Source organism: Shewanella sp. SM71 (genome assembly GCF_025653905.1).
Lineage (GTDB): Bacteria > Pseudomonadota > Gammaproteobacteria > Enterobacterales > Shewanellaceae > Shewanella > Shewanella oncorhynchi.
In genome coordinates this window covers 1-57,671 of record NZ_JAKKRW010000012.1, presented here as the reverse complement: position 1 = coordinate 57,671, position 57,671 = coordinate 1, and the positions used below count along the sequence as shown (strand labels likewise).

Here is a 57,671-nt window from a genome sequence, read left to right as displayed (position 1 = left end):
AAATCAACAGCTTTTTGCTTTTTTGCGCAGAAAATTACGCACTAAAGTTATTTTAGTGCGCAAAAGATTGATGTAGTTTCGGTTGGATATTCAGTAAACCATTACTTATTCGGTAGTTTTTAAGTAATAACTATTGCTCTCTTGAGCGTTAAATAGATTTTGGTTCGAGGAAAATAATGAAGTCGGAAGCCTTACATTCAGATCCAACTTTAGATCCGACTTCCACAACTGAAGTCGGCACTCTTGCTGACCGTATTTCGGAAGCAATTGGGAAAAACAGTATTAGAGAGTTCGCCATTAAAATTGGCGTATCTGAAGGTACTCTACGTAATCTAATCAAAGGTGGAGAACCTAAGTTAGATACAGCAATACGTATAGCAGAAGAGGCTGGCGTGAGCATTCGTTGGCTTGCAACTGGCAATGGCCCTAAATACCCGAATCGCCAACGCGATGAAATTTCCCAGGAAGGTATTGTTTACGTCCACCAAGACCAATTCAATGAAGAGTATTTCTTGATTGAAGGCTATGACGTGGTGGTAAGCACTGGGCATGGTGCGTTTAATGATGAAACAGGTGTACGCAGACGGCTGCCGTTTAGAAAGAACTGGCTTAAATACCGTAGTTTAAAACCCGAGAATCTTAAAGTCGTCTATGCCAAAGGCAATTCGATGGAGCCCGCCATACACAGCGGGGATAGCCTACTGGTTGATATCAGCAAAACGACGCTAGAAGACGGCTGTATCTTCGTATTACGCCTGGGCGACGATCTTTACGCCAAGCGCTTACAGAAACTGTTTGATGGCGGCATAGAGATACTCAGTGACAACAAGGAGTATAAATCTCAGATTGTCTCTGCGGGTGAACTGCCAATGCTGCAAATTATTGGCAAAGTCGTTTGGATGGGTAAAAACCTCGATTAAATCTTTAAAAGTTCCGAGTTTATCAATCTTGATGAACTGTGATTATTTTTCAAAGCTGGCGAACCATTTTGGCGTCAGCTTTGTTTTTATCAATCCTAGTGAATCACTTCCGACTTAACTCACCACTCGCACAACTCTTGTACACCAAGGCCTCCCGCCTAGTTTCAACTAATCTCGGCTGTTCTCACTTATTGTCAATCCATTTGACTGGTTACAACTTGTATCAATTTCACTAACTGTAATTAACACGCGCTGTGGTAGCGCATCTAGTGCCACAACTAATAGTGAAGTGCATCACTTCATTTGAAAAACAGCTCACGCTAATTCGATAAAGCCTCAATTAACACCTCCATCAACAACAGCAAACTTGTTAAAACAGAAAAACGGACTTTAACGGCGAAAAGATAACCCACGTTTTCTATCGGTATAAAGAACTGAGTAAATTCACATTACCCCACCTGAGATCCTTTTTTGAGCGGTTTGAGTCTTAAGTACTCGACCAAGTACCGAAAACGGTGTCGATTATTTAGCGAATGATTTCAATTTCATAGAATCACCGCTTAAAAACGATGGACTCAATTATGGCTATATTGCGAATTGTTAAGTGGTTTTTCACGAAAAATGTCGAATTCTGCACCACGATGCACATTAGATGAGCACTTAACAGCATAATTACACTTTTTTTAGTAACTCGAGTTGACTCATCCAACAGAGCGTTTTACTATGCGCTCCGTTCTCAACGAGTCGCTACGATTGTGTGAAACGATTCCCCTGTAGTTCAGTCGGTAGAACGGCGGACTGTTAATCCGTATGTCACTGGTTCAAGTCCAGTCAGGGGAGCCACTTTAAGCACATGATAAAAATGAGTTAGAACAAGCAGTAAGATAAGTTGTAAACAATTCCCCTGTAGTTCAGTCGGTAGAACGGCGGACTGTTAATCCGTATGTCACTGGTTCAAGTCCAGTCAGGGGAGCCAATTACATTATCAAGCTGAAGCATTAAAATGATTCCCCTGTAGTTCAGTCGGTAGAACGGCGGACTGTTAATCCGTATGTCACTGGTTCAAGTCCAGTCAGGGGAGCCAATTTAAGCAAGCTAAAAAGTCGATAGTAATATCGCACCTCGATTCCCCTGTAGTTCAGTCGGTAGAACGGCGGACTGTTAATCCGTATGTCACTGGTTCAAGTCCAGTCAGGGGAGCCATTTAAAAAGTGTTATTTCTGTAAAGTCGATAGCAATATCGCACCCTCTACTCCCCTGTAGTTCAGTCGGTAGAACGGCGGACTGTTAATCCGTATGTCACTGGTTCAAGTCCAGTCAGGGGAGCCAATTTATTCTTCGTTTTGTTCCAGTGTCTTTGCCTCTTCTGGCTTCTAGTTACCCTATTCTTTTCCGTTTTGTTTTTAAGCAAATGCAGTTACACTGTTATCAGCTTATTAATAAAAATTTATGAGTGTCATCACACAGATAGCTGCAGTTAAGTATTCTTGACTTAAACTTATCCTGTTTGAGCTCACACAAAAAAATAGAGCGGATTTTTATGGCCATGTCAAAATCATATCCAATTTTTTTACTGCTTATTTTCTTAGGTCTTTTTGCTTGGGTATATCAAAGCGAAAATAGCCAATTACAAATCCAACAACAGCAAGAACTGGATAGCTTTAAAACCAGTTTAACCCGCTACCAGCAATGGCAAGGTGATGGCGCCGAACTCTTCAAAAAGCTTTCTGAAAATTACCCATTCCAATTTTTCCAATATATTGATGATACCGATGGCCAACGGAGTCATACCGAAGGTCGTTTAGACAGCCAACATCCTCATCCTTTAGCCCGTTTATTTTCTATCGAGCTCAGTCATACACAAAAATTGGCAACCGGTCGTTTACAAGTCAAACTCAGTGCAAACCAAGCGATTGAAACTTCGATTAGTCATACTCAAAAGCTCGGTGTCATGTTACTGGTGGCTTACCTTATCTTGCTGTTAGTGTTTATTCTGTTAATGTCAAAACATAGGGCGGCGATACGTTATGCTGCTGATTATATTTCAAAAATACCTGAGTTAGGGTTTTCTGCTGTCGCATCATCAAAACTCACAGGTGAGCTCAACCCCATTGGAATATCCCTTGAAGAGTGTCGTCTTCAACTTAAAGCCCAAATCGATAAACTCAATCAAGAGAATGAAAAGCTGCATAAAGCGGCCTATCAAGACACAGTGACAGGTTTTGGTAGTCGCCAGCGCTTTACCCAAAAATTAGAAACCATAAGCAATCCCGATATTCCTCAATTGGGGCTGATGGCAATGGTTAAGGCCACGGAGCTTGCGCAAATCAATCAAAAACAAGGGCGAACTGCGGGGGATGATTATCTTTCAAGGGTGGCAAATTGTATCCGCAAAGCCTGTAGTAAGTATTCAGATGCAGAATGTTTCAGGGTATCGAGCGCTGATTTTGCCATCTTTATTCCTGATGTCATGCTGAAGGATGCGCCAAAATTTTTAGACCAATTAAAAATTTATCTCGATGAATATTTGCAGATGACAAAAGCGGAATCTGTTGCCCATATCGGTTTAGTTCCCTATCACCAAGGTACCGATGCGGTTAATTTACTGACAATTGCGGATACCGCAGTCAGCATAGCGCAGACCCTTGGGCCTAATAGTTATCATATCCAAGAAAAACTCAATGGTGACGAGCAGTTTGGTGATGATCGCTGGAAAATGGCGATCAATGATTTAGTCACTCGTCAAGCATTAAAATTCTACCAACAGCCAATTCAGCCGTGTCGTACCGATGTAGAGGTTTACCGTGAGTTGTTGGCGCGCTTTTACAATAGCGAAGGCAAGTTCTTACCCACCACCACAGTGATCGCTATGGCAGAACGTCACGGTATGAGTTCTGAATTAGATAAACTGGTGGTGATCAGTGCATTAAGAATGCTTAAGGAAAACCCGACCATTTCGGGTAACTTTGGCATCAATATCAGCGCATTTTCTGCGCATCAAGATATGTTTGTCGCTTGGCTAAAGGACATTTTAGGCAAGCAAAAATACATCGCCTCGCGCTTAGTATTTGAGATCAATGAGTCCGGTATGCAGTCTAACTTAGGGGCAAGCTATAAGTTCGTTCGCGAAATACATAGCGTTGGATCACGGGTGTCGATAGAGCGTTTTGGCATGAGCTTTACGTCCTTCAAATTCTTCAGTGAAGTGCGCCCAGACTACATAAAGCTTGATGGCAGCTACACATCGAACATTGATGAAGACAGCAATAATAAGTTCTTCGTCCGTATGATGGTGGATGTTGCAAGACGGATAGGCATTCGGGTTATTGCGACCAGCGTCGAACGCCAAGAAGAAAAACTCACCCTCGAAAAACTCTTAGTTGATGGATTGCAAGGCTATTACATAGCACAGCCCCAAGCCATGGCGATTACAGATCAAATTTAATACTTTAACGGGTTAATTCGTCGCCAAAATTTACAGTAAAGATGGTTAACCCTGCATTCTATATGTTGTTTATGCAAACGGAAAAGTCGATAATACGGCCAAGATCCGTTTAGAAAAGTATTGAGATGACTGAATATCTCCTCTTGTTGATCAGTACAGTACTGGTCAACAATTTCGTTTTAGTGAAATTCTTAGGCTTGTGTCCTTTCATGGGGGTATCCAGTAAACTGGAATCCGCTATTGGCATGTCTATGGCGACCACTTTTGTGCTGACGTTAGCCTCGATTCTCAGTTACCTCGTCAACCAGTATCTACTATTGCCCTTTGATCTGAGCTACCTGCGAACCATGAGCTTCATTTTAGTGATTGCGGTTGTGGTGCAATTTACTGAAATGGTGGTGCAAAAAACCAGTGCTGCACTGCATCGCGCTTTAGGGATTTACCTGCCGCTGATCACAACTAACTGTGCGGTGTTGGGTGTTGCCCTATTGAACGTTAACGAGAAGCACGATTTTATCCAATCGGCTATCTATGGCTTTGGTGCTGCATTAGGCTTCTCATTAGTGTTAATTCTCTTCTCGGCGATGCGCGAACGTTTAGCAGCCGCAGATGTCCCCTTACCTTTCAAAGGCGGCGCCATAGCGATGATCACCGCAGGTCTTATGTCCCTCGCCTTTATGGGATTCACAGGATTGGTTAAGTAAGATGTCCGGAATTTTAATTGCAGTCATATTGTTGACCCTATTGGCATTAGTTTTTGGGCTATTACTCGGTTTTGCCGCCGTTAAATTTAAGGTTGAAGGCAATCCGATTGTCGATGAACTCGAAGCGATTCTGCCACAAACACAATGTGGTCAATGTGGTTACCCTGGCTGTCGCCCTTATGCTGAAGCGATTGCCAACGGTGATAAAGTCAACAAATGCCCTCCCGGCGGCACTGCCACCATGGAAAAACTGGCGACCCTGATGGGCGTCGAGCCCGAGCCGCTGAATGCCGAAGCACAATCTCAAGTGAAAAAGGTCGCCTACATACGTGAAGACGAATGTATTGGTTGCACTAAGTGTATTCAAGCCTGCCCCGTGGATGCGATTATCGGTGCAGGTAAGCTTATGCATACTGTGCTGACAACCGATTGCACGGGTTGCGATCTCTGTGTTGAGCCTTGTCCCGTCGATTGTATTGATATGATCCCAGTCACCCAGAATCTTAAAAATTGGAACTGGCGCTTAAATGCCATCCCAGTGACTCTCATTCAAGAGAATCTCATCAAAGAGATTCAGAACCAAGACCCACAGTTAGAAGAGGAAAAGCGGTGTTAACTTTATTAGATCAATTAGATAAAGGAACCCTTTGGCGCTCACCCGGTGGTATACATCCACCCGAAGTCAAATTCCTCTCGAACGCGACGCCGATTAGCCAACTGCCCTTAGCCGATACGTACTTAGTACCCATCCCTCAAGTCGGTGAAAACTGCACACTTGCGGTAAACATCGGCGATAGCGTATTAAAAGGCACACCGTTAACTCAAGGTACCTCCATTTGGCATTTACCTGTGCATGCGCCGACATCGGGTACTATCGTTGCCATTGAGCCAAGGGCCAGCAACCATGCCTCAGCATTGCCAGTTAACACTTGCGTTATCCAAGCCGATGGCAAAGACACTTGGTGTGAGCTGGTGCAAAATGAGCTTGAGGATTTAACCCATCAGCAGATGATCGATAAGATCCGTGCTGCTGGCATTGCAGGCATGGGCGGCGCGGCGTTTCCAACTCATATTAAGCTTAATCCGGTCAGTGAAATTGATTTAGTCATCATCAACGGCGTCGAATGCGAACCTTATATCAGCGCCGATGACAGATTAATGCGCGAATACAGCCAAGATATCCTCGCCGGTATTGGCATTATTCATCGGTTATTAACGCCAAAACGCATTGTTATCGCTATTGAAGATAATAAGCCAGAAGCGGCCAAAGCCATGCAAGCTGCAGTCGTCCAATGTGGGCTCCCAGCGGACAGCATTCGGGTAACCGTCATTCCGACAAAATACCCTTCTGGTGGTGAAAAGCAGTTAATTCAAATCATTACTGGCCGCGAAGTGCCCTCGGGCGCGATTCCCGCCAAACTCGGTATCGTCGTGCATAACGTCGGCACTGCCTTTGCGATTCATCAAGCGGTTACCCAAGGTAAACCGCTGATTGAGCGCGTTGTGACTGTGACGGGCAAAAATGTCGGCAAACCGGGAAACTACTGGTTACCGATAGGCACACCTGTTGAGCATGTGCTGGCTGCGACTGAGTTCACGCCAGAGCCTGAACAAAAGGTGATTATTGGCGGGCCTATGATGGGCCATGCATTGGCGAATATCCAAGTGCCTATTTTAAAAGGTACTAACTGTATTCTGGTGCCAAGCAGCCAAGAAATAGGAACTACGCCAGAAGAAAAAGCCTGTATCCGCTGCGGCGAATGCGCCAATGCCTGCCCTGCACTCCTATTGCCACAGCAACTCTTTTGGCACGCCAAGGCCGAAGAATATGACAAAGCTGCCAGCTACAATCTAAAGGATTGTATTGAATGCGGTTGTTGTAGTTACGTCTGTCCTAGTGATATTCCTTTAGTCGAGTATTACCGCATTGCCAAATCTGCACTTAAACAAACCGCCGATGAAAAGCAGCAAGCGGAGCGCGCTAAACAGCGTTTCGATGCCCGTTTAGCGCGTCTTGAAGAAGAAAAGCTTGCCCGTGAAGCTAAGGCAAAAGAAGCCGCAGAGCGCAGACAAGCAACTATGACTGGCACGGATAAAAATGCCGTCGCTGAAGCCATGGCACGGATCGCCGCGAAAAAAGCCGCAGCGGCACAATCAGCAACTGAAGAGTTGTCGACTGAAGAATCATCGAATCATCAATCAAACGTAATAAGCACTGATACGACAGACGCGCCCAAGGGTAAAGCTGCCGTTGCCGCAGCCATCGCCCGCGCTAAGGCGAAGAAAGCCGCCCAAGTGAATGCCAATGGTGCTGATACAAACAATGTGGTGAATGTTGATGCCAGTGATGAATCCTTCTTAGCAACAGATGCAATCGCGCAAGAAGCGCCGTTATCTCAGAAGGACAAAGTCGCCGCGGCCATTGCTCGCGCCAAAGCTAAAAAGGCCGCTCAGCAAGCCGATACCGCGCCGCTTGAAACGGCTGACAGCACACCAGAAGCCAGCGCTGCCGATGATAAAAAGGCCAAAGTGGCTGCCGCAGTCGCGCGGGCAAAAGCCAAGAAAGCGGCGCAGCAAGCAGAAACCGCCGCTAGTGATATTGAAGTTAGCAATACTGACGTTAGCGTTAGTGATGTTAGCGTTAGTGACGTTAATGATTCAGAAGCGATTAAGAAAGCCAAAGTAGCCGCCGCGGTTGCCCGTGCTAAAGCGAAAAAAGCCGCGCAGCAAGTTGAGACAAATGCTGACAATGATTTAACTCAGACCGCGACTCCAGCACTTGATTCCGCAGCTAGCGTTCAAGCAGATCTGAATGATGATACAGAAGCAGCCGCTACTGACGTTAACGACGCTGAAGCGATTAAAAAGGCCAAAGTGGCCGCAGCTGTTGCTCGTGCTAAAGCGAAGAAAATAGCTGCGGCATCAGCAGCTGAGTCTGAAATAGAGTCCGTTGACGACATTCAAACTAAAGCTAACGTGGCATCGCCGTCGATAGCAGCAGCCCTTGATGCCGTAGCAGCTAAACCCGAAGCCGTTTTACCATCCGCAGAACAAATTGCAGAACCCATTGAAACGGCAGCCTTATCAGGCGATGAGCTTAAAAAAGCACGGATTGCTGCGACCATAGCCAAGGCAAAAGCTAAAAAAGCGGCACTCGCTCAACAAACCGAAGCTTCGAGCGATTCAAGTGTTGCTAATGATTAAGAACAGAATGATAAAAAGGGAACACAATGGCGTTTAAAATAGCCTCATCACCCCATGTCACACGTAATTTGCATACCTCAACTGTGATGCAAAGGGTGATTTTATGTTTACTGCCGGGCCTTGTGGTGCAATGCGCCTTTTTTGGCTGGGGCACGCTTGTTCAAGTGCTGCTTGCGATTATAGTTGCCCTAAGCTGTGAGGCTGCGGTGATGAAACTTCGCAATCGTAATATCAAAGCCAGCCTTAGCGATAACAGCGCCATGCTGACCGCAATCTTGATTGGTGTCGCCATTCCTCCCCTAGCACCTTGGTGGATGATAGTGATGGGCACCGCCTTTGCGATCGTTATCGTTAAGCACCTTTACGGCGGTTTAGGCCATAACCTGTTTAACCCTGCAATGGCGGCGTATGTATTGCTGTTAATCTCATTCCCAGTGCAAATGACCACTTGGATAGCACCGAGTACCGTTGCGCTGCATTCGCCTAGCCTAGCTGAGAGCTTGCAACTTATCTTCAACATTGGCGCCCACGTTAACTTGGAACAGTTTCGTTTAGGGATAGATGGCATCGCAATGGCGACGCCACTCGATACCCTTAAAACCGATTTATCCCTAGGATTAACCACCACAGAAAGCCTGACTAAAGCCATTTTTGATGGCAGCACAGGCGTAGGTTGGTTCTGGGTGAATTTGGCTTATCTGGCTGGCGGTTTAGTATTACTTAAACTGAAAGCCATTCGTTGGCACATCAGTACTGGCGTGTTATTGGGGCTCTTTGTCGCATCGAGTATCGGTTTCTTACTGTCGCCCGATACCCAAGGCAGTCCCCTATTACATTTGTTTTCTGGCGCGACCATGTTAGCGGCATTTTTTATCGCAACAGATCCCGTCACAGCAGCAACCAGCCCCCGTGGTCGCATTATCTTCGGCGCGTTAATTGGTGTGTTGGTGTACATCATCCGCATTAAAGGCGGTTACCCTGACGCCTTTGCCTTTGCCGTGTTATTGGCTAACCTCTGCGCCCCCTTTATTGACTACTATGTGCGGCCACGCACCTATGGTCATTCAGCTAGCTAAGGCCATTGGGCGGACTACCGTCATGCTACAAGATAATGTCATTCTGCTGGCAACGAGAGCTTAAGGAAAAAGAGTTGAAAAATCCGATGATTAAAAATGGTTTTTTATTGGCACTGTTTGCCTTGATTTGCACGGGTCTCGTCGCCGCGGTCAATCAACAAACCTTTGACAAGATTAAGCAGCAAGAACAACAGGAATTGATGCGAGTATTGCAACAATTAATCCCTGATGAAATACATGATAACGAGCTTACCGCTCAGTGTACCTTGCTATTAAACAAAGAAGCATTAGGCACGGATAGTCCAATGCCGGCCTATATTGCTACCCATGCAGGCAAGCCTGTCGCTATCGCCATGGAAGCCATCGCACCCGATGGCTATAGCGGTAATATCAAATTAATTGTTGGAATTAATATCCAAGGTGAAGTCTTAGGCGTACGTACCTTGTCCCACCAAGAAACCCCTGGGCTGGGTGACAAAATTGAACTACGTAAATCGGATTGGGTCACTCAGTTTGTTGGTAAAGTGCTGGGCTCTGCAGATGATAAGCAATGGTTAGTTAAAAAAGATGGCGGCGATTTTGACCAATTTACCGGTGCAACCATCACCCCGCGCGCTTATGTTAAAGCAGTCAAAAACGCGGTATGGTATTTCAGCACTAACCAAGCACAAATTTTCAGCCAGCCGCTAAATTGTGAGGCCAACCATGACTAATTATCGCGAAATTGCGTGGCAAGGACTGTGGAAAAACAACCCAGGCCTAGTGCAACTGTTAGGTTTATGTCCGCTACTCGCGGTTACTGCAACGATCACTAACGCCCTTGGCCTTGGTCTAGCCACTATGCTGGTGCTGATTGGCTCTAACATTTTGGTGTCACTAGTGCGCGACTATGTGCCCAAAGAAATTCGTATTCCTGTGTTTGTGATGATCATCGCCGCGCTAGTCACCACAGTGCAACTGCTCATCAATGCCTATGCCTACGGCCTGTATTTATCCCTTGGGATCTTCCTGCCATTAATTGTGACGAACTGCATCATCATCGGCCGCGCCGAAGCCTTTGCCTCGCGCAATAATGCGTTTAGTGCCGCCTTCGATGGTCTAATGATGGGCCTTGGTTTTACTTTAGTGCTTACAGTGCTGGGCGCAACGCGGGAAATCTTAGGTCAAGGCACACTGTTTGATGGTGCGGATCAACTGCTCGGCCCATGGGCTAAATCGTTAACCATGCATCTATGGCAAGTCGATACCCCATTTCTCCTTGCTATGTTGCCACCCGGCGCATTTATCGTGATGGGATTATTGATTGCATTGAAAAATGTGATTGATAAAAAAGTCAAAGAACGCCAACCTCAAGTCGCCGCAGAGCCGAGTGTTACCCGCGCACGGATCACTAAGGTAGGTTAGGCTTTCAAGTAACGACAGGCATTATGGCGATCAGATATGCCCTAGTGTTAACGCGTTTAATGTGTGCCTAGCACATGATTAGCGGCAAAACTCAAAGCATAAGAAAATCAGCGAACGTGGGTTGTAAACTCATCAATCATCATTAATAGGATATTAATAATGAGCGGTTGAGAGTTGAACCCCACCACAGCGCAGGAATCGTACATGAATCAAGAAAAACGTATCCAGATCCTCACTCGTCTTCGCGATAACAATCCCAAACCTGAAACCGAACTCAATTTTTCAAGTCCCTTCGAACTGCTAGTGGCAGTGACGTTATCGGCCCAAGCAACAGATGTGAGCGTCAACAAGGCAACAGACAAGCTCTTTCCTGTGGCAAACACAGCCCACAGCATTTATGCCCTTGGCGTAGAAGGTTTAAAGCAATACATAAAAACCATAGGCTTATATAACAACAAAGCCATCAATGTGATCAAAGCCTGCGAGATCTTGATTGAAAAGTACAATGGCGAAGTACCAGAAAACCGCGAAGCCCTAGAGTCTCTGCCCGGCGTTGGCCGCAAGACGGCTAACGTGGTACTAAACACTGCGTTTGGTTGGCCAACCATCGCCGTCGACACCCATATTTTTCGCCTCGCCAATCGCACTAAATTCGCGCCCGGCAAGAACGTAGTCGAAGTGGAAGAGAAAATGCTAAAAGTCGTGCCGGCGGAATTTAAAGTCGATGTACACCACTGGTTTATCCTGCATGGCCGCTACACTTGCCTTGCGCGCAAACCCCGCTGTGGCAGCTGTATCATTGAAGACTTGTGTGATTTTAAAGAAAAAATTTATCCTGAAGAATAAGCTTCGAATCAACTGAGTGGAGCAAATTGACGTTTCAGTGTTGTTTTCACATTGATTAGACTGGATTTCAGACAAAAAGCCGCAATAGCGGCTTTTTGCTTAACTTGGAACTGGGTTAACTCAAACTTGTATTAGTCGTTAAAACATTGAAACAAAGAACGCACTGAAAAATAAAGCAATAACAACTGTGGTGCCTAAAGCCATTTTAAGTTCGGTGTTCATCATTCACTCTCCTAGTTGGTATGGCTACATTATTATCAACCCAGTGATAAAAACCCATGTTTGTCTCTGTGTTTTGTGAGCGATAGCCAATTTATCGGCAATTTTCTCTTCTAAATCCTGAAAATTCCTCTTACAGACAATCATTTCCCTATCCTAAGCTTTAATCTTGGTCAAGCGCTGTAAAAAACAATGGCTGACATTTATCGAGGTCCATCTACGGATTTTTGGTATACTCCACCCCGTAATCTATTTAGAGAGAGGACCTATGTCGCAACTATTACATACTATGATCCGCGTCGGTAACTTAGAACGCAGTATTGCTTTTTATACTGAAGTGCTCGGCATGAAACTACTTCGCACCTCTGAAAATCCAGAGTACAAATATTCTTTAGCTTTCGTGGGTTACGGTGAAGAATCCACAGGCCAAGCCGTGGTTGAACTGACCTATAACTGGGGCACTGACAAATACGATTTAGGCACAGGCTTTGGCCACTTAGCGATTGGTGATGAAGATATCTATGCCCGTTGCGCTGCTATTGCCGCAGCCGGTGGCAAAGTGACTCGCGCCCCAGGTCCTGTCGCAGGTGGTACCACTGAGATTGCGTTTGTTGAAGATCCAGACGGTTATAAAATTGAGTTCATTCAAATGAAATCAGCGACCCAAGGTTTAGGTTAAGTCCTGCCAACTGAACCCGAAAAATAGCTGAGCAAGACTATATATTCAGCGAAAAATGCCGGATCTTCATTCGGCATTTTTGTTTTTATAATTTATATCTTGCGTTAAGCACAAAGAAACATAAATCAAGCCAGTGATTTACTGCTCACGCCATGCGTCTAAACCGACTTTATCGAAGCTTTATCTTGTGTCAGCTTTCGCTCAGTTTTGTTCGCCACTTTACGGCTGAAATGACGTTTAAACCAAGGCGTGCGCCACAGCAGCAACACACTAAAACCTACGATATACAGACTCGGTTCGATGATTTCTGATTTTACCGACCAGTAAAAATGGATTGACGCCAATATAGCGACTAAATACACCCCATTGTGCAAGGTTTGCCAACGACGTCCCATCTTACGCATCAAGGCTTTAAACGAAGTTATCGCCAAAGCGGTGACGATAAGATAAGCCACTGCGCCGACTAAAATATACGGCCGTTTTACCACCTCGCTAAACAGTAATTCCCAAGCAAACAACAGATCTAAACTAAAAAAGGCCAATATATGTAAAGTGGCATAGGCAAACACATATAACCCCACTAAACGGCGGGTCTGCATCAACAGCCCTTGTTTGGTCAACTTGGCAATCGGTGAGATCAGCAAGGTCGCCGCTAGTGCATTTAATGCGCCTATGCCTGTGTAGTGAATAATGTACTGCACGGGATCGCCACCCGCACGGCCAAGCACCACTGTGAGCACAAGGTAGACGATGGGCACTAAACCCAACAAATGAAATAACGCCTTTAGCCAAAACAAGTGCTTAGCGGTTAATCTCAACATACCTTGTCCCCGCTTAATGGCGAATATCCAAACAACAAACCAATCATCAATAGTATTTCCTCAGATCCATGCCGTCATACAGTGAAGCCACAAACTCGCCGTAACCGTTGAACGGCTGGGTATCGATGCGGGTTGCTGAAAACAATCCCCCCTCGCCGATACGACGCTCTGTGGCTTGCGACCAGCGTGGATGATCCACCGCCGGATTAACGTTGGCATAAAATCCATACTCGTGTGAGGCAAGCTGATTCCAGCTGGTCGGCGGTTGTTTATCCATAACGCGAATTCGCACGATTGATTTAATGCTCTTAAAGCCGTATTTCCACGGCACCACTAAGCGAATGGGCGCGCCGTTCTGCGGTGGCAAGGTTTTACCGTACAAACCCACCGACATTAAGGTTAAATCGTTCATAGCTTCGGCTATCGTGAGGCCTTCAACATAGGGATAATGAATACCTCCCCCCATTAATCGGCTCTTCTGCCCCGGCATTTGCTCGGGATCAAAAGCGGTTTCGAAGGCGACATACTTGCCCTTACTGGTGACGCCAACCTTTTTTAATAACGCCGCCAGCGGGAACCCCACCCAAGGGATCACTATAGACCAAGCTTCAACACAGCGCAGGCGATAGTTACGCTCCTCAAGCGGGAACATTTTAGTCAGATCATTAAAATCTAAGGTCATGGGCCGTTCAACTTCACCTTCGATACGCAATTGCCAAGGATCAACTTTAAAGCCTTGGGCATTATTGAAGGGATCTTGCTTATCCGTACCAAATTCGTAGAAATTATTATGCTGCGTCACTTTATCAAACGGGGTTAACACATCGGCGGCACCGTACTGCTTATTGGATTGAAACGTCAGTGGCGTAGTGATAAATGAGGACTTAGGTTGATCGCCAAATAGATCGAATAATCCAGCCTGCACATAACCGGGCACGCTGGCACCGATAGCACCGAGTCCCATGGCTTTTACAATTTGCCGACGCGAGCGAAATACCGCTTCGGGCGTCACTTGGTTGTCTTGCATGTGCCACTGCGCTTTTTTAAGAATACCTGGGGTAAAACGGGAATGTTTAGCCAATTGACACCTCTACCATCCAATGATTAAAGCCACCGAGTCGCGATAAAAACCTTCTCTGGCGCTCGTCTGTATCGCTCACTCTTATATAGACAGGTAAAAGCCAGAAAAACTTTCCACCCGTGAATAAATTCACCTTAAACGTATAAGACTTGCTCATTCAAGCATTAAGCGCAGATATAGTTGATTAAAGGGCTTGAAGCCTGTTGGGGGGCATGCGAACCTAAGCGCCAAAGCTAAAGGAGTGCTATTGATCATGCCATTTTCTCAATCTTTTTCTGTCGCCGAAATCATCGGCCTTCTCGCCATTGCCTTCTTAGGCCTGTTGATCGGTGCTCTGCTCAATCAAAAACTCACCCGCCAACGCTGGCAACTACACAAAGACCAACTTGAGCAAGAAATGCGTCAAGTAAATGAAGATGCAGAATTATCCTTAGCACAACAGCAAATTTTGGTCGATGACAAAGAAGCGCAATTACGTCAATACCAACAACGCCTTGAGCTCAAAATTGAACAACTGGGCAAAGCCGAGGCCTTAGCCGAACGCGTTCCCACCTTAGAGCAGCAATTAAATGATAGCCAGCGCCGTCAGTTAGAGATCCAATTAGCCCTGTCGAAATCCAATGCCATGCAGCAAACCATTCAAGCCAAGGCCGATGCCCAGCAAGAATCGCTGCAGGATAAAATTGCCAGCTTAGAATCGGCCGAAGTGCGTTTGCAAACCCAATTTGAAAACCTCGCAAACCGTATTTTTGAAGAACGTAGCGAAAACTTTAAGCACCAAAATGCCAGCCAACTCGAAGGCGTGCTTGGGCCATTGAAGCAACAGCTAGAAGGATTCAGACAGCAAATTCGTGAATCCTACACCCACGAACAATCCGAACGCAGCGCCCTCAAACATCAGCTTGAGCACTTAAGGGAGCTCAATCTAAAGATGAGCCAAGATGCTATCAACCTGACCAAAGCACTCAAGGGCGATAACAAGCAACAAGGTAATTGGGGTGAAGTGATCCTCGATCGCGTGCTGCAAGAAAGCGGTCTACGTGAAGGCCATGAATACCATACTCAGCAAGATCTCAAGGATGATAGCGGTAAACGCTTTAAGCCAGATGTGATTGTGCATCTGCCAGAAAATAAGGATGTGGTCATCGATGCTAAGATGTCGTTGGTCAGTTATGAGCGCTACTTCAACAGTGAAGATCCGGCACTGCGCCAACAGGCCATTAACGAGCATGTCATTTCAATTCGCAGTCACATTAAAGGCTTAAGTCAAAAGGATTATCAACATCTGCATGGCCTTAAGAGTCTCGATTATGTGTTGATGTTTATTCCTATCGAACCGGCATTTTTACTGGCATTGGAGCATGATCCTAGCCTAGTCAATTTTGCCCTTGAGCAGAATATCATGCTCGTTAGTCCAACGAATTTGTTGGTGGCCCTGCGCACAATTAACAATATTTGGCGCTACGAATATCAAAATCAACACGCACAAACCATTGCAAAACAAGCGGGTCGAATTTACGACAAGTTATGTGGTTATATTGAAGACATGGAAAAACTCGGCCGCGCCTTAGATAATGCAGAAAAAACCTATCACAGCGCAATGAACAAGCTGTCATCGGGCAAAGGCAATTTAGTGCGTCAAGCCCATTTAATGCAGCAGCTCGGGGTCGATACCAGCAAACAACTGGATAAAATGCTGCTAGAAAAAGCGCTCAATGAAGCCCAGGACGATAACGACACTCAGGATGACGACGCTGAACTTAATCTGTCGCATACCCGCGATCCTAAGGACACAGAACTCGAGCCTGTCGAGTGCAATGATAGATAACAAGAATTGAACACCCATTAATTACCTCAAATCGATACGGACATGTCGATTGATACCTTGATGCCCGGAGGCAAACGCTCCATGTGCAAAGCAGTTATAAATGTGGTTATATCCAGTGCAATATTGCTCGCAGGCGCATTGAATGCCCCTGCCGCACTTGCGTTAACGTCAACGCAGAAAACCTTTCTTGAGGCCGAAAAAGCCCTGAAGAAGCAAGATTATGCAACCTATAAACCCCTACGGGCAAAACTAGGTAATTATCCGCTCGCGATTTATTTAGATCATGATATCGACATAGGTGCTCTTAATGCCTTACAGGGTTATGCAGCTAAAGCCTTGATTGAAAAATATGAAACCACACCCATGTACAATAGGTTACGGTCTAAATATTTAAACAATGCTGGTAGCCAAAAACGCTGGAATGATTATCTTGCGGTCACCCCAGAAGCGCCTACCGACATCCGCCTGCAGTGTTATTACTATGAGGCGAAACTCGCCAAGGGCGATCTAAAAACGGCTTATGCGGCCGCACAATCACTTTGGGTATTTGGGGGTTCGCGACCAAAGGAATGTGATCCTCTTTTCAACACATGGACCAAAGCCGGTAAACGCACTCAAGATGTCGTATGGGCGCGAATGATGCTGAGTTTCGAGGCTGGCGAAACGAGTTTACTGAGTTTTTTATCCCAAAAAATCACCACCCATAGTAACGAAGCTAAGCGTTTAGTCGCCGTCTATAAAGATCCCAATAGCCTGCGCCATACCGAAAAGTTTAAAGATAAAAATCCCATTGTCGGTGACATTGTTGCCGCAGGATTAAAACGCCTTGCCCGTAAGGATCTCGACCAAGCCATTAATTTGTATGAACGGTATCAAAAGGCCCATCGTTTTACCCCAGAACAAGCGCAGCAACTCGATAAATACCTTGTTCGCCGCATTTTAATTGAACAAGATGATAACTATAAAAACTATGTCGACAATGTGCTCACTGAGCTGAAAAATGACGACTTATTTGAGCGCCGTTTAAGATGGGCTATCCGCGATCACGACATGCGCAGTATTGCCCGTTACTTGAACCTACTCCAACCAGAAACCTTGGCAAAGGAACGTTGGCAATACTGGCTTTATCGCACCAATGCCAAAGAAGCGCCTGAAAGCGCCATAAAAGCGCTCGCGACAATCAGTAATGAACGTAATTTTTACGGTTTTGCTGCTGCGCAGTTCTTAAATAAACCGGTATCACTCAATCAAAGCCCTGAGCCTGTTGTTGATGCCAATAGCCAAAAGTTAACCGATGATCTCGGCTTTGTCAGAGTGCAAGAGTTAATGGCGCTCGACCGTTATTTCGATGCTCGCTATGAATGGATGTCACTACTAAAACGCAGTGACAATACGATGCGAGCACGCTATGGACGCTATGCCCATGAACAGGGCTGGTACGATTTTGGGGTTGAAGCCAGTATTCAAGGTAAGTTGTGGGATGATATTCCTCTACGCTTCCCTATGGCACACCAAGCCGGTTTTGAGCACGCCAGCAAAAAGCATAGGGTTAACATCGATGAGATCCGTGCGATTAGCCGCCGCGAAAGTGCATTCTATCTTTATGCGACCTCGGGCGTAGGTGCCCGTGGTCTAATGCAAATTATGCCCGCCACGGCCAAAGCTACCGCCAAAAAACACGGGGCCAGATATAGCGATCCAAAGGATCTCTACAGCGCAGAGCTTAACCTCAATCTTGGTAGCGCTTACTATGCCCAGCTGTTGAAAGAGTTTAACCAAAACCGCATCCTCGCCACGGCGGCCTATAACGCGGGTCCCTCTCGCGTGCGTCGCTGGTTATCAAACTCTGATGGCAAACTCGATGCCATGGGCTTTATCGAGGCTATTCCCTTTACTGAAACCCGTGAATATGTTCAAGCCGTCCTCAGCTATCGATTGATTTATGAGGCGCAAAAGCAAAAAGCACAGCCATTATTCAGCGAAGCTGAGCTTAAGTTTGCTTACTAACTCGCGACATGAAAAGGAACTCGATACTCAGCCGCATCGAGTTCCTACTTTTCAGCATACCCTAGGGTAAAGCTCATGCTTTAACCACCAAAAATTCTAAATGTTATTCTCTAAATTCAAATAATTAGCAAAGCGAATAATTATTCAGCAATCACGCCGTTTTATCGAAAACTTGTTTGCACTGAAGGGCGTTAAATGCGAATAATTAGTATTAAAGCATTAAGAATCCCATTACACCCATGATTAACCTTAGTTCGTTAACCCTTAGCTGCGAATACCAACCCTTTGTCAATCCTCATACTTTAGCCATCGACGGCTATGAAGCCTTAGCACGCTTTTACTTGCCTAATGGTGATGCGGTTGCACCTAATATTGTGTTCGAGCAGTTGCATGAATCCACAGAAATACTCGCTGCTGTTGAATATCAAGCCAAGGCATTTCAACTCATCCATGCGCCGAGTCAGCAGCGAATTTTTATCAATGTTGATCCCCACGCCGTCGATGGACCACATACCGCCAAGCTCATTCGTTTGCTGTCCCACTATGAACGAGTCACGGTCGAGATCATCGAAAACACCTGCATTAACGATGCCCAGCTGGCCAGTCAATTATTCACTCAATTTAAACAAGCTAAGATACATGTGGCGCTGGATGATATTGGTGCGCCCCACTCCATGCTCAGTGTCGATCTGATGATGAACGTGGATTATCTTAAGTTCGACCGCCATTGGTTAACGCACATAACACACCCCGAGGGAGCACAATTATTAATTGCATTGGTCAACTTTGCCAAAAAGACCCACAAACAGTGCATTTTAGAAGGCATAGAAACTGAAGCTCACTTAGCCTTTGCGCGGGATATCGGTGTTGACTTTGTCCAAGGCTTTTTGTTTAAATCCTGGTTTATTCGCCCCACCAGCAGCCAAGCACTGTGCCTTACGTAAGATCAGGCTAAAACGGTTTACATTCGCGCCACCAGCCCACTCAAGACCAAACCTAATGCTGTCGAGTAATTGATTTAGCACTAGAAATGCCACTGGATATACGGGCGATGATCCGCCATAGTGATAACGCACATCAGCTTGCAAATGCACCTTAAGCACACTTCCAAATGTATTAGGAGTCGCCCGTGGCACAATCTGGGATCAGCGAATTACTACAACAACTCGAACAAGTATTGCTGGGCAAGCCTAGGCAAATTCGTCTCGCTTTAGCCTGTATTCTCGCCCGTGGGCACCTGTTGATTGAAGACTTACCCGGCATGGGTAAAACCAGTATTTCCCATGGTATAGCCCAAAGCTTAGGTTTGAGCTATCAGCGGATCCAATTCACCAGTGACATGCTGCCTGCCGACATTCTCGGCGTATCGATTTTTGATAAACATCAAGCACAATTTATCTTTCATCCTGGACCGATTTTTAAGCAGATGATTTTGGCCGATGAAATTAATCGCGCCAGCCCTAAGACACAAAGTGCTTTACTCGAAGCGATGGCCGAACAACAAATTTCCGTCGATGGCATCACCCACAGATTGCCCAATCCTTTCTTTGTGATCGCGACTCAAAATCCCACCGATCAATCCGGTACATTTTCACTACCAGAATCGCAGCTCGACAGATTTATGATGCGTCTGTCTATTGGTTATCCTAGCCACGATGCTGAGCTCGCTATGCTTAAGAGCAATCATAACCACTTAACCTTAGATCAATTGCCCCAATGCCTGACACCGATGGCCTTAATGCAACTGCAAGAGCAGTGCGACAAAGTCAGCGCTTCCGATGCCTTACTCAATTATATTCTGGCCTTAGTGAGTTTTTCCCGTAGCCAAAGTGACAGCATAGGGTTATCACCGCGTGCCACCAAAGCGCTATTACAAGCGGCTAAGGCATGGGCCTTCTTAGAAGGCCGGCATTATTTAGTCCCAGAAGATGTGCAAGCGGTATTTTGTTGTGTAGCGGAGCATAGACTCAGAACCAGTAGCCAATTACAGGGTGAAGCCCTATCAGAGCGAATTCTGGCGAGCGTTAACCCTATTATGTAGCAAGATACTGTAATGAGAAGATATCGCTAAAGTATGCAGTTAACGCATTAAACCAAGGAAATGACTGAGAAGTGAAACGACTGATACTCCCGACTTTCATTCCGACGTTAGTCCCGATTTGGCAACGTTGGTTAGCAAGACGCTTGCCACCGAGTCCCGAAATAACCTTAAGCCATCGCAGCATTTTTATTCTGCCGAGTGGTTTTGGGTTAGTTTGGCTCGGTCTGGTTTTACTTTTATATCTATTCGGCACTAACTATCAAAATAACTTAGTCATTGGCCTCAGCATCTTACTCCTAAGCCTTTTTAATACCTGCATTCTCTACAGTTACAAAAATCTGGCTGGCTTACATTTACGGGCCACGACGCCGCCCGAAGTCTATGCGGGCGAAACCTTAACTTTTCCCGTCCTCATCAGCACTCACCATAGTGGCCATAACATACAAGTTAACTATCCGAATAATCGCACTTATACGGTGCAGAACCTTGGTACAGATGAACAACAAGCGCTCGTGCCCTTTGAGTATCATCAGCGGGGTCAAGTGTCACCGGGTCGGCTCAAAATTGAATCCTTCTATCCCTTAGGGCTTTGCCGCGCATGGTCCCATGTGGATTTAGCCATTAGTCACTTAGTCTTTGCCCAGCCGATTGAAGCGCCGCTACAGCTTGAGGCTGATCATACTCAGTCTGAGCAAGATCCCCTGTTACTCGCGGGTAAACATGTATCGGGGATTGATGAGTTTAAAGGCCTTAAACCCCATGTGCTCGGCGAATCCCTCAAGCAAGTGGCATGGAAACAATGGGCACAGGGTCGCGGCATGCTGACTAAAGAATTCCAGCAGCCCCAAGGTGATCCCGTCTGGTTAAGGCTCAGACCCGATGCCAAACGCCTCGAAACCCAATTGGGTCAGTTAAGCTGGCAAGTCAATAAACTCACGCAACTTGAGCAGTATTTTGGCTTACATTTGCAAAACCCAATGGGAGACGATGTGCTGATCGCGCCCGCGATAGGCAATCACCATAGGATCGCCTGTCAAAAAGCCATTGCCTTGTATCCACAATTAGCGCCTTCAGTGGCGAAGCCCCCATATCAGTCATCAGTCGCTAATCAGCCACAAAAAACGAATCAAGCTCCCCGCAAGCAGCATCATATCCCTACTTCGAGGGAGCAAGTATGAAGTTAGCGGCCAATAGCACAACACCGCAAATCGGCGACAATATTAGCCGCCAGACACTTTTTTGGTTATTGATCACCAATATTGCGGTATTAAGCCCACTATTTGATAAAACCACGCCTTGGACTTTGGGCATTTGCGCTATCTGTTTGCTGTGGCGTGTGGGGATTTATGTCGGCAAAGTGGCAAAGCCACCGCGTTTTTTGGTGACCAGTCTTGCGATCGGCGCCGCAACCACACTGGCACTCGTTTCAAAGGAAATAGGCTTACTCAATGCGCTAGTGAATCTGCTGCTGTTAGGTTATGCCTTAAAATACATTGAAATGCGTAATCAAAGGGATGTACGCGTTGTCGTCCTCGCGGGCTATTTTATTATCGCGCTGACCTTTATCGACCATCAATCCCTGCTTAATACCGCGCACTTGCTCGTGGTGACACTGATCAATACCTGCGTACTCGTGACTTTGTATCAAGATAAGCAATCCTTAAAACACACGGCTTGGATCGGTGGCAAATTTTTACTCCAGAGCCTTCCCCTCGCGCTGCTGTTATTTTTAGTGTTACCGCGTCTTGCACCGCTCTGGTTAGTGCCCAACATGAAAGAAGCCCAAACGGGCTTGTCCGATAGTCTGGCGATTGGTGATATAGGTAAGCTTACCCGTTCGACTGAACTTGCCTTTAGGGCGAGTTTTACCAATGCAAAGCCCATTAATGCCGAGTTATATTGGCGCGCCCTCGTGATGGAGAACTATGATGGTGTCACTTGGCGCCAAGACGCGGGGATTAAACAGTTGCAAAAAGATGCCCTGCTGTTTCCGCCCTCTCGGCCCAGCCCAGCATTGATGGTCAATAATCCTAATCCCATGAGTGATCCCATGAGTAATAGTCCTGCTCCGATAAGCAGTGAAGATCAAGAGATCGCATTAAGTAAGCAAGATAAGCATAGTATTCGTTATCAAGTAATTGCTGAGCCGAGCCACCAGCCGTGGTTATTTGGTCTCGATGTGGCCTATAGCCAAGATGATAACGTGGTCAATATGCCCGACTATCGGCTGTTGGCGCTGCGCAATATCGATCAGCGAATGAGTTATCAAGTAGAGTCTTGGCCTAAGGCTAAGATGGATCTCAGGCTATCGGCGCGGCAAAGACAGATTAACCTCGAACTGCCGAGCCAAAGTAATCCACGCACTTTAACGTTAGCTGAGCAGTTTAAGACTCAGTATCCCGCGCCTAAGCCACGACTATGGGCCATGATGGGCCACTTTAATAGTGAGCCTTTTTTCTACACTCTCACGCCGCCTCCCCTTGGGCCGCAGCAAGTGGATGATTTCTTATTTGAAAACAAAGCCGGTTTTTGCGTGCACTATGCCGCTGCCTTCATTTTTATGGCGCGGGCCACAGGTTTACCCGCACGTATGGTCACAGGCTATCAGGGGGGTGAATATAATCCGCAAGCGGGTTACTACAGTGTGTATCAATATATGGCCCACGCATGGGCTGAGGTTTGGCTTGAAGATGAAGGTTGGGTGCGTTTCGACCCCACCGCTATGGTGGCGCCCAATCGTATCGAGCAAGGATTCGACGCCCAATTTGATCCCGAGCAGAGTTACCTGCAGGAAAGTCCTTTTAGTAGCTTACGATTTAAATCAATGCCTTGGCTCAATGAGTTAAGACAACGTTTTGCCAGCATAGATTATTACTGGAGCGTGTGGGTACTGGGTTTTAACCAAGAGAAGCAGAATCAAGTGCTCAGTGGCATTTTAGGCGATGTGACTCACACTAAAATCGCGGTCTTTATGGGGCTCTGTATCAGCCTTATCGTGCTCTATATCGCCTACAGTGCGGGCTTATTACATTTTAGAGTTCAAGGCGATCCTATTAGCACTCGTTATCAACAGCTCTGTAATCGTCTCGCACACCATGGCATTAAGCGCAAAGACAGTGATGGACCAAATCAATTTGCGCAGCAGATTATTGAGCAATACCAACACAGTGCACCAAAGCTTTGCACGCTGTTCCAAACCTTGACACAAAGTTATGTGGCGCTGAAGTACCAAGATTTACCGGCTAAAGACTATCATGCGCATTTAACCGCATTTAAAGCGGCGGCGAAGCAACTCAACTGGTTATTGCTCAGAGCCAAAGTGAAAGATAAGTTCAATCTAGCCTAGCATTCGTCAACTGAGCTGTAACTGACGATACATCATCGGAGCAAGCACCAATAAACACCTAAAATTGCGGGTTAATTCCACAGAAGCTGCAATAGTGTTGAATCTTATAAATCAAACACATAGAATTGTTTTATTGTCACCATGCCGAGTTGCACATGCTAAAGTTAATCCAGTCCAATCAGATGGAAGTGCTCTGCGCCCATTTAGCCGCTTACCTGACCCAACCCCTTGCTTTTGCACGTCTACTGAGTAACGAGCATATTCTGGTACAGAGTCCCGGCATGTCGACTTGGCTACGCCTCGAAATCGCCAAACAAAATGGAATTGCCGCCGCATTGGAATTCCCGCTGCCATCGAGCTTTACCTGGCAGTTGTGCCATGACTTATTGCCCAATGTGCCCAAGGATAACGCCTTCACTAAGGCAGCGATGACGTGGAAGCTGATGCAACTCTTACCGCGCATGTTGCAAAATGACGCCTTTGGGCCGTTGAGACACTATCTAAGTCATCAGCAATCCAGCACAAATGCCGCCGACACGAATGAACATCTCAACACCAGTGATATGACGGCTGACGATATTAAGCTGTACCAACTCTGTGGCCGGATTGCCGATATCTTCGACCAATACTTAGTGTATCGCCCCGATTGGATTTTAGCGTGGGAGCAAAACGAGCATCCCGAATCACTCACCAAGCCGCTGAATGAAGACCAACGCTGGCAACCCATTTTATGGCGCGCACTCATTGCCTTTAATCGTGATGAGCTTAATCAAAGCCATTACCACAGGGCCAACCTGCACAGTGACTTAATTGCCGCGCTGAATAACCCCGACACGTCACTCGCCAAATTGCCACAACGCCTATTTGTGTTTGGCATTTCCTCGATGGCGCCGCAAACCCTTGAAGTGCTTTACCATCTGGCAGGCCGTATCGATGTGATCGTGCTGGGCTTAAGTCCGTGTCAGCACTATTGGGGTGACATTGTTGATCCCCGTAATCGAGCCCGCATGGCGGTGCAATATGCGGGTAAACGCCAATTAGCCGAACTGTGGGAAGATAAACTCGAAGTGGGTAATCCGCTGCTTGCCAATAACGGCAAGATGGGCCGTGAATTACTCGATATGCTGCTTGAGCTCCCCGCCGAACACTGCGACTTTGGCGACGATGTGTATTGTGAACCCTGTGACGATCCCAACTCGCCACACAGTCATGCCAGCATGCTCCACGGCGTGCAATACGATATTTTAGAGATGCAAACCTTAGACAGAGTACTAGGGCCTGATGCCGAGCTGTACCAAAATGTCGAGAACAGACGCCTGCTTAAGCGCGACGATGAATCCATTCGAGTCAAGAGTTGTCACAGCCCACTGCGGGAAATCGAAACCCTACACGATCACTTGCTTGAGTTACTCAGCAATGATATCGACCTGATGCCTAAAGACATAGTGGTGATGATGCCCGATGTCGCCGCCTACGCGCCCTACATCGATGCTGTCTTCTCGGCGAAGCAAGGCCTGCATTACATTCCCTACGCCATTGCCGACCGCGGCGCAGCGCAGGAATCACCGCTCATCAATAGCTTTTTAAATTTACTCGGGATTAATCAGAGCCGTTTTGGTCTGACCGACATTTTGAGCATACTCGAAGTGCCCGCCATTTTGCGCCGTTTCCAGCTCGATGACGATGAATTGCAACTGATCCGCCGCTGGTTAGATGAAGCGGGCGTGCGCTGGGGCCGCGATGAACAAAGCCGCCTTAAACAAGGTGTGCCAGCGTTTGAGCAAAACTCTTGGGCCTTTGGTATTAAAAGGCTGATTTTAGGTTACGCCTTGAGTGACGATGCGCCGCTCTATCAAGACCATCTTGTCGTCACTGGCATCGAAGGCCAATCGGCGCAGGCGTTAGGTAAGCTACTCAATTTTATTGAAGTACTCGATGAAACGGCGCAAATACTCGCCCTGCCGCAAGTGGGCGCACTGCGTTTAGCGGAATTAACTGAGCTACTAGATGCCTTCTACGACACAGATGAAGACGAACGCGAACAATTACAGGAAATCCGCGATGCCATTGCCGCCCTAGAGCAAGAGTTACTATCGGCGGGCAGGCCCTTAGATACAAAAACGTTAGAGACAAATCCGCTAGAGGCGCTAACCCAAGAGCGTATAAGCGGACTGAGCCTCAGTATTGAAGTACTGCAACAGTGGTTTAATCAACGCTTAACCGAATCTCGGGTCGGCCAGCGTTATCTTGCGGGAAGCGTGAACTTTTGTACCTTAATGCCGATGCGCTCGATTCCTTTTAAGGTCGTGTGTTTACTCGGTATGAATGATGGGGTTTATCCTAGGGTTCAACATCCCGTTGGCTTTGATTTAATGGCACACTTTGGTGCCCGTAAAGGCGATCGCTCCCGCCGCCTCGATGACAGATATTTGTTTTTAGAAGCCTTATTGTCGGCGCGGGAACAACTGTATATCAGCTATATTGGCCGCAGCGAACGGGATAACTCTGAACGTATCGCCTCTATGCTCGTCTCTGAGCTGATTGAATATTGTCAGCTGTGCTATTTGCCTGAAGCCCTATTGATTCAATCGCAAAAAGCTGCAAGCCCCATAGACCCAGAGGATGCCGAAAAAGCCCTCTATAACGCGATTGTCAGCCACCAGCCACTGCAACCCTTTGATCCCAAGTTGTATCAAGCCACAGTAAAAAGTGATGACAAAAATGGCTCAAACATAGATGGCTCAGGCAGAACCCCAAATAACTCGGGCATAGGCCAAAGTTACAGCCTGCAATGGTGTCCGCCCAATACGGACACTGCGGGCACACATGCGGGCCGCTTTATCGGCGCGCAAACTCGCATCATGCTCGACGCGGATGAACAAGACTCAGTGCCCGATACAGAGGCACAGCCAGCTTCTGAGCACGAACAACAGCAAAGTAAGCAAGTGGATGTGTCAGCCCTGATCCGTTTCTTTCGAAATCCGGCGCAGTACTTCTTCAACCGTACGTTAAAAGTCGATCTCAGCCTTAATATTCAGGCCGATGATAATGACGAGCCCTTTAGCTTGAATGCCCTAGAGCGTTATATGTTACAGGCCCAGTTACTCGACGATGCCATAGGCCAAGGCCTAACTGAGCCCGATATTGAGCTGATTAAACGCCTCAAAGCCAGTGGCACTTTGCCCATGCAGCCCTTCGATGATTTGCTATTGCGCCAATATCAGCATGATATTAAACCTTTGATTGGCAGAACCTTGTTCCTCAAGGGAGAACAAGCCAGCAGCCATGCGGATATTAAACTCGTGTTTGACTTGCCCATCACGGCGGGTAAATCCCAGCAAGTGTTACTGCAAGGTCGTATCGATGACATCAGCCCTAAGGGGTTAGTCAATTACCGCCCTGGTAGCGCCCACGGTCGCGATGTGCTGAGGTTGTACCTTCGCCACCTGTGTTTAATGGCAATGGGCCACACACATGTAAGCTATCTACTCGACATGGGGCACTTCCACGCCTTGGCTCCAATCACAGCTGAGCGCGCCCATGCGTTACTGGCCGATTTGTTAGTGTTGTTTTACCAAGGCCAACAACACCCACTGTGTTTTATGCCGCGCACGTCACTGGCCTACGTCAGCTGCGAGGGTGAGCACGATGAGCGTTTGCAGCAAGCGTTACCTGAATGGCTGGATGAGCAGAGTCAATTAGGCGAAGGGAACGAACCCCATTACCAGCGATTATTCAGTTTCCCGCAGGAGTTCTCTGAGGATAGCTTTGGCGCATTAGCCGAGCGTATCTATCGCCCTATGGTGAGTTTATATCTCAAAGACACGCTGGCTCAGCTTGAGGAATTTGCGCTCAACGATGGTATGAGCCAAGGCCCTGCTAATGAACACGCGACTGACACACAAGCTCTCGCACCACATTTGAACCGCGATAGCGCACAGGGAGAGCAAGCATGAGTGAACAGATGCCGTTGAACACACAAGCCTTACATTCAGCACCACAAGCCCTTAATCCTCTCACTCTGCCCTTTGGCGGTAGTCGTCTTATTGAGGCCAGCGCTGGCACAGGTAAAACCTACACGATTTCAGGTCTTTACTTACGCTTATTGCTTGGTGATGGCATTCCTGCGCCGCTCACCTGCGAACAAATTCTCGTGGTTACCTTCACCAATGCGGCCACCGAAGAGCTAAGAGATCGTATTCGCCGCCGTATTCAAGTCGCCTTTAAGTGCTTCTTAGGGCTAACGATTGCCGATCCCTTTGTGCAGGCGCTGTATGACAACACCCCAGAGAGTGATCGCGCCATTGCCCTGAGGCGATTCGATCTCGCCCTTAAATCCCTCGACGAAGCGGCGATTTTTACCATTCACGGTTTCTGTCAGCGAATTTTATCGGATCTCGCCTTTGAGTCTTCCTTGCTGTTCGAATCGGACTTTACCTTGGACGACAGCGAATTTTTGCACCATGCCGTGCGGGATTTTTGGCGTGAGGCCTGTTATCCGCTGCCCGATTACTTAGCGCAAATCATTGCCAAGGAATTTGGCGAGCCCGATGGGTTAGTCAAACAGTTGCGACCGCTCCTTGGCGCCAGTCAAGCAAAGCCTTTGAAACCCGCGCTTAAGTTTGATGCCTTAGCCCTGTCACTACGCCAAAGTTTAGAGCGCTTTAAATTAGCTTGGCCAAGGGGACGCGATGGCTTATTGGCATTGCTGCACAGTTTGCCACTCAACGGCACCCGCTTTGGCAAAGCAACGGATAAGTACCCCAAGCTCGCCGCCATGTTCGATGCGCTAGATAACTGGCTCGCTTCCGGTCATGGGTTGCCGCCACTGAAAGAGTTAGAAGCCTTGTCCTTGTCTGAGTTAAAACTCAACAAGGGCGGCGTGATCCCAAGTGTGAGTGAAGCGCCGCTAATGGATCATATGGAGCAACTCGCCACATTGATTGCCGCCATTAAACCAGCATTTTTATATAGTGCGAAACTCGGCATAAGCGATCGATTTGCCCAGCAAAAACAACAAAAAAATGTGCTGACCCCAGATGACTTACTCACGACATTAGCGAGCGCGTTAAACGCCAATAATGAAACCTTGCCCAAAGCCGTGGCAACACGTTTCCCCGTCGCGCTTATTGATGAATTCCAAGATACCGATCCGCTGCAATTTGCGATCTTCTCTGGCATCTACCAAGACCGTTACTCGTTTGAACAAAGCAAAAACGATACAGAAAATAAGCTTAGCCTGTTGATGATTGGCGATCCTAAGCAAGCCATTTATGCCTTCCGTGGTGCCGATATCCATACCTACATTGAGGCCCGTCATCATACGCAGGCCCACTATCATCTGGATACCAACTACCGCTCAAGCGCAAACATGGTCGCTGGGGTCAACCATCTGTTTAGTCAGCATAATGATCCTTTTATCAGTCAATCGATCCCCTTTGATAGCGTGAAAACGCCCAGCAGTGCTAAAGGGAAAATCCTCACTGAAAAAACCGCAAACCCCGCCGCCTTAAGATTAAGACTCTTAAGCGAAAGCGCAGAAAACGGCCTCAACAAAACCACGGCAAGACACTTGCTCGCCGAAGACGCGGCGGCACAAATTACCCGTTTACTGACAGATGCGGCCAATGGCAAATGCCACAGCCCGAAAGGGCCTTTGATCGCTAAAGACATCGCTATCCTAGTGCGGGATCGCAACGAAGCGGCAGTGATGAAAACCGCATTAAGTAAACGCCACATAGGCGCGGTGTTTTTAAGTCGCGACAGTGTGTTCGATACCCTTGAAGCGCGGGAAATGGCGTTAATTTTGCGATCTCTGGCGAACCCTAAAGATGAACGGGCACTGCGCAGCGCCCTAGCCACGGCATTATTAGGTTATAGCGCCGAGCAAATTCATGCCTTTAACCAAGATGAAGAGCACAGACAGCTGTTATTAGAGCAGTTTTTTAACTTACACCAAGTGTGGCAAAAACGCGGCATCATGCCCGCGCTATTAAGCCTTGCCAATAGCACTAAGTTGATTGACCGTTTACTGCACACCGCCAGTGCTGAGGTAGATGCTCAAGAGCAAGATGCCACAAACGGTGAGCGCCGCCTGACGGATTTTCGCCACCTTGCCGAGCTATTACAGCAAAAGGCCACCGAACTTGATGGTATTAGCGCCCTGCTCAATTGGTATGAACAGCAACTGATTGATAACACAGGCACAGATGAACAGCAGCTGCGTCTTGAAAGCGAGCAGAATCTGGTGCAAATTGTGACTATCCATAAGAGTAAGGGCCTTGAGTATCCCGTGTGTTTTGTGCCCTTTGTCAGCCTAGCCCGTGACAATCGCCGCCGCCCGACGCCTATGCTGTACCACAGAACTAACGATGCAGGTGAGCAAGAGCTAGTATGGGATATCGAAGGCACGGATGAGGGTTGGGAGCGCGCAAAACAAGAAACCTTGGCCGAGGACTTGCGCCTTTTGTATGTGGCGCTCACTCGCCCTGTGTATTTGTGTTACTTGTATATCGCCAACCACAGTCGTCAGCTTAAAAATGGTCTTAAAAGTCAGCTACATGAAACCGCTATCGGCTATCTATTGGGCATAGGCGACTCAGAATGTGACTTTGTTCGTATCTGCAATGCTGCGCAGCAGCTCGCTCAAGATGTGGAAGCCATAAGTATTGATAAGGTGCCCGATGACATAGACGAGCGGCCATTGCCCTCAAGCCAAGACATAGCACAAATACTGAGCGCGAAAACCTTAACCCGCCAATACTGCACGCCGTGGCGAGTCGGCAGTTATTCAGGTCTCGTTAAAAATACCAGCCATGGTAAAGCCGCGCCGGGTGCCGACGATGAAATATTAGGTACGCTTGAATATATGGCTGCGCAAACACTCTCTATTCCTGATGAGGCAAGCCATGAGCTGCAGGATGGCATGCTCAATCGCTTTAACTTTGAGCGCGGCGCCAATGCCGGTAGCTTTATGCATTTAGTGTTAGAAGAGATTGATTTTACGCAGGCAGAAATCGACTTACTGCTGCGATTGCCTAAAGCCATGTTGCAATACGGTATCGCACCCGAATGGCAAACAGTATTACATACTTGGTATTTGGATGTGCTGCATGCACCGCTCTGCGCGATACCGCACGCCTTAGAGTCGCAAGTCACGGGTCATGTAAGCGCCGTCAAACCTGCTCATCCAGATCTGTGCTTAGCCAAGTTATCGCCGCAGAATACCTTAGTCGAAATGGAGTTTTATTTACCCTTAAGCGAACTTAAAGATACTGAGCTCAATGCGCTACTGCAGCAATTTGGCTATGAGTCGACACTTAAGTTTTATGATCTCAAGGGCATGCTCAAAGGCTTTATCGATTTAACCTTTGAATACCAAGGTCAATATTATATCGCCGACTATAAGTCGAATCATTTAGGCGACAACATCAATGCCTATCATCAGAGCGCGCTGCAAAGCGCAATAACCGATCACAGGTACGATTTGCAGTACATTCTCTACTCATTGGCGCTACACAGGTATTTGAGTTTACGCCTGCCAAGTTATGACTACGACAGCCACATCGGCGGTTGTTATTACTTGTTCTTACGGGGAATGTCGGCTCAATATCCCGGCTATGGTATTTATTACGACAAGCCGCCGAAGGCACTTATTCTCGCGCTAGATTCACTTTTTAATGACAATTTATTTCACAGCAAATTGGCTCGTGCAATAGATACAGGAGTCACGGCATGATGCGCTCAACCCAAGGGCTAAATGCACATTCACTCACAGCGGCGAAATGGATAGACCATGGCGCAATTCAGCTTACAGCGCCGCTGCCAGAGCTGTTAAAGCAGTGGGAGCAAGAACGACTGCTCACACCGCTCGATCGGCATTTCGCACTCGAAATGAGTCACTTGCATCCAAGCGACAGCCAACAACCCTTATTTATTTTGCTATGTGCGCTATTAAGCCAGCAATTATCTTCACAGCACAGTTGCCTAGTGCTCGCCCATATTGTGCCACTCAATCCCATGGCCGAACAAAATAGCCATTGTAAAATCACCTTAAGCCTCGAAGCACTCACAGAGACCTTACAAACTTTTGATGCCGTCGGCCAAGCGGGCAGTAACAAACCGCTTATTTTTGATAATGGCAGACTCTATTTACAACGTTATCATCAATTTGAAACCTCAGTCGCCGCCTCATTAATCCGCTTGTCCGGAAGCGTATCTAGGCAATTATCTGAAGAAGCAAGCCACCAAGAGCAACCGCAAATCGCTAAGTTGAGGTCACTGTTAGATCAACTGTTCCCTGCCAATGTGAGCGATCCCCATTCACTCACTAACAGTGAAGACACAGCACCCATTGATTGGCAAAAGGTCGCCACGGCCACTGCGCTAGGTAAAAAACTGTCGGTGATCACTGGCGGCCCAGGTACGGGTAAAACCACCACTGTAACTAAACTTTTGTTATTGCTACAAATGGAATCACAGCAGGAAATCCGTTTAGTCGCGCCAACGGGAAAAGCGGCGGCTCGCTTAAGCGAATCAATCAAAGCCTCAAAAGCGCGTCTGGCGAAGGAACTCAGCGCCCATGCTAATGTTATTGATGAAGCTCGCAATAGAAATAGCCAAGACTTTTTAACGGCTCTGGGCCGCATTCCAGAGGAGGCATCAACCTTACACAGACTTCTTGGGGTGATCCCCAATTCGCCGCACTTTCGCCACCACCAAGGTAATCCGCTTAGGCTCGACCTATTGATTGTCGACGAAGCCTCTATGGTCGATTTGCCCATGATGTATAAACTGCTCAGCGCACTGCCTGAGCACGCCAGTTTGATTTTACTCGGCGATCAAGACCAACTCGCCTCGGTTGAGGCTGGCGCTGTGCTCGCCGATATTTGTGCGGGCCTTAAAATACCAATAGATCCCAATAACCTTGCTCAGAACAACATAGCGTCAAGCAGCCCTGCTCTGTGGCAAATGCGCTATTCCAAGGAACAAGCCGAGCGTCTGAGTGCTTTAACGGGTTTTGAGTTAACACCCTATATCAGCAATGCCCCTAAACTTGGCGATAGCTTATGTATGCTAATGCACAGCCACAGATTTAAAGGCGATGCAGGGATTGGACTGCTCGCCAGTGCCGTCAATCGTGCTGATCTTCAAGGTATTTTGCAGGTATGGCAACAGGGACCTGCAGAATTGAGCTGGTTAGAACACAGTATGATCGTAAGCCAAACCCAAGCCAAAGTAAGCGAGCCTGCTAATAATGTGGGACTCAATTTACTGCTGGAGCAAGCCTGCCAGCAATATGGCGCTTATCTCGGTGCCTTGAATAGCCATGCAAGTAACAATGATGCAAGTAATAGTGATGTAGGCACACGTCCAAGCACAGCTGACATCATTGAACGCTTTAACCAGTACCGTATTCTATGTGCTATGCGCTCGGGCGATTATGGGGTTGAAGGCATCAATCAGTATGTGACTCAAGCACTGGCCAATGCCAAGCTGATTAAACCGCTACAGGAGTTTTATCTGGGTCGGCCAATTATCATCCAAAGCAATGACTATAACTTAGGCCTGTTTAACGGTGATATCGGATTGATTTTGCAGGATGAAGATAAACCCGAACGTTTAATGGCGCACTTCATCAAGGCCGATGGCAGCCTGTTAAAAGTCTTGCCAGCCCGTTTGCCCAGCCATGAAACCTGTTATGCCATGACAGTACACAAAAGCCAAGGCAGCGAATTTAGCCGTGTGGCCTTAGTGCTGCCACCGAGCCCCAGCCTAGCCCAATGGCAACTGCTGACTAAAGAGTTGGTCTACACCGCCATCACCCGCGCTAAAGTCCACTTTACCTGCTTAGGCACCCAGCACGTATTCGAGCGGGCCAGTAGCCAAGCAACCCAACGCGCATCGGGTCTTGCCGACCGCCTTTGGGGGTGAATGAAGCTTTGTGGTCAATGGGGAACACTTTAGGAACTACATTTTAAGATATGACTTTTAGATTTACTCTAACCATGAAACTAAGGATTTAAACATTGATTAAAAAGGACATTATTACACTTAAGGATCTACAAGCCGTTATTGCCTTGTTTGACGCCATAGCACCAGATGCCGCTTTACCTAAGCGTTATTATGAAAAAACCCGCTATATCCAGTGGTCAGAATTTAAAGACATGCAGGTATATGCACTCGACTTTGAGCCCTATTTAACGATTAGCCAGCGTTGTAATATGACGTATTTTGGCATACATCAAAGTACGCGACGTTTATACCTAGCACACTGTAATGATGCTGGCCACGCACCGCGCTGGGAAGCGAGACCAGTGACCTTAGCGCAACTGATGGATGTCGAGTTAATGGTGAATTTACATAAAAATCATGCCTATAACTTAGGGCTAAACATCTGTTTTGATCTGAACTATTTACTCTGATCTTTTGTATTAATGTACAAATTCGGATGACTGAATATCGGTGGTGGGCCAAGCAATATCAATTGCTAAAATCAATCAATTTGAAATTATCAATGTCACCCGCAACGTTTTTCCGGTACCCGAAGGCACAAGGACAACGGATCTGATTATGCTCGCTCGAGCCAAGAATTAGCCGTTTGGTTCGCTCAACACTAAGCTGTAGCGAAAAGATGTTTTGGTAAACCCTATACTTTCATAGTATTGCTGTGTGGCAATGCGCTGCATCGATGTAGTGAGTTCGAGTAACTGGCAATTCTCTTGCTTTCCCCTTTCTTTCGCAAAGGCGATCAACTGAGAGCCAACGCCCTGACCCCGCATGTCGGCATCCACCACAATTGCGGTTATACGACAGATACGACTCAAGGCGGGGAAATAATCAAAGAACATTAAGGCCATCACAGCGACAACTTGTAGGTCACCCTGCGCATTATGTTGCTCATACACCAGTAATTCATCACTGCGGCGCAGAGAATCATGCTGATATTGGCTTAACGTCTGGGCTAAAGCGGCATGGGACAAAGAATAACCGAGTTGCTCAAGTAATACCTGCACACTATCTGTATCCTGTAAGCGGGCTAACCGAATGTTTTTATTCACCATGAGATACCATGTTGTAATCTGCCTAAAGTCAATGTCACTCGTACTGGGTTGCACAGTTTAGATGACGGTGACGAAGCAATAGTCCAACGACATTGCCATCTCACGCCACAAAAATCAAAATAAACCCGACAAAGGCACAACCCCATATTTGCAATGCGATGTAATGCGTTAAAATTCACCACTTAATAGCCATCAGTCAGCAAAACCTTGCACTCATAGGGGCAAGAAAACTAAGATGACAGCGGCTGTACTATAGGATGATATTCGTATTGCCACAGGCCGATGTCATCCGATTTTGCTCACTTTGAGGAATCACTCACAATGTCTAAGATCAACCTGCTTTTGCTGTGCGGCGGCGGAAGTGCCGAACACGATATTTCACTCATGTCGGCCAATTATTTTGAAACCTCACTGGCAAAATCCGAGCAGTTTTGTGTATTGCGTGTCGAACTGGATAAATTTGGTCAATACCGCACCGCTGCGGGTGATGATTGTGAACTGACCAATAGCCGCGAAATTCGCTTCCGCGATGAGAGCAAAGCCCCATGGCCGGTCGATTACGTCATTCCCTGCATCCATGGCTATCCCGGCGAAACAGGTGACATTCAATCCTATTTTAACCTGATCCAACTGCCCTATTTTGGCTGTGAATCCGAGGCTAGCAGTAACTGCTTTAATAAGATCACCGCTAAAATGTGGTTCTCGGCCTTAGGTATTCCGAATACTCCGTATATTTTCCTAAACCAATTCGATGATGCAGCAATAGAGCAAACCCAAGCCGCATTAGCACTATGGGGATCCATCTTCGTCAAAGCGGCCTCACAGGGTTCCTCTGTTGGTTGTTATAAAGTCGATGACAACGATAAAGTCGCTGGCGTGCTTAAAGATGCTTTCGGCTATGCGCCCTATGTTATCGTTGAAAAAACCATTAAAGCCCGTGAGTTAGAAGTCGCAGTATACGAATACAACGGTGAAGTGGTGGCGACAGTACCAGGTGAAATCATCTGTGATACCAACACCTTCTACACCTTCGATGAGAAATACGCCAAAAACAGTAAAGCACGCACCGATGTGGTGGCACAGCATGTGTCAGCTGAGATCAGTGAACAAATCCGCGCCTATGCAATCAAAGCATTTAAAGGTATGAAATTGCGTCACCTGTCGCGCATCGACTTTTTCTTAACCGCGGATAATGAAATTTTACTAAATGAAATCAATACCTTCCCAGGTTCTACGCCGATTTCTATGTTCCCCAAAATGCTGCAAAATCACGGCCATGATTTTACTGAATACTTGAGTCTAGTGATTAACAGCCAGATAACCGCTAAATCTTAGCGCTCGCCACCTGACTCAATGTGAACGCAGAGACTCAGTGCAACACCTGTTTCCAGTAATAAAAAGAGCGCCTCGGCGCTCTTTTTATTTATTATGTTTCAATGTTTTATATCTAAAACTTGAATTATTACCTTACATCTAAACCCAATATTAAAATCAGACTGCCACTGATTAAGCCGCCCTCACATCTAGGTCAAACATCAAGGTCAAACATCAAGGTCAAACGTCAAACCCCTTATGCAACTCAGCTTGCTTTGCCAACAGGGCAAAGAATGCAGCTTTGGGCATAGGCTTATAAAATAAATAGCCTTGAATTTCTTGAATATGATTCGCCATTACAAATTTAAGCTGGGACTCAGTTTCTACCCCTTCTGCCGTCACAGTTAAATCTAACGCATGGCTTAAACGCACTATAGCCTCCACCAACGCTTCGTGACGTTTGCCTTCATCTAATCTGTCGATAAAGCTCTTATCAATTTTAATTTGATCGATAGGGAAATTCGCCAAATAGGACAAGGACGAATAGCCAGTACCAAAGTCATCTAAGGAAATTTTAATCCCCTTAACCCGCAAACCATTAAGCACATCAATAAGATACGTATGTTGCTTCATCAGCAAAGATTCAGTGATCTCAAGGGTTAATCTATCATAGGGGAAATCAGTCACCTCAAGTTGCTCGGTAATCGCAGCAAAGGATTCCACAAAGGCATCTTGTAGTTCATGGGACCAAAACTCAAAAGTCGAGACATTCACCGATAACTTAATGGGCCAATTTCGCTCCTGCATCTCTAAAATAGTCTGCATAGCACCAAGGCGAACATCTCGACCAATATCAACGATTAAACCACTGTTCTCCGCGATGGGAATAAATTCATCGGGTGGAATAAACGTTCCCTCATGCTGCCAGCGCAGCAGCACTTCAGCACGGACAATCAAGCCTGTGGTCGCATTGACTATGGGTTGGTAATAAAGCTCGAAGGTATGCTGATCTAATGCCTGCTTAAGCTGATTATGAAGGCTAGCAACACGCTCGGCATTTAGCTGCATTTGTTCAGTAAAAAAATGATATCGATTGCGACCATTTGCCTTAGAAATATACATGGCCTGATCGGCACAATTTAACAACTGTTCAAGATCGAGGGCATCTTCAGGAAAACGTGCAATCCCTATACTTACCGAGCTATAAACGCCTTTTCCATCGGCTAGCACATAATGTTTTGCCACATTTTTGTTAATTGTATCTGCAATTTGTGCCAATTCTTTCTGGTTAACAACCCCAGGTAATAGCAAGGCAAACTCATCCCCTCCTAAGCGTGCAAACACCATAGTGTCATCGACACACTCGCTGATCTGTTTAACCACTTGCACTAACAGTGCATCACCTTTGTCATGGCCATGGGTGTCGTTGACTTGCTTAAAGTTATCTAAATCCATCAACATAAAACTAAAGCCGGGTGTCAAACTGTCGGAGGTAATTAACGCTTGGATCTGCTTGAATAACGCATTGCGGTTAGCAAGTCCGGTAAGAGAGTCATTATTGGCCTGATACTTAATCAGCTGCGCCGCTTTTTTACGTTCACTAATGTCTGAAAATAGCCATGCAAAACAGGGTTGCTGACCATTGGACTCTCGGAAGGTCGTGACGATAAGGTCAAGATAAAACTCCTCACCATTTCCCCTAAGACCCACCAACTCACCCTGCCACATTCTGTCCTGAGCTAAATGCTCAAATAACCCCACTAATTCATGAGATTGGGATGATGCTAAAAAAACCTTAGGATGAAAGTTAGCGATATCAGTATCTTGAGGGATAACTATATGTCTGAAAGCAGGATTAGCATAGAGAACTGCATCGTCAGAATTGGAAATAACCAGAGCAAGGGGTAACCGGTCAAAAATTTTCACAGCTAAATGCTGAAATTCCATTGCACGACTGCGTTCAATGGCTAAACTCGCCAGTCTTGCCGCCTCTGAAATGAGTTCTAAATCCTGCTCTGTTGGGGACTTTATCGTATCATAATACATGGCAAATGTGCCTAGCACTTTACCATGAGTATCTTTGATAGGTTCTGACCAGCAAGATTTAAGACCTGCACGTAATGGTAGTTCTTTATAATTAACCCAGTAAGGATGTTGAGCGATATCTTCAACGATAACACGCTGCGCATAATAGGCTGCCGTGCCACAAGAACCCACGTTGGGGCCAATTTCGACACCATTAATGGCTTGATTGTAACTGTCGGGTAAATTGGGGGCGGCACCTAATAATAGACGTTTACCGTCAGCACTGAGCAGTAACACAGACCCTCTGGTTCCTACTTTTTGAGCTTCGATTTTTAAGACTAAGGCATGCAAAATTTCATGTAGCGGTGCGCCATTGAGCAGCATAGAAAGAATACTGCTATAACAAGCTATGCTGACATTGTGGGCGAGTTTAACGTCTGCATGATCGAGCAGATCTGGAAGGTTAGCGCCGTACGCCATAATTTCCTTAAGAGCAAAGTTGCAATATAAATACTGATTAACAATGTTAAATATTTATAACTTATAAGAAATTCTAGGCACTAATGTTAATTAAGTAAACCCTTTACCTGCGCGGTAAAAGGTTTACTTTAGTCTAAAAAGCAATGCTTTATTCTTGAATACGTTCAAGTTTGGCAAGGTAAAAGCCATCAAAGCCGCTATCGGCTGGGCTGATACTTTCATCCTCAATCAGGCGAAAGTTGGGGTTCTCGGCTAAAAACGCATCCACTTGACCGCGGTTCTCGCAAGGGAAGATAGAACAAGTCGCATAGACGACTATGCCACCGACTTTGACCATGCGGCTGTAACTGCTCAAAATGTGTTTTTGCAGTTCCATTAACACGGGTAAACGCTCTACGGTATCACGCCATTTTGCATCGGGATTACGCTTTAATACACCCAAACCAGAGCAAGGCACATCAAGCAATACCCTATCGGCACTGAGCTTTAAGCGTTTAATGGTTTTACTGCTGGCGATAACACGGGTTTCGACATTGTGTGCCCCATTACGACGGGCACGCTCTTTAAGTTTGTCGAGTTTCCATTGCTCCACATCCATGGCCAACAAGCGTCCTTTACCCTGCATTTGTGCAGCTATATGTAAAGTTTTGCCGCCCGCGCCTGCGCAAGCGTCAATAACTTTCATGCCTGGCTTGGCATCAAGCGCCGCAGCTACGCGCTGAGAGCCCGCATCCTGCTGCTCGAATAAGCCATCTTTAAAGCTTTGTGTACGGAACAAGGCTGAATCGGAGGTCACTTCAAGGGCGGAATCGACCCCATCAACACAGAGCGTGCTCACAAACTCAGCGGCAAGCTTAGCGGCCAGTTCATCACGATTCACCTTAAGGCCGTTAGCGCGTAAAAAACGTTTCGGCGCAGTACTTAACGCGGCGCGCTCTTTTTCCCAAGACTCACCTAGTTGCTCACGGCCCATAACATCGAGCCACTCAGGGCAACCGTCCCACAACACAGGCTTAGTTTTCGCTTGCTCGATACGCTCAGCTAAACGCGCCTCATCGACTTGCAGCGAATATTGCATTTTAGGCAATTCAAGCCCATGGAATAAATGCCAAGCATTAAGCAATTTAGAGCCAAAACGCTCCATCTCATCTGGACTAATTTCCGCCAGATAACAATATAAATTTAAACGACGTAGGATATCACCCGTCGTTAATGCGATACGCGCCTGCTCGGCGGGTACCAATTGCAACCCAGAAAAATGCTGAGAATAGGCCCGATCTAAGGGTTTTCCTTGGCTCAGCACCATAGTTAAGATACTGATCACTAATTCGTTCGAGCTGGCAGAAAGCGGAGAATTCAACATTTAAAAGGTCACCATGAATGATAAAACCGGAGGATCATAGGAGGTCAGGCCCTAATACGCAAGCGCACTGGCGCCGAGTTAAGGTTAAAGCCATAAAAAAAGCGATCCTAAGATCGCTTTTTTGCCACTGTCAGTTTAACCCATTACATTTTTGAGCCTTTAGCCCCGTAGAACAGGATAAAACCATAACAAATCACGGGCAGAATAAAGGCGAGCTGAACGCCAAGATTATCCGCTAACATGCCTTGGAATAAAGGCAAAATCGCGCCGCCCACAATCGCCAGACACAGAATGCCACTGCCCTGTGAAGTGTGTGGACCTAAATCACGAAGCGCTAAGCTGAAGATCGTTGGGAACATAATCGAGTTAAATAACCCCACCCCAAGGATTGCCCACATGGCAATGCTGCCACTGGTTGTCATCGCTGCAACCACAAGTAGCGCCGCCATAAAAGCATTAAATGCAAGCACTGAGCCCGCTGGTACTTTTTGCATCACCACAGAGCCAATGAAACGTCCCACCATAGCGCCGCCCCAATAATAGGCGATGTAATGGGCGGCTTCGGCTTCTGGCATACCCGCTATATGGCTTTCACCTAAGAAGCTAACTAAAAAGCTACCGATAGACACTTCTGCGCCGACATACACGAAAATACCCACAGCACCGAGCACTAAGTGCTTGCTTTGTAAGGCACTGGTTTTACCTAGATGGGTCTGAACTTCACCTTGAACACTTTCATCATGCTCACGGATCACAGGTAAATCTAACTTCGCAAAAATCAGCGCTAAAATTGCCAAGGCGCCAGAAAGTAACAGGTATGGCAGTTTAACCACTTCTGCTTCAGCACTCGCTTGGGCTAAATCGCCTGATACTGAACTGGCAACAGAAAGAATTAACATAGCACCAAAAAACGGCGCGACCGTTGTGCCTAAGGCGTTGAACGCTTGCGTTAAATTCAAACGACTCGACGCAGTTTCGCGACTGCCTAAGGCATTGACATAAGGATTGGCTGCCACTTGCAGGATTGTGATGCCTGATGCCAAAACAAATAATGCACCGAGGAACAAGTTGTAAGTAGCGAGGGCCGCCGCAGGATAAAACAGCGCACAACCAATACTTGCAATCACGAGACCAGAAACAATTCCCTTTTGATAACCCAGTTTTTTCACTAAGTTACCCGCAGGGATTGAGACTAGAAAATAAGCACCGAAGAAACAAAACTGGATCAACATGGCTTGAGTATAATTCAGTGAAAACACCGCTTTAAGATGCGGGATCAGAATATCGTTCAAGCAAGTAATGAAACCCCACATAAAAAACAGTGAAGTCAATGAGATCAAGGCAAAACGATAACTGCCCGACCCATTTTCGCCAGTGCTGCTCGTGTAGCTACCGGTATTAATTGATGACGCCATAGTTATTCTCTCTGTATGTTTTTATTATCAGGAACTAATTAAGGTTACATTCCCCATGGTGCCCGTGGGCGGGTTTATATCGAACTGTGGGCTTGGGATCCCGTATCTATAACACTTCAACCGAATAAAAATGAATCATTTTCACTTTAACACTGCATAAAAGCTGGTAAATGCCGAAAACTTCAGCTGATTGTGTTCTATTTGTGCGGTTTTAAGGCCGTGTCCCGTCAGCGACTCACTGATTTCAAATGCAGAGAAATCAAACTCGACCTCGGTATCACCTAAATTGAATCCCACGAACACTTTTATATCGCCTAAGGTGCGAACAAAGGCCAAAATGGGCTCCTTTGTATCAACAAATTTAATATCACCTTCAACTAACACCGGGTGTAACTTACGCCAAGCCAGAAAACGTCGATAACCGTTGAGCATGGAATCAGCATCAGATTCTTGTACATCCACAGCTAACGCTTGGTGCGCAGGTGCAATTGGCAGCCAAGGAGAAACATCACTAAAACCACTAAAGTCAGCGCCTTGCTGCCACGGCATTGGCGTACGGCAACCATCACGCCCCTTAAACATAGGCCAAAATGTTTTGCCAAAGGGATCTTGCAGCTCATGATATTCAATTGGCGCCTCGGTTAGACCGAGTTCTTCACCTTGATAACTACATATACTGCCGCGCAGCGAACTTAGCATGGCATTGAGCATTTTGACCATGTCTGAATTTTGCTTACCTTGCCCCCAACGACTCGCTACGCGCTGCACATCATGATTGCCGATAGCCCAACATGGCCAGCCATCACCTATGCTCGCTTCCAAAGCCTCTACGGTTTGGCGAATATAAGCGGCACTGTAATCGTCGGTTAATAGCTCAAAACTATAGGCCATATGTAGGCGATCTTCGCCCTTAGTGTAGGCAGCCATTACAGCCAAAGAATCTTCGGCAGAGACTTCGCCTAAGGTCACCGCTCCTGGATAGCGATTGATGAGCTTTCGTAAATCTTCAATAAAAGCGATGGTTTGCGGACGGTCATTATTGTAGTAATGGTATTGATAGGCGTAAGGGTTATCTTCACTGAAACCACGGCCCTGACGTTTATCCTTAGGTTTTGCCGGATTATCCCTGAGCAGTTCATCGTGATAACAGAAGGTAATGGCATCTAAGCGGAAGCCATCTACCCCCTTTTTAAGCCAAAATTCAACGTTATCCAGCACAGCTTGGCGCACTTCGGGATGATGGAAATTAATATCGGGCTGACTACGCAGGAAGTTATGTAAATAGTATTGCTGTCTGCGCGGTTCCCACTCCCAAGCACAACCGCCAAAAATCGCGAGCCAGTTGTTAGGTGCTGTACCGTCTTCCTTAGGATCGGCCCACACATACCAATCCGCCTTGGGATTCGAACGGTTTTCGCGGCTCTCAATAAACCACGCATGTTGGTCCGAGGTATGACTTAATACTTGATCAATAATGACCTTAATACCTAAACCGTGGGCTTTTTCAATCAATTCATCGAAATCATGCATAGTGCCAAAAAGAGGGTCAACTTCGCGGTAATCACTGATGTCGTAGCCAAAATCTGCCATAGGAGATTTAAAGAAAGGTGAAATCCAGATGGCATCGACATTGAGACTCGCAATGTAATCCAGCTTTATAATAATGCCGCGTAAATCCCCGACGCCGTCACCATTGGTATCTAAAAGGCTACGCGGATAAATTTGGTAAATCACTGCACCACGCCACCACGTTAACTCACTCATTGTTGCCCCTTTATCATTATTCTACAGCGAACTTTCCCTAACACACTCAAGCAAACAGTTATCGTTTTGTTACTGCAGAGTAAAGTCATCGCGGCTTATTTTGTGTTACCGAGCATACGTGAAGAGGGAAATAAGGTTCAATACACCTGCATACGTATGCAGAAGATGCAGCCAATAGTCACATGGCATCACAATGAAATTTACTTTTTAGTAACAGTCACTTGATTACAAAATAAAATCATTTTATTCCCTGAGTTCACCCTCTATCACAGTCTATTCTTAACTCTGCTAGGTATTGAATACGTATGCACTCTGTTGTTCAGCTAAGAAACTCGGGGGTAGTATCTTCACCGTTGCATAACAATTTGGTCATAAACGCAGCACTTATGCAGTCAATTAAGCGCCCATATACCAAAAAAAGGCCGCAAACATAACGCGGTGATAACGATAAAACGCTCTACAAAGCGATAAAGCGACTCCAAGGGGAAGAGAGATATGATGCGATTTAAACCCAGTTTGCTAACCTTAGCGCTCATCGCCGCAGGTGCCAGTATGCACTCCTATGCGGCAGATGAAGTGACCACAGATAAGGAAGCAAAAGCAAAAGAAGCTGCTATTGAGGTTATTGAAGTTAAAGGCTTTAGAACCAGTGTCATCAAATCACTAAATGATAAACGCTTTGGAGATACCGTCTCTGAATCGATTTCAGCAGATGATCTTGGCGCCCTTCCCGATCAGTCAATCGCTGATGCACTGACTCGCTTACCAGGCGTGACCGCAGTGCGCACTGGTGGACAAGCAAGCGGCCTCAATATTCGAGGTCTTGATGGTGATTTCGTCTTTGCAACACTTAATGGACACGAACAAGTGACAACGGGCGGTAAACGCGCGATTGAGTTTGACCAATATCCATCCGAATTAATTAGTCAAGCCGCCGTCTATAAAACACCAAAAGCCTCGCTGATTGAAGGTGGCGTCGCCGGTACGGTAGAATTAAAAACCGCAGATCCCTTAAAAAGCGACAAAGACCAATCATTTAATATCAATGCTCGCGGCAGTTTTAATGACAGAGCGGATGAGATTTCCGATGCCGATCAATATGGCAACCGTCTTAGCTTTGCCTATCAAGGCAAATTCCTTGAAGATACACTCGGTGTGGCGCTAGGCTATGCCCATTTGTACCAACCTTATGTTGCCAGTCAATTCATTGGTTTACGTTTCAACGACGATAAAAAAGATGTCAATGGCGACGGTGCTGCCGAATCAATCAGTGAAGGTTTTGAGTTACAGCAAAAAGGCGGTGATGATACACGTGATGGTTATATGGCTGCTATCCATTGGCAACCAACAGACAATCTCAGTGTAAAAAGTGATTTATTCCATTCAAAATTCACTTCCGAAAACTTTGCCCGAGGCTTTCGCGTTAAGTCATTAAAAAACGGTACTATTAGTGATGCGGTTGTCGAAAATGGTTCTATGACCGGCGGAACGGTATCAACTGATGGTACTGATAACTTTGCCGTTTTTGTTATCAATGATAACGACTCAAAATATTCAGAACTGACATCAGGCTCAGTCAATATTGAGTGGAATAATGGCGGCGCATTAACTGTCGCAGGTGATGTGAGCTATTCAAAAGCCGATGGTGAGTTCGTCAACGGCGGCACGCGTGCCGTTTTATATGATGATATAGGTAATGAAGTACGCTCAGCCGAATCAATTAATTATCAACTACATGGTTTAAGCCCAGCCGATGTCAGCTTTTCAAACGACTATACCAATACCGCTACCTTGGGTTTAAAAGAAGTGGGTATGTGGCCATACGATCAACAAAATGATCTTGTCGCTTACAAGTTAGACTTTAACTATGCATTAGATTCTGGTTTCTTAACTTCAATTGATTTTGGTCTGCGCTACTCAGAACGTGAGTTTAATGCGCAACGTTCACAAGCCGGTTATGGTTTTGAATTTGGTAAAAACCCAACTAACCAGCCGGTGCTTCAAATGAACACTGACATGACAAATGTCGTCAACTTTGGCGGTGAATTATCAGGCTACCCTAACTTCCTTTCCGTTGATTTCAACAAAGCCATTGAGCTGGTTAACGCGCAGTTAGCGGCAACAGGACAATCCCCTTTCACCCCGACAGCAAATTGGTCTAATAACTGGACCATGATCCAAAGCGGTTCGGTCAATGAAGATGTATTAGCTGGCTATGTCCAAGGTAATCTCGAGTTTGACTTAGGCGATATGAAAGTCACGGGTAACGTGGGCGTGCGTGTTGTTCAAACAGATCAAAGCAGTAAAGGTCTACAACAAGTTGGCTATGGTCTAGGTGAAGCGATTACTGATGAACTTGGCGTGATCAGTACCGATTATATCCGTAACGAGATAGGTAAAACCTATACCGATTATTTACCGTCACTCAACTTAACTTTCCACCTCACTGAAAATGATCAACTGCGCTTTGCTGCAGCCTCTGTGATGTCACGTCCTCCAATCGACAAGCTAAAGTCAGGCATGGGATCTTGGTATGACGATTCTGCTACTCCGGGATACAAAAAGTACAATGCTTGGGGTAACACCAGTCCTCTACTCGATCCGTTCTATGCCGATCAATACGACTTATCTTACGAGCACTATTTTGAAGATTCTGAAGGTGCGGTTGTCGTAGCCTTGTTCTACAAAGATATTAAATCCTTTATCAACAATTTTACAATCCAACCATTTGATTTTGAAGGTAATGGATTTATCGTCCCCGATACTATTATCGATAATGGTGTTGAATTCCCAGTAGTAAAAGATGAAGGTCAATATCAAACTGCAATCAACAACGACAATGGCGGCTACATTCGTGGTGTTGAGTTAGGTTATACCCAAGTCTTTGATTTCCTACCATCGCCACTCAGCGGTCTTGGCTTCACTGGCAGCTACTCGTATTCAGACAGTGAAGTGGAATTTACCACAGATTTAAGTGGTTCAAACTTAACCATTCCATTACCAGGTTTATCAGAAAGCGTACTCAACACCACCTTGTTCTATACTCTGGACGGTTTCGATACTCGCGTCAGCATGAGATATCGTAGCAGCTATGTTTCAGAACAAGTGGCAGTTGAATCACAACTTGCTTTCTTCGATGCCGAAACGATTGTGGATTATCAAGCTTCATACGCTCTGGAAAATGGACTTAAGTTCTTATTCCAAATTAATAACTTAACTGATGAACCGAACAAAACCTATTTTGGTGAAGAACATCAGACAGGAACAATCCAATACTTCGGTAGACAGTACTTCCTAGGGTTAAGTTACTCTTTATAAACTACCCCAAATAAAGCCTGCTTCAATTAAGAAGCAGGCTTTTGCTTACGTAGATTTCAGCATTTCTAACATTCATCATGCCAGCACGTTTTACTTATTTCTCTTTAAAAGGCTTACATTATGATCCGTCAAAACCTAATGATTGCGCTTTATTTATGCTTGGTTTGCTCTTCATTTAATACGGCCTATGCAAACACCTTTGAGCCAGATATATCGACGGACGTTAAGCTTGAACCCGCTTTTTGGTGGGGGGGAATGCAGAATCCTGAGTTACAGCTGATGCTGTATAGCCGCGAACTTCCAAGCTTACCGCAGCAGATTAAGGTTGATATACAAGGAAAAGGCATCACACTTAAAAGCCTTGAGCACACTGATAACCCTCACTATCTGTTTATCAATTTAGATCTGAGCCAAGCTGCGCCGCAAACCTTTGAGCTAATAATTTCCAACACTGACTCGGCTTCAAAAGCCGACACGCCTCTTTATCGCCTGCCCTATACGTTGCAAGGGCGTGCTAAGGGCAGCCGTGAGCGCCAAGGATTTAGCAATAAGGATGTGATTTACCTTATCACGCCGGACCGATTCGCCAATGGCGACACGAGTAATGACAATCAAGCCGATATGTTAGAGCAAGTCGCAGCTAACTCTCCCAGTAATCTCAACTATCCCGATGCTCGCCATGGCGGCGATATAGCAGGGATCAGCCAGCACTTAGCATATCTGGCAAAACTTGGCGTGACTCAGTTATGGATCAATCCGCTGCTTGAGAATAATCAAGCCCAGTATTCATACCACGGTTACTCAATTACCAATTTATACCGCGTCGATCCCCGCTTTGGCAGCAACGAAGATTATAAAGCCTTAGTCGCTAAGGCTAACAAGCTTGGCCTAGGGGTGATTAAAGATGTTGTGGTGAATCATATCGGCTCTAACCATTGGTGGCTCAACGATTTACCTAGCCAAGACTGGCTCAATGACGCCACAAAAACGCAGCTACATAATCGCGAATCCAAGCCTAATTTGACTCAGTCTGCCGATACTAAATCCAGCGCTATCACATCCAGCGTTACCAGCCCCCGTTTCACCAGCCATAGGCGCACGACAGTGCAAGATCCCTACGCGGCGGCGCAAGATCATATTGATTTTGTCGACGGCTGGTTTACCGACACTATGCCGGATCTGAATCAAAGCAATCCAAAACTGGCAACCTATCTTATCCAAAACAGTATTTGGTGGGTCGAGTACGCAGGACTTTCGGGGATACGTGAAGATACTTACTCCTACGCCGACAAAGGGTTTCTCGCTAAATGGTCTAAGGCCGTAATGGCTGAGTACCCAAATTTTAATATTGTTGGCGAAGAATGGACCGCAAACCCCATCACAGTGTCCTATTGGCAAAAGGGCAAAATCAATGCCGATGGCTATACCTCAGATCTACCCAGTTTGATGGACTTCCCGCTATATGAAAAATTGATTGCCAGCCTTAATGAGCCAGAAAGCTGGGATACGGGTTTTATCAAGCTTTACGAGATGTTAGCCAACGATCTTGTGTATGCAGAACCTAGTAAGCTAGTGCTATTTGAAGGCAATCACGACACCAATCGTATCTTCAGTTTAGTGAAAGAAAATATAGACTTATACAAGATGGCCCTCACCTATGTGTTGACCGCCAAACGCATTCCGCAGCTGTTCTACGGTACAGAAGTGTTAATGACCAGCCCAACCGAGGGCCGTCACGATGGCGTTGTACGCAGTGATTTTCCCGGCGGGTTTGCCAACAGTGCCACGAATGCCTTTACCGGCCAAGGACTGAGTGAACCTCAACGACAAGCACAGCAATTTGTCCGTACCCTACTGAATTACCGTAAACAATCCCTTGCGCTGCAATCGGGCGATTTACTGCACTTTGTGCCGCAGGATGGTATCTATGTGCAATTTCGTTGCTTATTACATGTGCCATTATCAGCTGAACAGAAAGCCGAAGCGCTTAAGTCACTAACTCAACACAATTCTCAAGCCCAACACAATGCCTGCACTCAACCCTCGGCCGATAAAGTCATGGTGATTTATAATAAAAATGACAAAGCAGTCACGCTAGATGTAAACCGCTTTGCCAGTGTACTTGGCGATAACCGCGCCGCTACAGATATCATCAGTGGCAACACAGTTTCACTTAATCAAGCGCTAGCATTGCCCCACGCAGGTGTCACTATCCTTGAGCTTAAAGCCAGACCGCAGCTAAATACTGGCTTACCTAGCCGTCAAACCTCTAATCACATGAGTTACTCAGCTAGCGATTTAACTCCGGCTCAAACAACTCATCCAATCAAAAACTCAACCCTAAAAGGAATTCAGTCTTGAGCTTTTTATCGCCTATCGATTCCAGAGTGACTCAGTGCCCCCAAGCGGCGAAATTTCCCATAGTGGCTTTACTTATAACCCAAGCAGCGAAAGCCCCGCAGCGCCGACAGTCATCACTCAGCTTATGTTTAAACGCTCTATTCAGCGCCTCTTTATTAACTGCCTCGCTTTTTAGCTTCTCGACCAATGCAAATACATCGGCGCAGGCGCTTGATAATGAGTTACTGCCAAAGTCTGAGAGTGAGGTTATGACGCTAAAACCTGTGGTATATCAGATTATTACTCGCCTTTATGGCAATAAAAATCCAAGCAATAAACCTTGGGGCACGATTGCCGACAATGGCGTCGGCAAGTTTAGTGATATCAATGATATTGCACTCAATACCATCAAGGACCTAGGCGTTACCCATGTGTGGTACACGGGCGTTCCCCACCATGCATTGATTGGTGATTACAGCGCTATTGGCGTAAGTACTGATGATCCCGATGTGGTCAAAGGACGCGCGGGCTCACCCTACGCAGTCAAAGATTACTACAACGTCAACCCAGATCTGGCGGTCAATCCCGCCAACCGTTTAGCCGAGTTCGAAGCGCTCATTGCCCGTACCCATCACCACGGCTTAAAGGTGATTATCGATATCGTGCCAAACCATGTGGCGCGCCATTATCAATCCGTTAGTAAACCCCACGGCGTGCGTGATTTTGGCGAAGATGATGATACAAGTCTGGAATACGCCAAAAACAACAATTTCTATTATATCCTTGATAAAGTTGATGTTAATAATGGCTCGGAGGGGGCAAAGGGACAAGCACATGCCTTTGAAGTGCCAAGCTTACCCGCAGGACTTAAACCGCTGGGCGGAGAAGCTCACCCCTTAAGTGACGGCAAATTCAACGAATTTCCCGCAAAATGGACTGGCAATGGCTCACGCTTAGCCAAGCCCGATGCCAATGATTGGTACGAGACCGTTAAAATCAATTACGGCGTACGCCCCGATGGCACCTATGACTTCCCTCGCCTGCCAGCCAATTTCGCCACTTTAACGCAGGCGCAGCATTACGCTTTTTGGCAACAACACTTAGCTGAGCTCCCAAGCTCTTGGATTAAATTCAATCAGATTGCGCAGTACTGGCTAGCAAAAGGGGTCGATGGCTTTCGCTATGATATGGCCGAAATGGTACCAGTGGAGTTTTGGAGCTATCTCAACAGCCAGATAAAACACACAAATCCCGATGCCTTTATCTTGGCCGAGGTCTATAACCCCAAGCTGTATCGAGATTATATCCAACTTGGCAAAATGGATTATCTGTACGATAAGGTCGATCTTTACGACACCCTAAAAGCCGTGATGGCGGGTAAAACCAGCACAGCTAATATCGCGGCAGATCAGGAAAAAGTGCAGGATATTGAATCTCACATGCTGCACTTTTTAGAAAACCACGACGAGCAACGTATTGGTAATGCAGCATTTTTAGCATCGCTACACACAAATAAGCCCACGGCAACCCAAGCCGAGAATCCACACAATGCCCTACCCGCTATGGTAGTGTCGGCAACGATAGGCACTTCACCGACGTTAGTGTATTTTGGCCAAGAAGTGGGAGAAGCCGCCACCGACAACCCAGGATTTGGTCATGCATCACGCACCAGTATTTTTGACTATGTTGGCGTCCCTGCCCATCAGCGCTGGATGAACAATGGCAGGTTTGATGGTGGACAATCAACCGTAAAGGAAGCCACTTTGCGGGCTTATTATCAAAAATTACTGAACCTAAGCACAGGTAAAAATGTACCTGCGCTTTTAGGAGAATATTACTCACTCGATGCCGCCAACCGCAGCGCACAAACCGCCACAATGGATACTCATGGCAGTGCAACGGGTTATGATGACAGCACTTTTGCCTTTGTGCGCTTTGAGGAAAATACGACCAATAAAACGGGCCAAAAACTGATTATTGTAAATAACTTTAATCAAACTCAAGCAAAGCCATTATCCCTTAAGCTACCAAAGCCACTTATCGACCAATGGCAGTTAACGGATGGGACCTATCCACTTAAGGATTTGCTGGAAGACAACAAAGCGCAGTTGGTTGTCAAACAAGGGGAAGGACAAGTTCAGATGCAACTTGCACCGCTGTCTTCAGCCATATTCGAGCTGGAAGATTAAACGAGCAAAAAGCCTAGGTGAGCTAAAAAGTGAAATCGACCGATAGCGTCACGCTAAACTGTGACGCTATCTTTTTTTAACCGTTATACTCTCAAACCTTTCTATCTTATTTGATCACCCTTTAAAAATCACAAAGGAAAGCGATGTTACTCGGCATTCACCATGCAGCGATTATTTGCAGCGACTATCAAAAGTCCAAACACTTTTATGTAACCATTCTTGGCCTTACCGTGCTTGCAGAGCATTTCCGTGAGGCACGTAAGTCCTATAAACTTGATTTACAACTGGCCGATAAGAGTCAAATTGAGTTATTTTCATTCGATAATCCACCCAAACGACCAAGCTATCCCGAAGCCTGTGGACTTAGGCATCTCGCCTTTCGCGTAGCATCGATTGAAACCGCCATCGAACATCTTCATAGCCATCACATTACCGTTGAACCCGTCCGCATTGACGAATACACAGGCAGAAAATTCACCTTCTTTAGCGATCCCGACGGCTTACCCTTAGAGTTATATGAGCTATAGCACGAGTGAAATAAGGCAACATCGCAGCAATAAGATGAATAAAGCTTAATTACGCTACGGGATAGTCAGCATTAGACTCAATAAAACGACGCAGCCGTTTAACCAATAGTTTAAGTAATCGATTGACCAGTTTGACGCTGTGATAAGGTCAAAGCCTACCTAGGCTAACCATTGAGGAACTCAAGATGTTTGATAATCCAGCATTATTACTATGGAGTTTAGTCTTTAGCCTCTTTGGTCTTGGCTTTTTCACCTATGGCAAACGCCAAGCGGCCCCCATCCCTTTAGTCGTTGGCCTCACCCTGATGATTTATCCCTATTTTGTCACCAATCTCGCGTTACTTATCGCTATCGGCATCGCCCTGATCGCACTGCCCTATTTTGTAAGGATATGATTTGGGGTTTATAGAAATGTTTACGGACAGAAGCTACAAAATAAATGGTGAGGCTAATACAACTTCGTATACCTCTACACTCATACCACAATAGGTTGATACAAAATCTCAGGCACCCCACGCTTCTTAAGAAAATATTGCGCCGTCTTTGTTATTTTTTCAGTATGAGAAACTGTTTTCACCTGATAATAACCGCTTAAAATTCGCTTAGTCAGCATGACCGCGAAATCATAATGTTCCTGTTGATAAGGTTCTATTACCTCATTTGTTGGAATTAATTCATTTAGCTCATTCATTTCTAACCAATCCATCGCTTCAGCAAGCCAAAATAGCTTTATGGCAATGGCTAACTCGCATAATGGATGATCCGCAATTGCAATAGGAATCTCATTACCATCATCCCAATTATAATGGTCCAATAAGGCATACAATTCATGTGCTGACGAGATAGTTTTTACAAGGTTTACCGCCTCTTCAACATCCTCGATTTCATAAACAATTCTATCAATAATGTCTGTCATTATATTTAAGTCCTTAATGCTTCAATCAGCCCATTTAACATAGGGTAAAGGAGTGATAAGAACTTAATACAAAGCCCGAAATAGGAATGGCCAAAAGATGAAACTCCTTTTCGTTCACCTCACCCCTGATAAATGAGTTCAACTATTCTCGGCAGATGGTAAAACGGCCGAGTGACAAAATTCCCAATAGTGAAAGTATTAATAAAGATAAGCTGCCACCACCGCTGTAACCTTGTTTATGTTCTATGGTAAAATTAACGGGCCATCCAACTTTAGAAATACGGCCTAAGCATATCTGTTATGCCACTATCGCTCACTGGTCATGACTTTACTGGCCAAGCCAATAAGCAACACACCTGATATCCCCTCTAAGGCTCTCGAATAACGCAGGGAATTGGGGCGACTAAATACCCAGCTTCCTGCCGACGCATAAAGGACGTTACACAAGGTCGCTAACAAACTGAAAATAAGACCAAGGGTTAACAGCTGAATTGACGTTGAACCCGCTAACGGGTCAATAAACTGCGGCAAAAAAGAGAGGAAAAATAAAGCGACTTTAGGATTAAGTACACTAACGACAATGCCTTGGAAAACTACGTTGCCGTTTGGTTTGCTATTGTCATCAACCACAATTTTATTATTGCCACGCCACATTGATATTAACGCTTGAATGCCTAAATACACTAGATACACGGCCCCCAACCACTTCACAATACTAAAAGCCAACGCTGAACTGAGAATGATGGCAGATAATCCCAAGCTAGCAGCAAGCGTGTGAACAAAATAACCCACACCTAAACCCATCGCAGCTTTAAGCCCACTGATCATTTTCCCTTTCATTGTGTTAGATACAGTGTAGATGACATCGGGTCCAGGGATAAGATTGATAGCAAGGCAAGCAACTGCAAACAGTAATAGTGAATTTAAATCCATTTAATTTTTCTCCTTGTTAAACGCGTAATGTATCGCGCCCGCTTAAGTGGTGTTCAACGCAACACCATAGCCTCTGCAAACCACTTTAAAATTTAAAATCAATGCTTTAAATAAAAGTACGTTGGTAACCAGAACCTGTGCTCAACTTTATATACTTTTTGCTCACGTCTTGATTTAAAGCAAACCTCAATTTGCTCATCCTTAACGGTCTTAATTGGCGCTTAATTTTTTATTCACGGCAAATCGTTAAACGGCGAAACGCAAATATTCCCAGTATAGAAAGGATTAATAGGGATAAACTGCCACCGCCGCTGTAACCTTGTTTATGTTCTATGGTGGCAACCTGCTCTTCTTTAACCCGAGTTTTAAAGCGGGCGAGCTCGTCATCTAAATTGACTATCATGTCGTTCACCGCAAGATCAAAACCCTCGTAAGATTTCTCTCTTAGGGTTGTCGTCACGCCAACAGCGGTTGAACTCTCAGTTAACTGATTAATACCTGGCGCCCTAAATAACATCTTCTGGCTACGCATATCGAAAACGGCTGTATCAACAAAGGTTTGAATCGCATTTTCATTACCGGGGATTAAATACATGCCCACGATAGTCCAATAAAGGATGGCGGACTTGTTCTCGTGGCTTTGCATCAATTGATCGTAAGAAACCAATGCCATCACATCAACATCATGCAGGCGAGAAACCTGCTGCAAGGTTTCAAAACCTTTACCATTTTTAAGATAGGTACTTGGGATCACTTCGATACGATCGATATAGTCATATTTAACAAAGGATTTTTTAACCTTATCAAGTAATGCCATCTGAGTTCGGCTATCAATTGCATCGGCTTGCCAATGGGACGAAGGCAAGAAAGCGATGCCGACGGTAATAGGCAAACGCAGCACAGGTAAGGATGGCTGCTGGGCTTGGCGACTCTTCTCATCAGGGTATAAATATTCAACTAAGCTACTTGATACCGCATTTTTCTCAGTAGTATTACCGTTAAAAAATGCACTACAACCACCCAGTGAAAGCATTGCGAATGAGGCTATACCACAGGCTATTACCTTAAGTTTCATTTGTTTCCCTACCGTATCCATACACTTGCTGTTAATGATGAAAACTGAACCTACAATAATACCAATCACATTAAATATCTAATCAGTTCAGAGCCTCACAGGCATCTCAATCCAAGGCGCATTGACGCAAAAATGGTCATTCCCTTTTAAGTCAATGCAACACCGGAGTGGGATGTCTGTGTGGCTCCCGAAGGGCGGGTTTCAACGCCCTTTATACTGCGTTTAAGGCTTTCGACAGAGCACCACTATGCCTTCATGCCTTCGCCTTGTCTAAAGCGCGTTGAACTCCCGCTGAATGAACAGATATTTAATACGATTGGTATAATGCAGATTTTGGGTTACCTTATCCATTCATCAGAGTAAAAACAAGCTGTTATGTTCACATATCACAGCATTAATCTTCTTTGATTAGATTTTAAATACAAAAAAGCCGCACTATAAATGCGGCTAGTCAATAGGTACAACCATTCTCTAAAATACAACTTAAGCCAAAAGTTAAGCGTATTTACGCACTTTTTTAAGGGCGATTTGTTGTTTTAGCATGGATAAATGTTCGATAAACACTTTGCCATGCAAATGGTCAATTTCGTGCTGCAACACTACGGCTAAAAACTCATTGGTCTCGATTTCAATAGCCTTGCCCGTTCTGTCTAAGGCGGTCACTTTAACCTTTTCAAAACGTGACACTTTAGCGCGATAACCTGGGATAGACAAACAACCTTCTTCACCGACGAATTCACCTGACTTTTCAACAATCTCAGGGTTAATCAGCACTAAAGGCTGGTCGCGACCGTCAGATAAATCGATCACGATAATGGCATCTGTACTGCCGACTTGAGTTGCCGCTAAACCTATACCATCGTCCGTGTGATACATGGTTTCGATTAAATCATCGATAAATCCCTGAACAGCTTCAATATCTTTTACAGGTTGCGCTTTACGTTTAAGGCGCTCATCGGGAATAGTTAGAATATCGAGTACAGCCATGCCAGTTATCTTCTCTCATCGAGTCAAAAAAATTGGCGCTATTATGGACTATTTGACCATTTACACAATATTTAAGCTAAAAACAGTTTAAATATTTTGTTAGTAATCGAGCTAGCCGATAAAAATATCGAGAAGTGCTTAATCCTTTAAACGTCAAATACCCTCTCATCTTCCGCTAAGCCATGCTTTACCGTTACACTAGCGTAAACTCATCAAGCAAAAGTTTTTGAGCGTGATTCTTTGTGAGTCATACCAATCGTATTAAATATCTGTTCATTCAGCGGGAATTCAACGCGCTTTAGACAAGGCGAAGGCTTGAAGGCATAGTGGTGCTCTGTCGAAAGCCTTAAACGCAGTATAAAGCGTTTTGAAACCCGCCCTTTGGGAGCCTCACAGGTATCCCACTCCGGTGTTGCATTGACTTAAAAGAGAATAACCATTTCTGCGTCAATGCGCCTGAGATTTAAATACCTGTGAGGCTTTGAACTGATTAGATATTTAATGTGATTGGTATCAATACCATTAAGCTGAGGGTTAACAATTCAATGGCATCGTTTTCTAAAGAAAAATCACCACTGTATCAATACCTTGAACAAGATAAACAGAGTGTAGCGAGAAAACAGTCCCAAGCAGTGGGCTTGTCTCCTATGGTGAAAATCTGGCATATCGTCGCCATGATCCCGCAGGGTAAAGTCAGCAGCTATGGCAAAATTGCCGATTATGCAGGATTACCGGGACGAGCGCGTTATGTGTCAAAAGCACTGAAAGCAGCTCCCGAACATTTGTCACTCCCTTGGCATAGGGTACTCAATAGTCAAGGCAAAATATCCTTCGAGAAAAATTCAACCTTCTTTCAAGAACAGATGGAATTATTAAGAATTGAAGGGATAACAGTGAACTGCGGCAAAATTAGTTTGTCTGAATACGAGTGGCGACCGGATCTGGTGACTTTAGTCATGGCAATGCCATTTTAGTTTAATATATTGATCCATAAACTATTTACATCTCTATTTACAGAAACGTCGTCCTCGGCTATAACCTGCTTACAGTCGATCCGATAATTGATTTATGCTCAACTGATTGACCCAGAACTGTGTAAGTAAGCATGCTACTCGACACTTTTTTATCAACCACTACCGACAATTCTGTAGTGATACAAGGTGAAAACCTGCGACCCAAGGAGCATTCTTTGCGTACCATTCCCACATTATTAGTGAGTTTTACCGTCCTCACTCAAAGTATGTTTGCCATGGCAGCGCCAACGCCGCTAACACCGCAGACGGCCGAATACCAAGTCAACTATGGAGACATTGAATTAGGAAAAGCCAAATACACGCTACCCAATCCCGAAGATGGCGTGTTTAAGTATCGTTTTGATAGCGATCTCAGCCTGTTATTGTTAACCGATGTGCGTCACATCTTGAGTGAATTTACTCAAAATGATACGCAGCTCAGTCCTTTGCGTTACTTACAACAACGCCAAGGTGTCGGGCCTAATTACACGGAGCAAACCGCATTCGCCAAAGCTCAAGGCTTTATTCATACCCGTTACAAAGATGAAAAAGGCAAGTTTCCCTATGATGATAAAATCTTTGATCCTCTTATGGTGCAGTTGCAATTTAGGCTAGATATGATGGCGGGCAAAGAAGTGCTCGACTATAAGATGGTCAAGGACAACGAAGTCGATGAATACAAGTTTCATGTGATCGGTAAAGAACGAATGAACATCGACAGCGGCAGTTACGACACCGTCAAAATTGAAGTCGTGCGTGACAATAAAAAACGTCAAACCTTCTTCTGGATGGCGCCTGACTTAGCGTATTTGCCCGTGCGTCTAACTCACTTTGAAAAAGGCAGTAAGCAGCTCGATATTAAGTTACTTAAATATCACTTCGATGAAGTGCCGCACCAAGAAACCATACCTGCAGACATTGCAGAGAAACCGCTAGTGCCTAAACTGCTCGGCACGACTGAAGGTTAATCAGTAAGGCATTGAGTTAAGATGTATGAACTTTAACCTAATGATACATAGCCTTCGCATAAAAGTACTGAACTAAAGCCAAACTAATATCGAATAAAATCCAACCGAACTAGGGTCTGTTGATCTTTCGAGAGTGATTTTTAGACAGCATGGCAAGACGTTATAATTTGCTTCGCCAAAAGTAACCATAACCTCAAGCCATGCCAAGACTTATGCTAACCGATGCACGCTGGGAAAAGCTATTTCATTTAATGAAAAGCACAGGCCGTGTTTATGACAAACCTGAACATAGACAAACATTCGAAGGTATTCTTTACCGCCTTAGAACAGGTATCCCTTGGCGAGATTTACCTAAATAAA

General features: G+C 45.8%; 40 protein-coding genes, 5 tRNA genes and 2 pseudogenes. 35 read left to right on the top strand and 12 right to left on the bottom strand.

The window, feature by feature from the left end:
* Nucleotides 1–176 precede the first annotated feature (176 nt).
* From L5L97_RS13040 to gloA, 15 genes are all read left to right on the top strand, one after another.
* On the top strand, nucleotides 177–920 hold the full coding sequence (locus L5L97_RS13040; protein ID WP_063884362.1) for a S24 family peptidase: 744 nt from the start codon (nucleotides 177–179) through the stop codon (nucleotides 918–920).
* Nucleotides 921–1,687: 767 nt separating this feature from the next.
* Nucleotides 1,688–1,763: transfer RNA gene (locus L5L97_RS13035), tRNA-Asn, on the top strand.
* 57 nt (nucleotides 1,764–1,820) lie between these two features.
* Nucleotides 1,821–1,896 (top strand) — tRNA-Asn (locus tag L5L97_RS13030).
* Between the two features lie 32 nt (nucleotides 1,897–1,928).
* Nucleotides 1,929–2,004, top strand: a tRNA-Asn gene (locus L5L97_RS13025).
* Nucleotides 2,005–2,047: 43 nt separating this feature from the next.
* Nucleotides 2,048–2,123 (top strand) — tRNA-Asn (locus L5L97_RS13020).
* 50 nt (nucleotides 2,124–2,173) lie between these two features.
* A tRNA-Asn gene (locus L5L97_RS13015) sits at nucleotides 2,174–2,249 on the top strand.
* Between the two features lie 211 nt (nucleotides 2,250–2,460).
* The gene (locus L5L97_RS13010) at nucleotides 2,461–4,365 is read left to right on the top strand and encodes a GGDEF domain-containing protein (RefSeq protein ID WP_173496684.1); all 1,905 of its coding nucleotides are present in this window, start codon (nucleotides 2,461–2,463) and stop codon (nucleotides 4,363–4,365) included.
* 125 nt (nucleotides 4,366–4,490) lie between these two features.
* Nucleotides 4,491–5,069, top strand: a complete 579-nt coding sequence (gene rsxA, locus L5L97_RS13005) for an electron transport complex subunit RsxA (RefSeq protein WP_006081543.1) — start codon at nucleotides 4,491–4,493, stop codon at nucleotides 5,067–5,069.
* 1 nt (nucleotide 5,070) lies between these two features.
* Nucleotides 5,071–5,685, top strand: a complete 615-nt coding sequence (gene rsxB / locus L5L97_RS13000) for an electron transport complex subunit RsxB (RefSeq protein ID WP_212600558.1) — start codon at nucleotides 5,071–5,073, stop codon at nucleotides 5,683–5,685.
* The gene (gene rsxC, locus L5L97_RS12995) at nucleotides 5,679–8,273 is read left to right on the top strand and encodes an electron transport complex subunit RsxC (RefSeq protein WP_263182276.1); all 2,595 of its coding nucleotides are present in this window, start codon (nucleotides 5,679–5,681) and stop codon (nucleotides 8,271–8,273) included. Before rsxB ends, rsxC begins: the two co-directional genes overlap by 7 nt.
* A 26-nt stretch (nucleotides 8,274–8,299) precedes the next feature.
* Nucleotides 8,300–9,349, top strand: coding sequence for an electron transport complex subunit RsxD (rsxD, locus tag L5L97_RS12990; protein WP_028760017.1), 1,050 nt, complete (start codon nucleotides 8,300–8,302; stop codon nucleotides 9,347–9,349).
* Between the two features lie 74 nt (nucleotides 9,350–9,423).
* A complete protein-coding gene (rsxG, locus tag L5L97_RS12985) occupies nucleotides 9,424–10,062 on the top strand; it encodes an electron transport complex subunit RsxG (protein ID WP_131524983.1) in 639 nt (212 codons plus the stop codon).
* On the top strand, nucleotides 10,055–10,753 hold the full coding sequence (locus L5L97_RS12980) for an electron transport complex subunit E (protein WP_028760019.1): 699 nt from the start codon (nucleotides 10,055–10,057) through the stop codon (nucleotides 10,751–10,753). Before rsxG ends, L5L97_RS12980 begins: the two co-directional genes overlap by 8 nt.
* Before the next feature lie 204 nt (nucleotides 10,754–10,957).
* The gene (gene nth / locus L5L97_RS12975; RefSeq protein ID WP_113939645.1) at nucleotides 10,958–11,599 is read left to right on the top strand and encodes an endonuclease III; all 642 of its coding nucleotides are present in this window, start codon (nucleotides 10,958–10,960) and stop codon (nucleotides 11,597–11,599) included.
* A gap of 487 nt (nucleotides 11,600–12,086) precedes the next feature.
* Nucleotides 12,087–12,497, top strand: coding sequence for a lactoylglutathione lyase (gloA, locus tag L5L97_RS12970; protein WP_006087315.1), 411 nt, complete (start codon nucleotides 12,087–12,089; stop codon nucleotides 12,495–12,497).
* Nucleotides 12,498–12,655: 158 nt separating this feature from the next.
* On the opposite strand, the gene msrQ is transcribed toward gloA, so the two are convergent.
* Both msrQ and msrP read right to left on the bottom strand, forming a co-directional pair.
* Entirely contained in the window at nucleotides 12,656–13,318 is a 663-nt protein-coding gene (gene msrQ, locus L5L97_RS12965) for a protein-methionine-sulfoxide reductase heme-binding subunit MsrQ (protein ID WP_263141896.1), read from the bottom strand.
* A gap of 46 nt (nucleotides 13,319–13,364) precedes the next feature.
* Nucleotides 13,365–14,399, bottom strand: coding sequence for a protein-methionine-sulfoxide reductase catalytic subunit MsrP (gene msrP, locus L5L97_RS12960; protein WP_263182274.1), 1,035 nt, complete (start codon nucleotides 14,397–14,399; stop codon nucleotides 13,365–13,367).
* Between the two features lie 253 nt (nucleotides 14,400–14,652).
* On the opposite strand from msrP, the gene rmuC reads away from it, so the two are divergent.
* The 10 genes from rmuC to L5L97_RS12910 all read left to right on the top strand — a co-directional run bounded on the left by rmuC (nucleotide 14,653) and on the right by L5L97_RS12910 (nucleotide 34,045).
* Nucleotides 14,653–16,227 carry a DNA recombination protein RmuC gene (rmuC, locus tag L5L97_RS12955; RefSeq protein WP_113939637.1) on the top strand — a complete coding sequence of 525 codons (1,575 nt, stop codon included), beginning with the start codon at nucleotides 14,653–14,655 and terminating at the stop codon, nucleotides 16,225–16,227.
* Nucleotides 16,228–16,308: 81 nt separating this feature from the next.
* The gene (locus L5L97_RS12950) at nucleotides 16,309–18,234 is read left to right on the top strand and encodes a transglycosylase SLT domain-containing protein (protein ID WP_263182272.1); all 1,926 of its coding nucleotides are present in this window, start codon (nucleotides 16,309–16,311) and stop codon (nucleotides 18,232–18,234) included.
* Nucleotides 18,235–18,473: 239 nt separating this feature from the next.
* Nucleotides 18,474–19,178: an EAL domain-containing protein gene (locus tag L5L97_RS12945; RefSeq protein ID WP_113939636.1), complete on the top strand. Its 705-nt coding sequence runs from the start codon at nucleotides 18,474–18,476 to the stop codon at nucleotides 19,176–19,178.
* A 185-nt stretch (nucleotides 19,179–19,363) separates the two neighbouring features.
* The gene (locus L5L97_RS12940; protein WP_263182270.1) at nucleotides 19,364–20,275 is read left to right on the top strand and encodes an AAA family ATPase; all 912 of its coding nucleotides are present in this window, start codon (nucleotides 19,364–19,366) and stop codon (nucleotides 20,273–20,275) included.
* A 71-nt stretch (nucleotides 20,276–20,346) separates the two neighbouring features.
* Nucleotides 20,347–21,453: a DUF58 domain-containing protein gene (locus tag L5L97_RS12935; protein WP_263182269.1), complete on the top strand. Its 1,107-nt coding sequence runs from the start codon at nucleotides 20,347–20,349 to the stop codon at nucleotides 21,451–21,453.
* Nucleotides 21,450–23,621, top strand: a complete 2,172-nt coding sequence (locus L5L97_RS12930) for a DUF3488 and DUF4129 domain-containing transglutaminase family protein (RefSeq protein ID WP_263182268.1) — start codon at nucleotides 21,450–21,452, stop codon at nucleotides 23,619–23,621. The genes L5L97_RS12935 and L5L97_RS12930 overlap by 4 nt, the downstream gene beginning before the upstream one ends.
* A 155-nt stretch (nucleotides 23,622–23,776) precedes the next feature.
* A complete protein-coding gene (gene recC, locus L5L97_RS12925) occupies nucleotides 23,777–27,577 on the top strand; it encodes an exodeoxyribonuclease V subunit gamma (RefSeq protein ID WP_263182267.1) in 3,801 nt (1,266 codons plus the stop codon).
* Nucleotides 27,574–31,359 carry an exodeoxyribonuclease V subunit beta gene (gene recB / locus L5L97_RS12920; RefSeq protein ID WP_263182264.1) on the top strand — a complete coding sequence of 1,262 codons (3,786 nt, stop codon included), beginning with the start codon at nucleotides 27,574–27,576 and terminating at the stop codon, nucleotides 31,357–31,359. Before recC ends, recB begins: the two co-directional genes overlap by 4 nt.
* Complete coding sequence (recD, locus tag L5L97_RS12915) at nucleotides 31,356–33,554, top strand: exodeoxyribonuclease V subunit alpha (protein WP_263182263.1); 2,199 nt, start codon at nucleotides 31,356–31,358, stop codon at nucleotides 33,552–33,554. Before recB ends, recD begins: the two co-directional genes overlap by 4 nt.
* Before the next feature lie 95 nt (nucleotides 33,555–33,649).
* On the top strand, nucleotides 33,650–34,045 hold the full coding sequence (locus L5L97_RS12910) for a hypothetical protein (protein ID WP_217363085.1): 396 nt from the start codon (nucleotides 33,650–33,652) through the stop codon (nucleotides 34,043–34,045).
* Nucleotides 34,046–34,213: 168 nt separating this feature from the next.
* On the opposite strand, the gene L5L97_RS12905 is transcribed toward L5L97_RS12910, so the two are convergent.
* Nucleotides 34,214–34,684, bottom strand: a complete 471-nt coding sequence (locus tag L5L97_RS12905; RefSeq protein WP_263166283.1) for a GNAT family N-acetyltransferase — start codon at nucleotides 34,682–34,684, stop codon at nucleotides 34,214–34,216.
* Between the two features lie 321 nt (nucleotides 34,685–35,005).
* On the opposite strand from L5L97_RS12905, the gene L5L97_RS12900 reads away from it, so the two are divergent.
* Nucleotides 35,006–36,019 carry a D-alanine--D-alanine ligase gene (locus L5L97_RS12900; protein ID WP_263182262.1) on the top strand — a complete coding sequence of 338 codons (1,014 nt, stop codon included), beginning with the start codon at nucleotides 35,006–35,008 and terminating at the stop codon, nucleotides 36,017–36,019.
* 219 nt (nucleotides 36,020–36,238) lie between these two features.
* Here the strand turns inward: L5L97_RS12900 and L5L97_RS12895 are convergent, their stop codons facing one another.
* From L5L97_RS12895 to L5L97_RS12880, 4 genes are all read right to left on the bottom strand, one after another.
* Entirely contained in the window at nucleotides 36,239–38,503 is a 2,265-nt protein-coding gene (locus tag L5L97_RS12895) for an EAL domain-containing protein (protein WP_263182261.1), read from the bottom strand.
* 148 nt (nucleotides 38,504–38,651) lie between these two features.
* On the bottom strand, nucleotides 38,652–39,866 hold the full coding sequence (locus L5L97_RS12890) for an RsmB/NOP family class I SAM-dependent RNA methyltransferase (RefSeq protein WP_263182260.1): 1,215 nt from the start codon (nucleotides 39,864–39,866) through the stop codon (nucleotides 38,652–38,654).
* Between the two features lie 143 nt (nucleotides 39,867–40,009).
* Complete coding sequence (locus L5L97_RS12885) at nucleotides 40,010–41,281, bottom strand: sugar MFS transporter (protein ID WP_105252429.1); 1,272 nt, start codon at nucleotides 41,279–41,281, stop codon at nucleotides 40,010–40,012.
* 141 nt (nucleotides 41,282–41,422) lie between these two features.
* Complete coding sequence (locus L5L97_RS12880; RefSeq protein WP_263182257.1) at nucleotides 41,423–43,045, bottom strand: alpha-glucosidase; 1,623 nt, start codon at nucleotides 43,043–43,045, stop codon at nucleotides 41,423–41,425.
* A gap of 495 nt (nucleotides 43,046–43,540) precedes the next feature.
* On the opposite strand from L5L97_RS12880, the gene L5L97_RS12875 reads away from it, so the two are divergent.
* The 5 genes from L5L97_RS12875 to L5L97_RS12855 all read left to right on the top strand — a co-directional run bounded on the left by L5L97_RS12875 (nucleotide 43,541) and on the right by L5L97_RS12855 (nucleotide 51,814).
* The gene (locus L5L97_RS12875; RefSeq protein ID WP_131524967.1) at nucleotides 43,541–46,363 is read left to right on the top strand and encodes a TonB-dependent receptor; all 2,823 of its coding nucleotides are present in this window, start codon (nucleotides 43,541–43,543) and stop codon (nucleotides 46,361–46,363) included.
* Between the two features lie 120 nt (nucleotides 46,364–46,483).
* Nucleotides 46,484–48,724: a glycoside hydrolase family 13 protein gene (locus L5L97_RS12870; protein WP_263182254.1), complete on the top strand. Its 2,241-nt coding sequence runs from the start codon at nucleotides 46,484–46,486 to the stop codon at nucleotides 48,722–48,724.
* Nucleotides 48,721–50,892, top strand: coding sequence for an alpha-amylase family protein (locus L5L97_RS12865; RefSeq protein WP_263182252.1), 2,172 nt, complete (start codon nucleotides 48,721–48,723; stop codon nucleotides 50,890–50,892). The genes L5L97_RS12870 and L5L97_RS12865 overlap by 4 nt, the downstream gene beginning before the upstream one ends.
* 143 nt (nucleotides 50,893–51,035) lie before the next feature.
* Nucleotides 51,036–51,419 (top strand): VOC family protein, encoded by a 384-nt coding sequence (locus L5L97_RS12860; protein ID WP_113939623.1) that lies wholly within the window; start codon nucleotides 51,036–51,038, stop codon nucleotides 51,417–51,419.
* A gap of 185 nt (nucleotides 51,420–51,604) precedes the next feature.
* Nucleotides 51,605–51,814 (top strand): hypothetical protein, encoded by a 210-nt coding sequence (locus L5L97_RS12855; protein WP_168825107.1) that lies wholly within the window; start codon nucleotides 51,605–51,607, stop codon nucleotides 51,812–51,814.
* An 80-nt stretch (nucleotides 51,815–51,894) separates the two neighbouring features.
* Here L5L97_RS12855 and L5L97_RS12850 read toward each other — a convergent pair whose 3' ends face one another.
* The 4 genes and pseudogenes from L5L97_RS12850 to rhlP all read right to left on the bottom strand — a co-directional run bounded on the left by L5L97_RS12850 (nucleotide 51,895) and on the right by rhlP (nucleotide 54,343).
* Entirely contained in the window at nucleotides 51,895–52,335 is a 441-nt protein-coding gene (locus tag L5L97_RS12850; protein WP_263166302.1) for a DUF4274 domain-containing protein, read from the bottom strand.
* Between the two features lie 142 nt (nucleotides 52,336–52,477).
* Nucleotides 52,478–52,585: pseudogene (locus L5L97_RS12845) on the bottom strand (rhombotarget lipoprotein); the annotation flags it as partial.
* Nucleotides 52,586–52,641: 56 nt separating this feature from the next.
* A complete protein-coding gene (locus tag L5L97_RS12840) occupies nucleotides 52,642–53,268 on the bottom strand; it encodes a LysE family translocator (RefSeq protein WP_263182250.1) in 627 nt (208 codons plus the stop codon).
* Between the two features lie 229 nt (nucleotides 53,269–53,497).
* Nucleotides 53,498–54,343 carry a rhombotarget lipoprotein gene (gene rhlP / locus L5L97_RS12835; protein ID WP_263182248.1) on the bottom strand — a complete coding sequence of 282 codons (846 nt, stop codon included), beginning with the start codon at nucleotides 54,341–54,343 and terminating at the stop codon, nucleotides 53,498–53,500.
* 180 nt (nucleotides 54,344–54,523) lie between these two features.
* Here rhlP and L5L97_RS12830 point away from each other — a divergent pair, with 180 nt between their 5' ends.
* Nucleotides 54,524–54,706, top strand: coding sequence for a hypothetical protein (locus tag L5L97_RS12830; protein WP_263182246.1), 183 nt, complete (start codon nucleotides 54,524–54,526; stop codon nucleotides 54,704–54,706).
* Between the two features lie 132 nt (nucleotides 54,707–54,838).
* On the opposite strand, the gene def is transcribed toward L5L97_RS12830, so the two are convergent.
* Nucleotides 54,839–55,330, bottom strand: a complete 492-nt coding sequence (gene def / locus L5L97_RS12825) for a peptide deformylase (protein WP_263182245.1) — start codon at nucleotides 55,328–55,330, stop codon at nucleotides 54,839–54,841.
* A gap of 545 nt (nucleotides 55,331–55,875) precedes the next feature.
* On the opposite strand from def, the gene L5L97_RS12820 reads away from it, so the two are divergent.
* The 3 genes and pseudogenes from L5L97_RS12820 to L5L97_RS12810 all read left to right on the top strand — a co-directional run.
* On the top strand, nucleotides 55,876–56,304 hold the full coding sequence (locus L5L97_RS12820; protein WP_263182244.1) for an MGMT family protein: 429 nt from the start codon (nucleotides 55,876–55,878) through the stop codon (nucleotides 56,302–56,304).
* Nucleotides 56,305–56,519: 215 nt separating this feature from the next.
* The gene (locus tag L5L97_RS12815) at nucleotides 56,520–57,311 is read left to right on the top strand and encodes a DUF3108 domain-containing protein (RefSeq protein WP_105252420.1); all 792 of its coding nucleotides are present in this window, start codon (nucleotides 56,520–56,522) and stop codon (nucleotides 57,309–57,311) included.
* Nucleotides 57,312–57,511: 200 nt separating this feature from the next.
* A pseudogene (locus L5L97_RS12810) lies at nucleotides 57,512–57,667 on the top strand (transposase); the annotation flags it as partial.
* Between the last annotated feature and the right edge of the window lie 4 nt (nucleotides 57,668–57,671).

Excerpts from the sequence above, each read along its gene's own strand:
- L5L97_RS13040 (WP_063884362.1), top strand. The coding sequence starts at position 177 with ATGAAGTCGGAAGCCTTACATTCAGATCCAACTTTAGATCCGACTTCC.
- L5L97_RS13010 (WP_173496684.1), top strand. The coding sequence starts at position 2,461 with ATGGCCATGTCAAAATCATATCCAATTTTTTTACTGCTTATTTTCTTA.
- rsxA (WP_006081543.1), top strand. The coding sequence starts at position 4,491 with ATGACTGAATATCTCCTCTTGTTGATCAGTACAGTACTGGTCAACAAT.
- rsxB (WP_212600558.1), top strand. The coding sequence starts at position 5,071 with ATGTCCGGAATTTTAATTGCAGTCATATTGTTGACCCTATTGGCATTA.
- rsxD (WP_028760017.1), top strand. The coding sequence starts at position 8,300 with ATGGCGTTTAAAATAGCCTCATCACCCCATGTCACACGTAATTTGCAT.
- L5L97_RS12980 (WP_028760019.1), top strand. The coding sequence starts at position 10,055 with ATGACTAATTATCGCGAAATTGCGTGGCAAGGACTGTGGAAAAACAAC.
- nth (WP_113939645.1), top strand. The coding sequence starts at position 10,958 with ATGAATCAAGAAAAACGTATCCAGATCCTCACTCGTCTTCGCGATAAC.
- gloA (WP_006087315.1), top strand. The coding sequence starts at position 12,087 with ATGTCGCAACTATTACATACTATGATCCGCGTCGGTAACTTAGAACGC.
- msrQ (WP_263141896.1), bottom strand. The coding sequence starts at position 13,318 with ATGTTGAGATTAACCGCTAAGCACTTGTTTTGGCTAAAGGCGTTATTT.
- rmuC (WP_113939637.1), top strand. The coding sequence starts at position 14,653 with ATGCCATTTTCTCAATCTTTTTCTGTCGCCGAAATCATCGGCCTTCTC.
- L5L97_RS12950 (WP_263182272.1), top strand. The coding sequence starts at position 16,309 with ATGTGCAAAGCAGTTATAAATGTGGTTATATCCAGTGCAATATTGCTC.
- L5L97_RS12945 (WP_113939636.1), top strand. The coding sequence starts at position 18,474 with ATGATTAACCTTAGTTCGTTAACCCTTAGCTGCGAATACCAACCCTTT.
- L5L97_RS12930 (WP_263182268.1), top strand. The coding sequence starts at position 21,450 with ATGAAGTTAGCGGCCAATAGCACAACACCGCAAATCGGCGACAATATT.
- recC (WP_263182267.1), top strand. The coding sequence starts at position 23,777 with ATGCTAAAGTTAATCCAGTCCAATCAGATGGAAGTGCTCTGCGCCCAT.
- recB (WP_263182264.1), top strand. The coding sequence starts at position 27,574 with ATGAGTGAACAGATGCCGTTGAACACACAAGCCTTACATTCAGCACCA.
- recD (WP_263182263.1), top strand. The coding sequence starts at position 31,356 with ATGATGCGCTCAACCCAAGGGCTAAATGCACATTCACTCACAGCGGCG.
- L5L97_RS12905 (WP_263166283.1), bottom strand. The coding sequence starts at position 34,684 with ATGGTGAATAAAAACATTCGGTTAGCCCGCTTACAGGATACAGATAGT.
- L5L97_RS12900 (WP_263182262.1), top strand. The coding sequence starts at position 35,006 with ATGTCTAAGATCAACCTGCTTTTGCTGTGCGGCGGCGGAAGTGCCGAA.
- L5L97_RS12895 (WP_263182261.1), bottom strand. The coding sequence starts at position 38,503 with ATGGCGTACGGCGCTAACCTTCCAGATCTGCTCGATCATGCAGACGTT.
- L5L97_RS12890 (WP_263182260.1), bottom strand. The coding sequence starts at position 39,866 with ATGTTGAATTCTCCGCTTTCTGCCAGCTCGAACGAATTAGTGATCAGT.
- L5L97_RS12885 (WP_105252429.1), bottom strand. The coding sequence starts at position 41,281 with ATGGCGTCATCAATTAATACCGGTAGCTACACGAGCAGCACTGGCGAA.
- L5L97_RS12880 (WP_263182257.1), bottom strand. The coding sequence starts at position 43,045 with ATGAGTGAGTTAACGTGGTGGCGTGGTGCAGTGATTTACCAAATTTAT.
- L5L97_RS12875 (WP_131524967.1), top strand. The coding sequence starts at position 43,541 with ATGATGCGATTTAAACCCAGTTTGCTAACCTTAGCGCTCATCGCCGCA.
- L5L97_RS12870 (WP_263182254.1), top strand. The coding sequence starts at position 46,484 with ATGATCCGTCAAAACCTAATGATTGCGCTTTATTTATGCTTGGTTTGC.
- L5L97_RS12860 (WP_113939623.1), top strand. The coding sequence starts at position 51,036 with ATGTTACTCGGCATTCACCATGCAGCGATTATTTGCAGCGACTATCAA.
- L5L97_RS12855 (WP_168825107.1), top strand. The coding sequence starts at position 51,605 with ATGTTTGATAATCCAGCATTATTACTATGGAGTTTAGTCTTTAGCCTC.
- L5L97_RS12850 (WP_263166302.1), bottom strand. The coding sequence starts at position 52,335 with ATGACAGACATTATTGATAGAATTGTTTATGAAATCGAGGATGTTGAA.
- L5L97_RS12840 (WP_263182250.1), bottom strand. The coding sequence starts at position 53,268 with ATGGATTTAAATTCACTATTACTGTTTGCAGTTGCTTGCCTTGCTATC.
- rhlP (WP_263182248.1), bottom strand. The coding sequence starts at position 54,343 with ATGAAACTTAAGGTAATAGCCTGTGGTATAGCCTCATTCGCAATGCTT.
- def (WP_263182245.1), bottom strand. The coding sequence starts at position 55,330 with ATGGCTGTACTCGATATTCTAACTATTCCCGATGAGCGCCTTAAACGT.
- L5L97_RS12820 (WP_263182244.1), top strand. The coding sequence starts at position 55,876 with ATGGCATCGTTTTCTAAAGAAAAATCACCACTGTATCAATACCTTGAA.